Below are 57,671 nucleotides of genomic sequence, written 5' to 3'. Positions count from 1 at the left end.
TTGAATTTTGACGTTAATTTTAGAAAGCAGGCGGTACCAGTGTTCGATCATACAACTGTTTTACTTCACGAAGCTGTAGAAGGCCTTTCCATACAACCTGAAGGAATCTATGTGGACTGCACACTTGGCGGTGCGGGACATAGTACGGAGATTGCAAAGCGTTTATCAGGTAAAGGAAGACTTATTTGTTTTGACCAAGATATGACTGCTATCGAAGCGGCGAAAGATACGTTATCCGAGTATTTGGATAGAGTGACGTTCATTCACGCTAATTTCAGTCAGCTAAAAGAGGAACTCCAAAGAATTGATATAGAATCTGTTGATGGAATTTTGTATGATCTTGGTGTTTCTTCACCGCAATTGGATACACCTGAACGAGGATTTAGTTACAATCATGATGCACCATTGGACATGAGGATGGATACCACAGCTGCTTTGACTGCTTTTGAAGTAGTGAATGAATGGAGTTATCAAGACTTACTTCGTATTTTCTTCCGCTACGGAGAAGAGAAATTCTCGAAAAGTATTGCCCGTAAAATCGAGGAAGCACGAGCTGAAAAGCCGATTCAAACGACTGCGGAACTTGCAGAGCTTATTAAAACTGGAATTCCTGCAGCTGCAAGAAGAACAGGTGGCCACCCTGCAAAACGAGTGTTTCAAGCTATTCGAATTGCAGTCAATGATGAATTAGGTGCGGCAGAAACATCGCTGACAGATGCTATTGAACTCCTCAACCCTAAAGGGCGCATCAGTGTCATCACGTTTCACTCGTTGGAAGATCGATTGTGCAAGACGATTTTCAAAGAAGCTTCCTCTCTACCGGAACTTCCACCCAACTTGCCTGTGATACCAGAAGGTCTTGACGTTAAATTGAAGCTGATTACCCGTAAACCTATTTTGCCAAGTGAAGAGGAAATAGAAGCGAACAAACGAGCAAGATCTGCAAAGCTTAGAATAGCTGAAAGAAAATGAAAAGGGGATGAGGATGAATGGCTCTAGAGCAACGTAAAATCCAACCGAACTACATACCGGAACAGGAAACTCAAGCGAGTCCTGCATCGATACCTGCTCCGAAAACCCGGAAGTTTTTATCGCCGGGTGAAAAATTTCTAGCTGTTGTGTTCATTGCGGCTGTTGTGATGTTTTCAACGATGGTGCTTCATACACAGGCGCAAATCAATGATACAAATAAAGATATGCACTACCTTTCAAATGAAATTGAGGAAACATCAAAACAGAATATTGAATTGTCCAATCAAGTAAGCGAGAAATCGACGTACGAACGTATTTGGGAGAAAGCAAAAGAACTTGGCTTGAATCTGAATGAAAGTAACGTAAAGGTCGTGCCTGGACGATGAATAAAAAGAAATTTCGATTTCAAGGTGGAGCCTTTCTAATGCTGTTGTTATTTGGAGGGCTCTTTTTCCTTTTGTTCGGAAGAATGCTTGTAATCCAAATTACCGGACAAATCGATGGGCGTCCCCTTGCGGCAATGGCAGATCAGAAATACTTAAAAGAAAGTGTGTTAAAAGCAAACCGAGGACAGATTGTTGACCGAGCGGGGGAAGTTATAGCGACGGATACGCTGAGTTATCGGTTGGTTGCCGTTCTTAGTAAGGATGCAAGTAAAGGTTCTAAAAAACCGCAACATGTAACTGATTTTGAACATACTGCAGAAGTGCTAAGTAAGTATATTGATATGGACAAGGATGCTATCCTGAAACGATTTGAAGATGCTCCAGAAAAAGCATATCAAGTGGAATTCGGCAAGGCTGGCCGCTCCATATCAAATGAGGCTGCTAATGCTATCAAAAAAGAGAATTTACCAGGTATCCGTTTCTTCGAGGACAAAAAACGACTTTATCCGAATGGCAATTTTGCTTCTTATTTGGTAGGCTTTGCGATGCCAGAAGAAACGGAAGACAAAACTGTCGAAACTATTGGGAAGATGGGACTCGAAAAAACATACAACAAACAACTGACCGGAATTGACGGAAAAGCGGACTTCAAAACAGATCGCTGGGGAATTCAGTTGCGAGATACGAAAAAAAATATTGAAGCCCCACAAGATGGCCAGACTATACAGCTCACACTAGACAAAACGATCGAGAATTTCACAGAAGATGCGCTCAATCGGGCTGAGGAGAAATACCATCCTGAAAAAATGCTTGCTGTCGTTGTGAATCCGAAAACCGGCGAAATTCTATCAATGAGTCAACGTCCATCTTTCCATCCCGGAACACGCGAAGGATTGACCGAGAATTGGCTTAATGAAGCTGTTGAGGAAACATTTGAACCAGGATCGACGATGAAAATGTTTACACTTGCAGCAGCCATCGAAGAAAACAAATGGGATCCCAATGCTTACTATAAATCAGGACAATATGAAATTTATGATAAAACCATTCGCGATGTAAATAAAGTCGGGTGGGGGATGATTACATTTCTTGAAGGATTCCAACGTTCGTCCAACGTATCGATGGCATACTTGCTTGAGAAATTGGGAGATCAGACACTTATTGAATACTTTGAGGAATTCGGATTTGGGAAGAAAGTCGGAATCGATTTGCCGAATGAGGCACCTGGTATTCTGTTAGCTAACTATCCAAGTGAGAGACTCACAACTTCATACGGACAAGGTTCAACTGTTACTCCGATTCAGATGGTACAGGCAGCAACAGCCATCGCGAATAATGGAAAGATGATGACCCCTTATGTGATTGACCAAATTATTGATCCCAATACAGACAAGGTCGTCGAGAAACATGAACCTACGGAGAAAAAGAGCCCAATTAGTGAACAAACCGCTAAACAAGTGCGTGAAATTCTAGCTTCTGTTATTACTTCTGAACATGGAACTGGTAAAAAGTTCGCTTTAGAGGGATATGATGCAGGTGGGAAAACAGGTACTGCACAAATTCCAAAATCATCAGGTGGAGGATATATTGCAGGGGATGGTAATTACCTGTATTCATTCCTTGGAATGGCTCCAGTAGATGATCCACAGTTATTAACGTATGTACTCGTTCAAAAGCCTAAATTGAAAGCGGGTCAATATGGATCAGACCCGACTTCAGAAATTTTCACATCTATCATGGAAAGTAGCTTGAAGTATTTAAATATTGCTCCTGATGCTGAACAACCTGATAAGTCGTTGGAACTGAAAGATTATACAGGTAAATCATCAGAAGAAGTAACGGCGAGTTTGACAGAATTAGGATTAAAACCAGTCGTTGTCGGAAAACCAGGTAAAGTCGTTCAGCAGTCTCCTGCCGTCAACACTAAGTTAACTAAAGGCTCACTTGTGCTTCTCAAAACTTCTGGGGAAACTATGCTTCCTGACTTTACAGGATGGTCCAAGAAACAAGTATTAGTGTTCAAGAACTTCTCGGGTCTAGATATACGCTTTAATGGGGAAGGATTCGTTGTGAAACAAAGCCTATCGAAAGGTGCATCCGTGTCCGGAGATGACCCAATCGTAATTACACTAGAAGAACCCGAAGAACTTAACCAATCGAAGCCCGAATCAGAAGAAGAACCTGAAATTATTGGTGGTTGATGAATAGCTGAGCATACACTCTCATAAATTAGCAATAAAACGAGAGGTGTGAAGCTCTTTGAAAGAAATAATCGGAATGCGGTCTAAAAAGAGACTGCGAGCCGTGTTTGTTATTTTTTTACTCCTACTGGGAGCAACTGTCGGGAAATTATTTCATGCACAAATCATTAAACATGAATGGCTAAAAGAGCGCGCGCAAGCAAACTGGGATCGAGAAATTCCTTTTGGCGGGGTGAGAGGAGAGATTGTGGATCGAAATGGCAAATTGATTGTCGGGAACCAACTTGCCCCTACGCTTTACTTCATGCCTGCTCAAAACCCCGATCCTGAAGATGCGGCAGCGAAACTTGCTCCCATCCTCCAAGTCGATCAGGCGAAGTTAGCCGAGAAAATGAGTAAAAAAGATTATATGGTTAAATTGGCACCAGAAGGAAAAAACATTGCGAAAGCTCAAGCTGATGAGATTTCTGCGTTGAAAATCCCTGGTCTCTACACTGGTGTAGATTTCATGCGCAGCTATCCAAATGGCGAACTACTTTCACGTCTTCTAGGATTTACAGGTTATGATGGTCAAGGTCTTGCTGGTATTGAATATGCATACAACGAATTTCTGAACGGAACAGGGGACAGAATTCGAATGTATACTGATGCAAGAGGAGTGCCACTCCCCCATGTAGATGATGACTTCAAGGACGGAAAAGAGGGCTCATCAGTAGTTTTGACAATTGATGCAGAGATACAAAAAATTGTTGAAAGAGAACTGTCACAGGCAATGGAAAAGTATGATGCCACTCAAGCACTTGCGATTGTGATGAATCCTAAAACAGGGGAGCTTCTGTCTTTAGCGTCTGCACCAACATTCGATCCAGCAAACTATCAGGAAGCTGATCCTAATATTTACAACCGAAACTTACCGGTTTGGATGACGTTTGAACCGGGTTCCACATTTAAGATTATGACATTAGCGGCAGGACTGGAAGAAAAAGTTATTGACTTAGACCATGAAACCTTCAATGATCCAGGGTATACTATGGTAGGTGGAGCTCGCTTGCGTTGCTGGAAGCGGGAAGGTCATGGCCATCAATCATTTCTGGAAGTCGTTGAAAACTCATGTAACCCGGGCTTCATTGAAATTGGACGACGTCTAGGAGAAGAGAAACTTTCTTCTTATATTCGTGATTTTGGATTTGGAGATTCGACAGAATCGGGTATTGCAGGTGAAGCAAAAGGAATTTTATTTGCTAAAGATGCGTTTGGACCTGTTGAGCAAGCAACCACTTCTTTTGGTCAAGGTATAGCGGTAACTCCAATTCAACAAGTGCAGGCTGTAGCAGCAGCGGTTAACGGTGGATTGCTGTACAAACCATATATCGTCAAGGAAATTATTGGGCCTGATGGAAAAGCATCTCAATCGTACGTACCTGAAATGAAGCGCCGTGTTATTAGTGAAGAGACTTCTGCTGAAGTTAGAAGAGCATTGGAATCTGTTGTTGCCAATGGTTCAGGACGTAATGCGTTTGTCGATGAAATTAGAGTCGGTGGGAAAACGGGGACTGCGCAAAAAGTTCAAGATGGAAAGTATAAAGAAGGAGACTACATTGTCTCATTCATTGGGGTTGCACCTTCAAATGATCCTGAATTAGTCGTCTATGTAGCAATTGATAATCCTAAAAACTCAGTTCAGTTCGGAGGAGTCATTGCAGCTCCGATTGTCGGAAGAATCATTGAAGAAATTGCGCCGTTGGCAGGTGTCAAACCACAAAAAGATCAGTTGGAAAAAGAATATCGTTGGGGCGATCCCATTACGCAGCAAATTCCAGATCTTCGAGGATTGACTAAAGACGAAGTTGCAAAACAGCAATATACGCTTAAAATTGAATGGCATGGAAATGGTAAGAAAGTTAATAAGCAGTTACCTGTACCAGGAACAGAAGTGAATGAAGGAGATGTAATTCACGTTTATACAGAGTAATTGTGCAAACATGACTGAACCAACAACTTGTTTGGGAACACAGAAGGAGAACTAGACATGACGCTCGTCACAACAATCACGGCTATTGCCGTAACATTTGGGCTTACAGCTCTACTGGGTTATGCGATCATTCCACTGCTAAGACGGATGAAATTCGGTCAAAGCATTCGTGAAGAAGGTCCTCAAGCCCATTTGAAAAAAGCAGGGACACCTACAATGGGCGGTCTGATTTTTCTTGTCGCGATTCTTATCGCAACGCCTATTTTGTCTTACATAAATGGCGTACTCACTACGCAGACAATTGTTCTATTGCTTGTATTGGTAGGATTTGGAGTCATCGGGTTTATAGATGACTTCATCATCGTGGTAATGAAACGAAATCTTGGTCTGACATCACTACAAAAACTGATTGGTCAAATCATTATTGCGATATTTGCATTTTTCCTATTGAAATTAGGACCTTTTGATACAGTGATCTCGATTCCCTTTACAGGATTTGAAATCGATATGGGAATCTTTTATGTCGTATTCTTGATTTTCTGGCTCGTTGGATTTTCAAATGCTGTGAATCTTACAGATGGATTGGATGGCCTTGTTTCAGGTACGTCATCGATTGCATTTTCTGCTTTCGGAATTCTAGCAGTTTCCTATAATCAGCAAGATATCGCAATGTTTTCATTTGTCGTATCTGGAGCCATGCTTGGTTTCCTATTGTTTAACATGAAACCAGCGCGAGTGTTTATGGGAGATACGGGCTCACTAGCACTTGGTGGAGCACTGGCAATGATTTCAATGCTCATTAAGCAAGAGTTCTTGTTGCTCATTATCGGGATTGTATATGTAATTGAAACATTATCCGTGATTATTCAAGTGATTAGTTTTAAAACGACAGGCAAACGGGTATTCAAGATGAGTCCGATTCATCATCATTTTGAACTTTCTGGATGGTCTGAATGGAAAGTGGTTCTTGTCTTTTGGGGAATTGCATTTCTTGCTGCAATCGTACCTGTACTTATGGAGGTGATGTAAATGCACAACGCAGCACAGTTTTTAGGGAAAAAAGCACTCGTGCTAGGATTGGCAAAAAGTGGTCATGCAGCTGCCTCGTTGCTTGCAACTTGCGGGGCATCTGTTACGTTAAATGACTCGGCACCGGATAATGGAAACCCACTTGCTGAAGAGTTACGGGTGCAAGGAGTCCATGTGATTTGTGGTGGACATCCAGAAGATATCTTAGATGCTGGATTTGACTTCATCGTTAAAAATCCTGGTATTCCTTATACCAATCCTGTTATTTTACAGGCTGAGCAACTCGGAATTCCGATTTGGACAGAGATTGAACTTGCTTATCTAATTAGCGAAGCACCGTTTATTGGAATTACAGGTTCAAACGGAAAAACTACGACGACGACACTGCTTTATCACATGTTGAATATCGGGGATAGACACCCTCTAATAGCAGGTAATATTGGAACGGTAGCCAGCACAGTTGCTTCAACAGCAACTGCCGATGAAGTCATTGTTTTAGAAGCATCTTCGTTCCAATTGATGGGCGTTGATGAGTTCCGTCCGCATATCGCAATTTGGACAAATTTGTACGAGGCGCATTTGGACTATCACGGTAGTGCAACAGCGTATGCTGAAGCGAAAGCTCAAATCACAAAAAACCAAACAGCAACTGATTTCCTAATATATAACGCAGACCAACCAGTAATTAAGCGATTCATAGAAAACTCAAAAGCCACTCTGGTTCCTTTTACAACAAGAGGAAGATGCTCTGAAGGAATTTCAGCAGACGGTGAGTCGATATACTGGCTCGGTGAACCGATTATCTCAAGGAAAAAAATTACGTTACCTGGAGCGCACAACTTAGAAAATATTTTGTCTGCTACTGCTGCCGCGTTGTTGTATGGCTGTGAACGAAGTGCGATAGAAAGTGTACTCAGTTCGTTTACAGGTGTTAGGCACCGCATGCAATTTGTAACGGAATATGATGGACGGAAATTTTATAATGATTCAAAGGCGACAAATACGCTGGCAACCAAAAGTGCGTTATCTTCATTTGAAACACCGACAATTCTAATAGCTGGCGGTTTGGATCGAGGACATTCGTTTGAGGAATTACGCCCTCATATGACCAATGTCAAAGCGCTTATTGGAATTGGTGAAACGGGTGATCGACTCTTACAGTTCGCTGAGTCATGCGGCGTAGGAATTGTTCATGAGTCAGGAACTCTTCGTGAAGCGATACTGGTAGCCTACGCCGCTTCTGATATAGGAGACACAGTTCTACTATCACCAGCTTGTGCGAGCTGGGATCAGTATCCTAACTTTGAAGCAAGAGGCGATGAATTTATCGAAGCTGTTCAAAAACTAAAAGCATGAACTATCAGTATTCGTTAATTCTTTAAATCTAACAGCGAAAGGATGCATCCACTGCTTTCAAAGTATAGAATGCTCTTTATGTTTTCAGCGGTAGCTCTCACGATAATCGGTGTGCTCTTCGTCCACTCAGCCGCAGCGTATTGGGGAGAAATCCGCTATGCTGATGCCGCTCCATTTGCCCTTAAACAACTTATTTACATAGGTGTATCCATTACTATTGCCTATTTGATGATGCGAAGCCCGGTCTTATCGACGGAGAGGTTTTGGACGTTATTCTATGTTGTTGCAGTCGTGTTATTAACGTTAGTGCTCATTCCAGGAATTGGAGCAGTTAGGAATGGTTCTCAAAGTTGGATTGCATTTGGTCCAATCAGTTTGCAACCTGCAGAGTTTGTGAAAGTGGCTTTGATTGGGAAGCTTGCTATGAGTATGAAGACTAAATCGGGCCAGAAAGTTTGGGATTGGCGTCATTTCGCATTGATCTTATTACCCTTTGCGTTAATTATGATGCAACCTGACTTGGGTTCAGCCGTCATAATGATCGTTTCAGCTTTTGTCGTATTGTTTGTTGCAGGGTATCCTCTCACTTTCTTTTCTTTGTTAGGTGTAACTGGTGTTGGAGCGTTCGCTGCGTTAATAGCAGCAGCACCTTACCGTTTAGCCCGCATTAAATCCTACATCGATCCATGGAGTGACCCGCTAGGTAAAGGCTTCCAAGGTATCCAATCGCTTTTTGCAATTGCGCCTGGAGGATTGCTGGGACATGGATTTGGAAATAGTAGACAAAAATATTTGTACTTACCTGAGCCTCAAAATGATTTTATCTTTTCGATTATTGCAGAAGAGACTGGCTTTATAGGTGCAACCGTTGTTTTATTATTGTTTGTCTGTTTACTTATAGGTGCATTCGGGGTCGCTATTAGAACTTCTGGATGGAAAGAATGTCTTGTTGTATCTGGCATGGCATCCATCATTATCTTCCAGACATTCTTGAATGTTGGTGTTGTTTCTGGCCTGCTTCCAGTAACAGGTGTTACTTTACCATTCATCAGTTACGGTGGATCTTCGATGCTGACGACATGGCTTGCCGTAGGTACGATTTTACATTTTTCTAGACAAAAGAAAGATTGAGTGAAAAGGAGGGGGAGGAAATGGAGAAGGTTATCGATATTGAAGAACGGATTCCGTCTATGCGCAAAAAGCGTCGTAAAAAGACGAATAGGAAGTTTGTAATCATTTTACTCTTATTTGTCACCATCCTCCTCGTCCTCCTTTACTTTCAATCGCAGGCGAGTAAAATCGATGCTGTCGTTCTAGAAGGCTCCGTGCTTCATGATAAGAATTTCTATTTAGAACAAGCTGGGATCTCTTCAGGTGACTCTATATGGGGATTTGGTATTGAGGATGCAACCAAACGTCTTCGTGCCGTAGAAGGTGTACAAGATGCTACTGTTTCTCGGAAATGGTTTCGTGATGTACACATTACGGTAAAGGAATGGAGCCCGATAGCGTGGATGGATAGAAAAGGACAATACGAGCTTCTTCTTGAAAACGGAGATGTTTTCACGCCTGTTGAAAAACCTTTAGTGGACATTCCGATTGTGGATGGATTTGAAGACGAAGATGTTCGAAAACTTCTAGCCTCACAGCTTATGGAATTGGACGAGTCAGTTTACCAACTCGTTTCTGAAATTGTGGAGCAGGAAGATTCAAAGGGTGACAGCGTGATTTTGTATATGGATGATGGATATGAAGTTCACGCTTCACTCGGAACGCTATCGGAGAAGCTATCTTATTATCCTGAAATTGTGAATCAGCTGAATGGTTCAGAAAAAGGCGTGATTGACGTGGAAGTAGGAACGTATTTCACTCCGTATAGTAAATTGTATGGAAGTGAAGAAGGTAAAGTGGATGAAGAAAATGCGGACGAAGAAAAAGGTGATGACAGTGAGTCTGAAGACGAGTGATCGAAAAAAAAGGAATAACCGTATTTCTTATGCCCTCGTATTTTTAGTGCTTGGTTTCATTTTATCCTTTTCCTATCGTACGCTCGGTCCAGGGTCTGAAACGCAGCAACTTCGCTCTCAAATCGATTCGAAAGAAGAGGGGTTTCGAGAGGAATTAATCGAACAAAAAGAACGTAACAAGCAGCTAACTGATGAAATTTCATCAAAACAAAAGACGATTGCAGAAGTTGAACAAACTTTAAGTGACACGGAAGAAAATCATGATTTGCTTGTCAAAGAAGCAAAAAGTCTCCGGTTACTACTTGGGGTTGTTCCAGCAAGCGGACAAGGGGTTCGGGTGGAACTGGCTGATGGAGATTACGATCCGGCTGAACAAAATCCGAATGAATACATTGTCCATGAGAGCCAAGTTCTATTAGTAGTCAACGAACTTAAAATTGCAGGAGCTCAAGCGCTTTCGATTAATGGTCAACGTTTGAATGCGAACTCCAGTATAAAATGTACGGGGCCCGTCATTACAATTGATGGACAAACCTATCCTGCTCCTTTCGTGGTTGAAGCGATAGGGGATTCCAATGCGCTTAACTCGTCGCTGATGCTAAAAGGAGGCGTAATGGATAGTTTGTTATCAGATAACATTGAGATGAAAATCGAAAAACGAAAAGAGATTCTCATGCCTGCACTACGGGATGATATACAAGGATAATTCGATCCGACGAGGGAGGATGAGTGTGTATGAAGCGTAAATGGATGTTCACTTTCATCCTGCTCATTGTCGGTTTTATGGTTGCGGTACAGTACAATACTGTTCAGCAGCCGGAAGAGCGAGATACGCGGGACTTGTGGGCAATCAGAAACGAGTTAGCAAAGGAACGGAAACTCCATTCAGAATTATTGACTGAAGTTCGTGAACTGGATAAAACAATTGGGAAGTACAATGCATCCGAAGGAGCAAGTGCAGGTAAAGCATTAGCCGATACGGTTCATGATTTATACGGACAAGCAGGAATGATAGACCAAACGGGTGCGGGCATTGTAATAGATGTCGTCCCTTCTGAAGAAAGTATTGCATTCGGTACCCCACTTCACGAAGTGAGTCCTGAATTATTGACGCGCTTTGTCAATGAAGTGAATCGTTTTAAAGGGATTGACATGGAGATAGATGGAAAACGTGTGACGGGGTTAAGTGCCATCCGGGACATAAATGGTGAGACAACAGTGAATGGATTGGCTGTGTCGTTACCTCCATTTCAAATAAAAATCCTTTCTGCAGATATGGAGAGTAGTGAAAAGTTATATAACTTTTTACAATCCTCATCCATTCTCGATGACTTCTACTTAGATGATTTTGTGTTAGAGGTTGGAAAACCTCAATCTGAAGTAACGATAAATGGTCGAATCGATAAATTTGAGAATCACTTTCTCAAAGAACTGCCAAAGGGGGGCTGACAATGTGGTTACCAATATTGGGGTTAATACTTGGGGTATCGCTAGGATTTCTCTCAGATATCCAGATTCCACAAGAATACGGTAATTATTTGTCAATTGCCGTATTGGCAGCACTCGATACATTGCTTGGAGGCATCCGAGCTCACTTGCAAAGGGTGTATGATGATCAAGTATTCATCACAGGATTTTTCTTCAATATATTACTGGCTGCAGGACTCGCATTCCTTGGCGTACACTTAGGTGTGGATCTTTATTTAGCTGCTATATTTGCATTTGGAGTCCGGTTATTCCAGAATTTAGCCGTTATTCGACGGGTATTACTCACTAAATGGTCAGAGTATCGAAAAGTTTCTACGACAAATACTTCAAAATGAGAGGATTTCGAGAGGGGATGGCGAAAATATTTAGACAATGCAGTAAGAATACAATAGAATGGAAGAAGAGTCACAATGGGAGGTGCCAAAGATGAGTCAGTCAAATATGTATGTATCACTCGACATCGGGTCCTCCACTATCAAAGTCCTAATCGGCGAGGTGGATGGCGGGTCCCTACATGTGATCGGGGTAGGCAATGTTCAATCTGCCGGTATTCGTAAAGGATCCATTGTGGACATTGACGCAACAGTACAATCTATCCGTAAAGCAGTAGAACAAGCAGAACGGATGACAGGATTACAAGTTAAAGAGGTTGTTCTTGGAATCCCATCAAATGGTGTTACTCTTCAAGACGTAAAAGGTGTCGTCGCTGTAAACTCTGTGAACCGTGAAATTACTGACGACGATTTAGACCGAGTCATGGAGTCTGCACAAGTAATGTCTGTTGCACCTGAACGAGAAATTGTAAATATCATTCCGAAGCAATTCATCGTGGATGATTATGATGAGATAAAAGATCCTAGAGGGATGATCGGTGTACGTCTAGAAATGGACGGTACAATGATTACCACATCGAAAACACTAGTGCACAATATCCTTCGTTGTGTAGAACGCGCTGGGCTGTCCATTCGTGAAATCTATTTACAGCCGCTCGCTTCCGGGACGTTCGCGTTAACAGAAGATGAAATGAATCATGGAACGGCGTTCATCGATATCGGTGGCGGTTCAACGACAGTTTCCGTGTTCTGGGAAAATCGATTCGCCGCGACGACAGTATTACCTGTCGGTGGGGATCATATTACGAAAGATCTCTCGATTATTCTCAAAACGCCGACTGAACAAGCAAGAAAAATCAAGCACCAATATGGTCATGCATTTTACGATGATGCATCTGATGACGAGCTATTTGAAGTTCCGGTAATTGGTGCAGATACAAAAGATCAGTATAGCCAAAAATACATATCGGAGATTATCGGTGTAAGGCTCGAGGAACTCTTTGAGCTTGTCCTTGAAGAGTTGTATCGCTTGGGTATCAGGGATCTTCCGGGTGGTGTTGTGTTGACTGGTGGCACGACCAAAATGGATGGCATTTTGCAACTGGCACGTCATGTACTCAACACCCGCGTCCGAATCCATACACCAGAATATATCGGTGTACGTGAGCCGATGTACTCAACAGCTGTTGGCCTAATTCGTTATGCGAGTATGGAGGATACATTCTTTGGAGAAGGTCACTCTGAACCAATGGGACAAGCGTATGATGAAACGGCTGCTGCACCTGCTGCAAGAAGGAGTCACGAACCGAAACAAGAAAAAGATTCATTACTTGGTAAAACAAAACGCTTTTTCGACAGCTTTTTTGAATAAATTCGAGTTCCAAATGAGACGTTGAATGATTAGGAGGAGAAGAGATGCTAGAGTTTGATACGAATATTGAAGCGCTTGCAGTCATCAAAGTAATCGGTGTTGGTGGCGGCGGTAATAACGCAGTAAATAGAATGATTGATCATGGAGTACAAGGTGTAGAGTTCATAGCGGTGAACACGGATGCACAAGCACTTAACTTATCCCAAGCCGAAGTGAAACTTCAAATTGGTGGGAAATTGACACGAGGTTTAGGAGCTGGAGCTAACCCTGAGGTCGGTAAGAAGGCTGCAGAAGAAAGCCGTGAACAATTGGAAGAGGCGCTTCGAGGCGCTGATATGGTATTTGTCACTGCAGGTATGGGGGGCGGTACTGGTACTGGAGCAGCTCCTGTCATTGCTCAAATCGCCAAAGATCTTGGAGCGTTGACAGTTGGTGTTGTGACTCGTCCATTCACATTTGAAGGACGTAAACGTTCGACACAAGCAATCGGCGGAATTACAGCAATGAAAGAATCTGTCGATACACTTATCGTCATTCCAAATGATAAATTGCTTGAAATTGTAGACAAAAACACACCAATGCTTGAAGCATTCCGCGAAGCGGATAATGTCCTTCGTCAAGGTGTTCAAGGTATTTCAGATTTGATCGCTGTACCTGGATTGATTAACTTGGACTTTGCCGATGTGAAGACGATCATGTCCAATAAGGGATCAGCTTTAATGGGAATCGGGATGTCCACTGGTGAAAACCGTGCATCTGAAGCAGCTAAAAAAGCCATTTCGAGTCCTTTGCTTGAAACATCGATCGATGGAGCAAAAGGTGTGTTAATGAACATTACCGGTGGTTCTAACTTAAGTCTATTCGAAGTACAAGAAGCTGCCGATATTGTCGCTTCTGCATCCGATGAAGATGTGAATATGATCTTCGGTTCTGTCATTAACGATGACTTGAAAGATGAAATCATCGTGACAGTCATTGCGACTGGTTTCACAGATGAGCAAATCACTCAAGTTCGAGGAACACGAGCAGCTGGATATGGCGGAATTCGTCAACGTGAGACGCAAGCACCACAAAGTAATCCGACTCCAAACAATCAAATTCGTCATGAAGAGCAGCAGCATCAGCAACCGGTTCATCAAGAACCTGTGCGCAGTCAGCAACAGACCCAACAAGACGATGGCTTAGATATTCCTACGTTCTTACGTAATCGTCGTCGCAAATAATTAAAATGTACAAACCTCCGGCAATTGAGTCGGAGGTTTTTTGTGTTTTTCTTTCGAACAATCTGTCGAACTTTTCTTTCACTTAGGTACCGTAAAGTGACAAAACTCGTATTGGAAAAATGGTAGTCTTGCAAACAAGGAGGACAGCCTATGTATGGGGAAGTCATGATCGGCATAAATATGGTCTTCAATTATACAGTTCTGTCATTTGCGAATGCGACGGGAAATACAAAAATCAGCAGAAAACGATTAGCGTTAGCAGCCTTTGCAGGAGCAATCCCAGCCGTTGCTTTCCCTGGTTCCATCATTGCTTCGTTTTCTGCGTTTGCAATCATGACAGGCTGTGCATTCGGTTTTTCTGCGCGACTCTGGAAATCATCAGTGGGTTTAGTGCTAATCGGTGCATTTTTAGCAGGAGGGTTGCTATCGGCACTTCCATTTAGCCAATGGGGGCAAGATTTTCAATATCGATTGATTATCTATGTAGCTCTTGCCTATTGCTGTCTTCAAATTGTAAAAGTTAAATGGCTCGATGTTCGTAAAATTAGCCGATTTTCAGAGTTTGCTTGTAGTTCGCACTTACATCTTTTCGGCTCCTCTATACCTCTTCATGTATTCATCGATACAGGCAATAGTTGTACAGAGCCATTATCCAATGATGCTGTCCATTTTGTCTCATTACGGGCTCTAAAACCAATTATTCCAGATGAATTCTTTGAGAGTTTACAGCAAATTGGAAATGCACAAGGCGTTATTCCGGATATCACCCAATTTCCTGAACAATACAGGAAGGATTTACGTCTTATTCGAATTCAAACTGTCGAAGGAGCGAATTGGGCGGTAGGAATTAGATTTGACGATTGGGAACTGGAAGGAAATCGTCTACTTGAAAAAGGTTATATTGTTTTAACGGCTGACGATGCACGTTATCCACACAATGCATCTGCTATCTTGCATGTATCTGCCTTGGAAACTAGAGAAGAAGAAAGGGGAATGCTTCATGCTACATGAATTGAAAAAATGGCTATCCGTTCTTGCAGGAATATTTAAAAAGAAAAATGGGACCTACTATATTGGGGGGCATGAATCGTTACCGAAACCTCTGACTAGAGAAGAAGAAGCGGAAACTATTGCTGCATATATGGCAGGTGACCAACAAGCTAGAGATCGGCTTATAGAGAAAAATTTGCGTCTAGTCGTTTACATTGCTCGCCGCTTCGATAATACGAATACGCATATTGAAGATTTAATCAGCATTGGGGCAATAGGACTTATTAAAGCAATTGAAACATTCAAAAGTGATAAAAATATTAAGTTGGCAACGTACGCATCGCGTTGTATTGAAAACGAAATCTTAATGCATTTACGAAAAACCAATCGGACACGTTCTGAGATTTCTTTTGACGAACCACTGAACTCTGATGCAGATGGGAACGAGCTATTGCTGTCCGACATTTTAGGGACTGATGAAGATATTATTACAGATGATGTTGAAAAGAAAATCGAACGTCAGCATATGATAGATGCCGTAACGACTCTTAGTGATCGAGAGCGTCATATTATGGAATGTAGATTCGGGTTAACAGGAAAGATTGAGATGACCCAAAAGGAAGTTGCAGATTTACTCGGTATTTCACAATCTTATATTTCCCGTTTAGAGAAAAAGATCATTTCGGAACTTCGAGAGCAATTGAATCATCCAATCGCATAATGGTTGAAATTGGCGTTACCGAAAACCGCATAGAACTCCACTCAGAGGATAAGCTATCTCGTACAGTCATCTACAGAATACGGAGGAATTCAGATGGTACGTACAAGAGTGGAAATTTGCGGTATCGATACATCTACTTTGCCGCTTCTGACGAGTGATGTCATGAAAGAGACTTTCATCCGGTTGCAAAGTGGGGATGAATCAGCTAGAGACGAACTCGTAACAGCGAATTTGCGCCTCGTCCTAAGCCTTGTGCAACGATTTGCCTATCGTGGGGAACAAGCAGATGATTTGTTTCAAGTAGGATGTGTGGGACTGCTTAAGTCGATTGACAACTTTGATTTAAAACACAATGTCCGATTTTCGACATATGCAGTTCCGATGATTGTCGGAGAAATCAAGCGACATTTGAGAGATCATCATTCCGTTCGAGTGTCACGCTCGCTCCGAGATATTGCATATAAAGCAATCCGTGCAAAAGAGGAATTCATCAATGAACACCAAAAGGAACCAAGAATATCAGACTTAGCTAAAATGACAGACATTCCAGAAGAGGATATCTTATTTGCACTCGATGCGATACAAGATCCTATGTCCCTCCATGAACCGATGAATGGTGAAGGAGGAGACCCAGTGTATATGATGGATCAGCTACATGACAAAACTGTATCGGAAGAGCGCTGGTCAACTTATGTGTCGATGAAGGAAACTATGACGGGACTGGATGATCGTCAGCAACTGATTTTGTCGAAGCGGTTCTACCTTGGACAAACACAGACTGAAATTGCCCGAGAGCTAGGAATTTCACAGGCTCAAATATCTCGATTGGAGAAGCAAGCAATCGCTCAAATTCGTGAAGGAATGGAACAAAGTAATTAATATAGGACGCAATGCGATTACCGCATTGCGTTTTTTTTGTGCGCCTATCTGCATAGAATATGGAAAAGGGGGATTTCTATGCGCTTTTCAGAATTTCAAAAAAAAGAAGTGATTGATATGCAACGCGGGAAATTTCTTGGATTCATTCAAGATGCGGCGATCGATATAACGAAAGGGAAAATTGATACGCTTCATATCGGTGATACGGAACGGTCTTTGTTTATGGAAATGCGTGTGAAAGACCAAAAGCAGTTTGGTTACGATGAAGTTGTGACAATTGGAAAGGATATTGTACTAATTAAAAAGAAAGAGCCTAAAAAGTGACTAATCGTTGATAACTAAGTGGCCGCTTGATACAATAGAACAAAGTATCGAGAAAAGTAGTGATCAAGATGAAACCATTACAGCAACGGATAAATACCATCGAAGAAACAATCTGTCAGGCGTGTGAGCGTGTTGGTAGAACTCGTGATGAAGTTACGGTTATTGCAGTCACAAAACAAGTGTCTGAAGAACGTACACAGAACGTATTGGACGAAGGGATCATCCATTTAGGTGAGAACCGACCTGAAGGACTTCTTAATAAGCAACATGCGATTCCTCAAGGGGCTGTTTGGCATTTCATCGGAAGTGTGCAAAGTCGTAAAGTGAAAGAAATTATTGAGCGCATTGATTATCTGCATTCATTGGATCGATTGAGCTTAGCAAAAGAAATTCAGAAACGTGCTGTTGAACCAGTTGACTGTTTCGTACAAGTTAACGTTTCTTTTGAAGATTCTAAATCAGGATTGTCGCCAGCTGAGACATTAGGATTTATTGAGGCATTGAAAGATTTTGACAAAATAAGAGTGATTGGTCTTATGACTATGGCTCCATTGACTGAAGATCAAGATACAATCCGAGAAGTTTTTAGAGGTTTGCGGGAACTGCGAGATGAACTTGCGGCTAAAAAGATGCAACACGCACCGTTAACCAAATTATCCATGGGGATGTCGAATGATTACAGTATTGCAATCGAAGAGGGCGCAACCCATGTGCGAATCGGGACTGCACTCGTCGGTTCAGAGAGCGAGGGAGACGAATGAGTATTAAAAACAAATTCGAAAAATGGTTTTACCTTGACGAAGAAGAGGCAGCGGCGCAAGAAACAGCGGCAAAGCAACAAGTTGCTCCGACACAACCAGAGAGGAAGCCAAGTAAACAATCCTCGATGAAAAATGCTCCCTTGCCAAAACAAAATCGCAAAGAACCTCAGACTGCCGGGAACATTGTGAGCCTGCAAAGCGTCCAAAAGTCGTCAAAGGTTATTTTAGTGGAACCTCGTGTCTATGCTGAAGCTCAAGATATATCAGAACATCTGACTAACAAACGTGCAGTTATTGTTAATTTACAACGTATTGATCGCGAACAAGGAATACGGATCGTAGATTTCCTGAGTGGTGCGGTTTATGCATTAAATGGAGACATTCAACGAATCGGCACAGATATTTTCCTTTGCGTTCCGGAAAACGTAGAAGTGAATGGTTCAATCTCCGACTATTTGAACGAAAGAAACTAAATGAGGTGTACCGACAGTAATGGCACAATTATTAATCCAGCTTTATAATGTAATTACGTATGCACTTTCCATTTATTCTATTTTGCTCGTCATCTATATCTTGATGTCGTGGGTACCGGCTTCCAGAGAAACTAAGTTCGGTAGAATTCTTGAAAAGATTACAGAACCATATTTAGGATTTTTCCGAAACTTCATTCCACCTCTTGGAATGATTGATATTTCCCCTATTGTTGCTTTGATTGCTTTGCGGCTAATCGGCGAAGGATTAGCACCGGTATTTAATTTCCTTTTACGTATGCTTTAATGTTCTGAACTGAACAATCATTTCGTTGAACCAATCCTCACGCTGTGGGGATTTTTCTATAAGGAGACCAGTACAATGGATGGCATCTTACAACACTTTAGAAAAGAAGAGCAGCCTTTTATAGAAATGGTGATGGACTGGGCGAGAGAGGTCGAGGATTTATACTCACCTAAATTGACCGATTTTCTTGATCCGCGTCAGCGTTTTATTGTGGAATCCGTCGTTAAGGGGAGCGGCTTGCTTGTTGCTGAAGATGGAGGTTTTGTTGGAGCTGAGCGAAAAAGGGTGCTCATCTATCCTGATTATTATGAACCTACGCGCCAAGATTTCCAAATATCTGTATTCGACGTTCGTTACGCTTCCAAGTTCTTGACGTTAGAACATCCTGAGATTCTTGGTGCGTTAATGGGACATGGTTTGGATCGGGCAAAATTTGGCGACATTCGTTTAAAAGACGGAGATGTGCAACTCGCGACTGTAATGGAGCTGAGTACGTACCTCACTGCTAATTTTACTTCAGCTGGCAAAGCAAAGATTCATCTTACAGAGTTGTCAGATCATGAAGGTTGGATTGCGCTTGAAGAAGCTTGGACCGAAGAAACGCAAGTCATTAGTTCTCTTCGACTAGATACGGTCATTGCTTCATTATTAAATGTTGCAAGGCAGAAATCTTCGACGTACATTCATGGAGGTAAAGTAAAAGTGAATTGGCGTGTGGTGGATCAGCCATCGTTTGAGTTAAATGAATCTGATGTGCTTTCAATTAGAGGGTATGGTCGATATAAAGTAATCGCAATTGAAGGTAGGACTAAGAAGGATAAAATCCGATTGGTTACTGGGAAGTTGGAATGATTTTTATGGACAGACTTTAGAAAAAGTCTATTTTCTGTTATAGTCAACGATATAACGAATAACGAACATCAAAAGGGGAGAGACTCGCATGGCGCTTACACCAATTGATATACATAATAAAACATTCGGAAGCAGATGGCGTGGCTACGATGAAGATGAAGTGAACGAATTCCTCGAGCAACTCATGAAAGATTATGAAAACTTGCTTGATGAAAACAGAGAATTGACGCGTAAACTGAAAGAAACAGAAGAACAAGTGGCGCATTTCAATGCAATCGAAGAAACATTACAGAAATCAATTATGATAGCTCAAGAAGCAGCAGAGGATGTTCGTAGAAATTCTACACAAGAATCCAAGCTCATCATTAAAGAAGCTGAAAAGAATGCGGATCGCATTGTTAACGAAGCGCTATCTCGCTCACGTGAAATTTCAATGGAGATCGAAGATTTGAAAAAACAATCTAAAGTATTCCGCAACCGTTTCCGTATGCTAATTGAAGCACAGCTGGATTTAGTGAAGATGGACGATTGGGATACACTTCTCGATTATGAACAGAACACGAAACAACTGGAAGCAGCTGCTGATCAGGAGTAACATCCACTTGACTTAAAGGCCAGTTCGCCCCTATAATATGGTTCATATTGAATGACAGGCATTGAAAGAGACAGTACTTTCCAAGTAGGCTGTATGTAGCGAGTTGGGGATAGTGGGAGCCCGATTGCAGGTTGGAAAGGAAGATCACTCTGGAGCCGGATTGCAGCAGCAATCCCGGAGCACACCCCGTTACGGTGTTCGAGAGGTAGCCGTGATTTCTATACGGCTACAACTAGGGTGGTATCGCGAGCACAGTCCTCGTCCCTTTTATGGGGACGGGGTTTTTTTGATGTTTTATTTTTATTCAAAGAAATCTTAGTATCAACACTGTAACGAAACGGAACACCATCATTATTGAGCTGTTATTTCAAAGGAGGAATTGGAATGGATTATAAAGACACGTTACTTATGCCGAAAACTGACTTTCCTATGAGAGGCGGTTTACCGACGAAAGAACCGCAAATGCAAGAACAGTGGGAAAAGGACAATATGTATGCAAAAGTTCAGGAACGAACAAAGGGAAAACCGACGTTCATTCTACATGACGGACCTCCATATGCTAACGGTGACCTTCACATGGGTCACGCGCTTAACAAAGTGCTCAAAGACATCATCGTACGTCATAAATCTATGACAGGCTTCCACGCGCCATACGTTCCAGGCTGGGACACACATGGTCTACCAATTGAACAAGCACTTGTGAACAAAGGTGTAAAGCGTAAAGAGCACAGCATTGCGGAGTTCCGTGAAATGTGTAAAGACTATGCTCTCACTCAAATCGACAACCAGCGTACCCAGTTTAAACGTCTAGGTGTTCGAGGCGATTGGGATAACCCGTATATCACACTAAAACCTGAATTTGAATCACGACAAATTAAAGTATTCGGTGACATGGCGAAAAAGGGATATATCTATAAAGGATTAAAGCCAGTTTACTGGTCACCATCCTCTGAAACAGCATTGGCTGAAGCAGAAATTGAGTATCAAGACAAAAAGTCACCATCTATCTATGTTAGCTTCCCAGTTCGTGATGGCAAAGGTGTATTAGAGTCAGACGTCAATATCTTGATCTGGACAACAACGCCTTGGACAATTCCAGCAAACTTAGGAATTTCCGTACACCCAGACTTTGTTTACACAATTGCAGAAGCAAACGGTAAAAAGTTCCTTGTTGCAAAAGACTTAGTTGAGGGTCTAGCTACTGAACTCGGATGGGAAAACTACACGACTACAGGTGAATTCAAAGGTCGCGAACTTGAGCGTATCACTGCAAGTCACCCAATTTATGATCGTGAATCACTCGTAATGCTTGGCGAACACGTTACTGCTGATGCAGGTACTGGTTGTGTTCATACAGCACCAGGACACGGTGAAGACGACTTCTACGTAGCGAAACAATATGGTCTCGGCGTCTTATCCCCTATCAACGACCGTGGTGTGATGACTGAAGAAGCACCATTGTTTGAAGGATTATTTTATGAAGATGCTAACAAAGCCGTGACTGAGAAGTTGAAAGAAGTAGGAGCACTTGAAAAGCTTTCGTTCTTCACTCACTCATATCCGCATGACTGGCGTACGAAAAAGCCGGTTATTTACCGTGCAACTGCGCAATGGTTTGCATCGATTGAAACATTCCGTGACGATCTTCTTGAAGCAATCCGTAAAACGAACTTCACGCCATCTTGGGGTGAAACTCGTCTCTACAATATGGTCCGTGACCGTGGTGACTGGTGTATTTCACGTCAACGCGTATGGGGTGTTCCGATTCCTGTGTTTTATGCAGAAGATGGCGAACCAATCATCACAGATGAAACAATCGATCATATTTCAACATTGTTCCGTGAACATGGTTCAAACATCTGGTTTGAGTGGGACACGAAAGATTTACTTCCAAAAGACTTCTCACATAAAGGAAGCCCGAATGGTACATTTACGAAAGAAACGGATATTATGGACGTGTGGTTCGACTCCGGTTCGACACATCAAGGAGTTCTTGAGGAGCGTGAGGATCTCTCTTACCCAGCAGATCTCTATCTCGAAGGATCTGACCAATATCGTGGATGGTTCAACTCATCATTGACGACAAGTGTGGCGATTAACGGAATTGCACCATATAAAGGCTTGCTGAGCCACGGATTCACATTAGACGGTGAAGGACGCAAGATGAGTAAATCGATCGGTAATGTTATCCTTCCTTCTAAAGTAACTAACCAATTCGGAGCCGATATTTTACGTCTCTGGGTATCTTCAGTCGATTACACAGCAGATGTCCGTGTTTCCGATTCAAACTTTAAACAAGTTTCTGAAGTGTATCGTAAAATCCGTAACACAGTCCGTTTCCTTCACGGGAATACTTCTGATTTCACACCAGGAACAGATACGGTTGCTTTTGAAGAGTTACGCCCGGTAGATCAGTATGTGTATGTAAAGCTTCAAGATTTGATTCGTGACGTGAGAACGGCTTACGAGCAATATGAATTTGCGAATGTCTACCATGCCATCAATTCATTCTGTACAGGTACATTGAGCTCCTTCTATCTTGATATCGCGAAAGATGTTGTCTACATCGAAGCTGTCGATCATCCACACCGTCGTGCGATGCAAACAGTTATGTATGATGCACTTCTAGCACTATTGAAGCTAGTTGCACCAATCTTGCCACACACAGCGGACGAAATGTGGGCATACTTGGAGCACGAAACGGCAGAGAGTATTCAGCTTACGGATATGCCGGAAGCAAAAGAGCTTGAATCGACAGAGCTCCGTACTCAGTTCGATCAGTTGATGCTTGTACGTGACGATGTGTTGAAAGCGCTGGAAGAAGCACGCAATAACAAGACAATCGGTAAATCATTGGAAGCTCATGTCACTGTAGCTGTCCGTGATGAGCTTGCTCCACTATTTGCAACAGAACAAATCGACTTTGCTCAATTCTTCATTGTATCGAAATTCAGCGCTGTTGCTGCATCTGAGATGCCGGATAACGCAGTTTCGCTTGCGACGGGTCAAGTAGCTGTTGACAAAGCATCTGGAGAAAAGTGTGAACGTTGCTGGACAATTTCGGAGACGGTCGGTTCAAACGCTGATTATCCTGAGTTGTGTCAGCGTTGCGCAGACGTTGTTGCGCATCATTATGCTTAATTGTTAAAAAGGCGCTGCAATCCGTCTATCGGGTCTTGCAGCGTTTTTTTCTTTCATACCTGTTAGAGTTGCGCGTGTAGGGTTAGGGTATGATAAACTATACAAGATACTGCAGGATGGAGGGAACCGGGTTGTTCATTTATTATGGTATTGCTGCGCTTGTCATTTTGGTCGATCAGCTGACAAAATGGTTGGTTGCTACAAATATGGAAATCGGCGAACGAATTCCTTTAATAGAACCTTATCTAGGCTTGCTGTCTCATCGAAATCGTGGTGCGGCATGGGGCATGTTAGAAGGTCAAATGTGGTTATTTGCAATTGTTACGATTGTCGTCGTTATCGGCATCGTTTACTATTTTCAAAAAGAAGGAAAGAACGAACCGTTGTTTGCATGGAGTTTAATGTTATTGCTTGGTGGCGCTGTAGGTAACTTTATTGACCGCATGGTGCGAGGCGAAGTGGTGGACTTTGTCAACGTCCTCATCCCGGTCATCAACTACGATTTCCCTATATTTAACGTAGCAGATGCAGCCTTGACATGCGGTGTCGTACTCGTGATCATTCATTTAATCTTAGATGAAAAAAAGAATAAGAAAGATAAGGTGACATAATGGAACAGTTTCAATATGTAATAGAAGAACAGACAGCAGGAGAACGGATTGACAAAGCGCTTGCATCTGTAAATGCAGACTGGTCCCGGACTCTTATTCAGCAATGGGTAAAAGACGGAATTGTCTTAGTGAACGGTGTTGCGGTGAAATCGAATTATAAGGTGAAGTCTGGAGATTCACTTACAGTCGATGAACCGGAGCCGGAAGAACTCAATATGCCTGCTGAAGATCTAAATCTTGAGATTGTCTATGAGGATAGTGATGTGCTAGTTGTAAACAAGAGAAGTGGCATGGTAGTCCATCCGGCTCCTGGACATACGACAGGAACACTTGTGAACGGGCTTATGCACCATTGCACAGACTTGTCAGGCATCAATGGCATCATGAGACCGGGTATTGTACACCGTATCGATAAAGATACGTCAGGATTACTCATGGTTGCTAAAAATGATAAAGCGCATACGTCACTCGTTAATCAGCTTGTGGAGAAATCCGTGACACGCGTTTATACAGCACTCGTTCATGGCCATATTCCTCACGATAACGGTACAATCGATGCGCCTATCGGAAGAAACCAGAAAGATCGCCAAAGCATGTCAGTCGAGAACAATGGCAAACATGCTGTTACTCACTTTAAAGTGCTGGAGCGATTCGGGGAATTTACACTCGTGGAGTGCCGCTTGGAAACAGGTAGAACCCATCAGATTCGTGTCCATATGAAATATATCGGTCACCCACTTGCAGGAGATCCGAAATACGGTCCGAAAAGAACCATCGATTTTGATGGTCAAGTTCTTCATGCAGGAACACTAGGATTTGTACATCCAGTGACGGAAGAGTATATGGAATTTAAAGCGCCACTGCCAGACGACTTCGAACAGTTGCTGAGTGAAATGAAATCCAAAAAAGGTTGACGGATAGAATTTCAAGCTGTATGCTTGTTGTAGAAACTTCATAGCGAACCTTTAACGCCAATCCAGAGAGGTTGGGAAGGATGCACGTTGTTCAGAGTCACGCTTGCGAGCGCAGACTGCTGGATTGTATTCACGCACGCAAACCTTCCTGCCCGAAAGACGGCCGGAAGGTTTTTTGTATGGAACGCTTTTTGGAAGAAAATATTTGTAGTTAAAGGGAATACCATGTATTAAGCATTATTCAAAAGCTGAAGGAGGCGTTTGACATGGCAGAAAAAGCTAATATTTTGGATGAAAGTGCCATCAACAGAGCACTCACCCGCATCGCACATGAAATCATTGAACGTAACAAAGGCATCGATCATTGTATTCTAGTCGGCATCAAAACAAGGGGAGCTTTCCTTGCAAACCGACTTGCAGAAAAAATCGAACAGATCGAAGGCAAGCCTATCCGCATCGGTGAACTTGATATTTCTTTATACCGCGATGATCTAGGCCTGAAATACGAAAACAAAGAACCGCTTGTTAAACAAGTAGACATCAACTACAGCTTAACAGATGAAAAGGTAGTCCTGATCGATGATGTCCTCTATACAGGACGAACAGTGCGAGCGGCAATGGATGCGGTCATGGACTTAGGAAGACCTTCGTCTATCCAACTCGGAGTTTTGGTAGATCGTGGACATCGTGAACTTCCGATTCGACCGGACTTCGTCGGAAAAAACATTCCTACTTCAAGTGAGGAAAAAGTAGTTGTAAACTTAGTCGAAACAGATTCAGAAGACAGCGTCACCATTCACTCTAGATAATTGAAAATAGCTTGGAGGCGCACAGACTATGGCAGAAAAAGTATTGGATATTCACGAAAAACCCGCAGCCGGTAAATGGCTTGCATTAAGTCTCCAGCACATGTTCGCCATGTTCGGGGCAACAATTCTAGTCCCACAACTCGTTGGACTTAGCCCAGCAATCGCATTACTCACGAGTGGTATTGCAACACTCATCTTTGTAGTCGTCACACAAGGTAAAGTTCCAGCTTATCTAGGATCTTCATTCGCTTTCATTGTCCCGATTACAGTTGCTACTGAAACTGGGGGCATCGGTAGTGCGATGATCGGAAGTATGTTCGTAGCACTCGTTTACGCGATTGTGTCCCTTCTAATATGGAAGACAGGTCATAACTGGATCATGAATATTCTACCTCCAGTCGTTGTGGGACCCGTTATCATGGTCATCGGTCTCGCAGTAGCACCAACTGCGGTTGGTATGGCAAGTCGTATCGATGTTAACGGAGTGTCAACTTACAGTCTTCTTCATTTCTCAGCAGCTCTCGTCACATTGGCGTCAGCAATCATTTGCCTCATGTTCTTCAGAGGTGTCATCAGCTTGATGCCGGTCTTGATTGGGATTATCATAGGCTACTTTTACTCAGCTGCAATCGGCATTTTGAACTTCCAGCCAGTACTTGATGCGAAGTGGTTTGCAGTTCCAGAATTCTTAATACCAGGAGTCGATTATGACTTTGTTGTAACACCAACTTTGTTGTTTGTCATGGTTCCGATTGCGATTGTGACGATTTCAGAGCATATCGGTCACCAGCTCGTACTTGGGAAAGTAGTGGAACGTGACTTCATCCGCGATCCAGGACTGAATCGTTCGTTGCTCGGCGATGGACTAGGAACATTGATAAGTGGAGTGCTCGGTGGTCCGCCGAAAACGACTTACGGTGAAAACATCGGAGTCATGGCGATAACAAGAGTATACAGTGTCTATGTCATCGTGGGAGCTGCAGTGTTTGCGATTCTGTTCTCCTTCATGGGGAAAGTCATGGCACTCATTTCAACCATCCCAACAGCTGTTCTTGGTGGAATTTCAATCCTGCTCTTCGGGATTATCGCATCATCCGGATTACGCATGCTCGTCGATCATCAAGTGGATTTCGACAAACAGCGGAATCTAGTTATCACATCGGTCATTCTCGTCATTGGAATCGGTGGTGCATCCATCAACTTTAGCGAAACCTTCCATATCGAAGGAATGGCATTAGCGGCAATTGTTGGTGTAGTGCTGAACTTAGTACTTCCAGGTCGTGAGAAGAACACGTTGGATGATGTTGAAGACGAACCATTGCTTGTAGATAAAGACAACTAAATACGTTAGACCTTTTAACATTGTACAGAGAGACAAGGAAAGGTTTATGTGGCAGGGACTGTAAAAGGGATCTGCATACATAAATGGCCTTCCTATATGCTGGGAAGGCCTTTTTTAAAACCTTCCCCTAACTAAGAGGAGGACGACAAAATGGATAACTTACTTACGATGAAACAATTTAGCGAAGAGAATATTATGGAAATCTTGAATTATGCGGAGTACTTGAAGCGTCATGGAATTCGGGAATTGCCCGGGAAATATTTAGTGAGCAACTTGTTTTTTGAGCCAAGTACACGCACAAAACTAAGCTTCGAAATCGCTGAAAGAAAATTAGGATTAGAAATTATCCAATTTGATCCAGGTCATTCAAGCACGACTAAAGGCGAAACGCTTTTTGATACAGTACGAACATTGGAAGCACTTGGTGTCAACGCAGTTGTCATCCGTCATCCTGAAAAAGAGTATTACAAACAACTAGAGGGCATTAAAATCCCAGTATTCAACGGCGGAGATGGAACAGGGCAACACCCGAGTCAATCACTGTTGGACCTATTTACCATCAAAGAGGAGTTCGGTTACTTCTTAGGGCTGAATGTAGTGATTGCTGGAGATTTGTCGCACAGCCGTGTCGCTGCATCGAACGCAGAAGCTTTACAAAAACTCGGTGCAAATGTGCAATTTGTCTGTCCTGATGAGTGGTCTGGGGATTATGAGACTCTTCCAGGTTGGGACAGTGTGATCGAACAAGCGGACGTGGTAATGCTGCTACGCGTTCAACATGAGCGCCATGACGAGAAGATGAGCTTCACGAAAGAAGAGTATCACGCGCAATATGGATTGACTGCTGAGCGTGCAGCTATGATAAAGGAAAATGCAATTATCATGCACCCAGCACCGATCAACTGGGGAGTTGAAATTGCCGAGTCACTGACAACTCATCCAAAGCTAAGAGTCTATGAAGCTGTTGAAAATGGTGTTTACATCCGTGCTGCTGCAATGGAAATGATCTTAAGAGGGGGAAATGTTCATGCACAAGCTGCTCCGAAATATTTGGCTATATGATGAAACTTCACAGAATTTAAAGGATGTACGAATTCAAGATGGTAAAATTGTGGAAATAGGACAAAAACTAGAAGTGAATGGTGCTGAAATAATCGAAGGCAACGGTTCTTGCCTTGCACCTGGGTTTGTCGATGTACACGTTCACTTACGCGAGCCAGGTGGCGAGCATAAGGAAACGATTGAGAGTGGAACGAAGGCTGCAGCAAAAGGCGGTTACACAACAATCTGTGCGATGCCAAATACACGACCAGTTCCAGATACAATTAAAAACATTGAACATGTCAATGAATTGATTGAAAAAAATGCTGTCATTCGAGTTTTACCATATGCATCCATAACTATCCGTGAAGCCGGAAAAGAACGTACGAATTTGGCGGAGCTAAAAGAACATGGTGCGTTTGCGTTCACAGATGACGGTGTAGGAATCCAACAAGCAGGAATGATGCTTGAAACGATGCAAGACGCAGCGAAATTGAATATGGCGGTCGTTGCTCACTGTGAAGATAATACGCTCATTTATGGTGGCGCAATGCACGAAGGGATCCGGAATAAGGAACTCGGACTTCCGGGAATTCCGTCTGTTGCAGAGTCAGTTCATATTGCACGCGATATTCTTCTTGCTGAAGCAGCGGGTGCACACTACCACGTTTGCCACGTTAGTACGAAAGAGTCCGTTCGCGTCATCCGAGATGCAAAACGAGCAGGTGTCCATGTAACAGCTGAAGTGACTCCTCACCATTTATTGCTAACAGAACACGACATTCCTGAAGATGATGCTGTCTGGAAGATGAATCCGCCACTACGAGGAAACGAAGACTTGGCGGCACTGCGAGAAGGATTGCTTGACGGGACGCTTGATTTCATCGCGACAGATCATGCACCTCATAGTGCAGAAGAGAAAGCTGCAGGATTCAAGAAAGCACCGTTCGGAATTACTGGGTTTGAAACAGCATTCCCGTTACTTTACACACATTTTGTGAAAAACGGAGATTGGACATTGAAACAACTGATCGACTGGTTTACGAAAAAGCCATGTGATGTTTTTGACCTTCCGTATGGCTCGATTGAAGAAGGGGCTATAGCCGACCTTGTATTGCTCGATTTAACAACTGAGCAAGTCATTGACCCAACTACGTTTTTATCAAAAGGAAAAAACACGCCGTTTACAGGAGTGAAATGTACAGGGTGGCCAGTACTGACACTGTTCGGAGGAGAAACAGTCTTTTCAGAACAACAGTGAGGACCGCAATGATCCAGAGAAATAGAAGGGGGTTCTTGCATGATTGTGCAGAACAGAATGACTATATGCGCAACACGTCAAATCGCCGATAATATTATTGAAATGGTACTTGAAGGTAACTTAGTGAAAGAAATCGCTTCACCTGGTCAATTTGTTCACATCCGTGTAACGGATACATTTGAACCATTACTTAGACGACCGATTTCAATTGCTTCATTCGATAAAGAAAAAGAACAGATGACACTTATTTTCCGCGCTGAAGGCAGGGGAACCCAGTTACTTGCTGCAAAACAAATTGGTGTAGAAGTCGATGTTCTTGGTCCGCTTGGAAATGGCTTTTCTGCAGACAATTCAGCACCGGGAGAAACAGCCCTACTGATTGGGGGCGGAATTGGAGTTCCTCCTTTGTATCAATTGTCTAAAGAACTGACAGCCAAAGGCGTTCACTGCGTACATATTCTAGGATTTCAATCAGCTACTGCTGTATTTTATGAGGAAGAATTTGCAGCACTTGGCGAGACAAGAATCGTAACTGCAGATGGTAGTGCGGGGGAACAAGGTTTCGTCACTGATTCTCTAGCACGAAATCCTGTAGATTTCACAACGTATTATACATGTGGCCCAACTCCAATGCTTCACGCAGTACAGCAAGCATTTCATGATAAACAGGGATTCTTATCGTTTGAACAGCGCATGGGGTGTGGCATTGGTGCTTGTTTCGCATGTGTATGTGAAACGCAAACGGGACAAGACATGCCTTACGTCAAAGTTTGCTCGGATGGACCTGTATTTCCGGCGGGGGTGGTTGCGATATGAATCGATTAGCTGTTGAATTACCTGGTTTGTCACTAAAAAATCCGATCATGCCTGCTTCTGGATGTTTCGGGTTCGGTAAAGAGTATGGAAATTTGTATGATTTGTCACAGCTTGGGGCAATTATGATTAAAGCAACGACGCTGGAAACACGTTTCGGCAACCCGACACCACGTGTAGCGGAAACGGCTGCAGGTATGTTGAATGCAATCGGACTTCAAAATCCAGGATTGGAACGGGTGATGGCAGAAGAGTTAACGCGACTTGCACAACATGACGTTCCGATTATAGCTAATGTGGCAGGCTCTGAAACGGAAGATTATGTACAAGTTGCTGAAGCTATATCTAAGGCACCCAACGTGAATGCGTTAGAACTAAATATTTCATGTCCGAATGTAAAATGCGGCGGAATTGCATTCGGAACAGATCCAAAACTTGCAGCTGAGTTGACTTCGGCTGTAAAAGAAGTATCAAGTGTCCCAGTTTATGTGAAACTATCACCAAATGTATCGGACATCACTGTAATTGCTAAAGCTGTGGAAGCAGCTGGAGCAGATGGTATTACCATGATCAATACACTCGTTGGCATGCGCCTTGACCGGAAAACAGGGAAGCCAGTCATCGCAAACGGAACTGGTGGACTTTCTGGACCAGCAGTCAAACCAGTAGCTATTCGAATGGTGTATGAAGTGAGTAAAGCGGTTAATATTCCTATCATCGGAATGGGCGGAGTTACGGACGCAGGCGATGTGATCGACTTTTTATCAGCAGGAGCAAGTGCAGTAGCAGTCGGCACAGCAAACTTTGTCAATCCATTCGTTTGTCCGGAAATCATTCATGCCTTGCCAACCTTGTTAGATGAACTAGGGTTAAAAACAATTACAGATTTAATCGGAAGGAGTCATGCGGTATGAACACATCCCCAATCATTGCATTGGATTTCGAACACCAAGAAGCCGCATTATCCTTTTTAAAACCTTTTGAAAGCGGTACGTTTGTCAAAGTAGGGATGCAACTTTTTTACAAAGAAGGTCCAGCAATTGTTTATCGTCTAAAAGAACAAGGATTTGACGTGTTTCTAGATTTGAAATTACATGATATTCCGAATACCGTGAAGTCCGCGATGACTTCACTCGCGTCAGTTGGTGCTGATTTAGTGAATGTGCATGCAGCAGGGGGCTCATTCATGATGGATGCAGCACTTGAAGGCTTGGATATAGGTACTGCAACGGGTAAGAAGAGACCTGCGATCATTGCGGTCACACAGTTGACTTCAACAACGGAAGATCAGATGCAGCGCGAGCAGCTCATTCAAACTTCATTGAACGATTCAGTCCTCCATTATGCAAAACTTGCTCAAGCTTCCAAGTTAGACGGTGTCGTATGCTCCGTTTTAGAAGCGGGATCTATTGCTGAAGTGTGTGGAAACGAGTTTTTGAAAGTGACACCAGGTATTCGACTTGCAAATGATGCAGCTCACGATCAGAAACGAATCGCGACACCAGCGGAAGCTAAGAAAATGGGATCGACACATATTGTGGTTGGTCGCTCGATTACAGGAGCTGCAGATCCGTTATCTGCTTACAAGGAAATTGCACGACAGTGGAAAGGACTGAGTGAATGATGACAAAACAAGAAATTGCGAAAATTTTATTGCACGTAGGGGCTGTAACCCTTAGTCCAGATGAACCCTTCACATGGGCGTCTGGCATTCAATCACCCATCTATTGTGACAACCGTCTCATTATGTCAGATCCAGGCGGTAGAAGACGAATTGCAGAGGGAATGGCAGCTTCTATTAAAGCAAATTATCCAGAAACAACTGTCATCGCGGGTACTGCAACAGCGGGAATCCCACATGCAGCATGGATTGCTGATATTTTAGGGTTGCCGATGGTGTATGTTCGTTCGAAAGCGAAAGGACATGGACGAAGTAAGCAAATCGAAGGGAAAATTAAGCCGGAAGACCGTGCTGTCATTGTGGAAGATTTAATTTCTACTGGTGGTAGTAGTTTGACAGCAGCTGACGCATTGCTAGAAGCTGGCGTTCAAGTAGAAGGCGTTGTCTCCATCTTTACATACGGATTGGAAAGTGCAGACACTGCTTTCGAAAAAGCTGGTTTGTCCTACACAAGCCTCTCAGATTTCAATGCTCTCGCTGAAGTCGCAACCCGTTCCGGAGCAATTCGCGAAGAATCCGTTGCCTCTCTCCTTGACTGGCACCAAAAATTAAAATCAGGCACATTGCAATAAATGACGGAAGCTGGCGTTTTACGCTGTGCTTCTTTTTTTATGGAGATTTTTTAATCGACAGCATTCGATGAGTGTCGTTTGTTGGGAGAAAGTGAATTCCTATGTAGTTTTGCGGCGATTCGAGGAGATATATGTAAGGGAAGGTTGGTTTATGAGCAGTTTTGTCGATTTATGATCACTTTTTGGAGTTTATGAGCGCAAAATGATGTATATGATCACATTTTGTGTTTTATGAGCGTTTTCGACGATTTATGATCATTTTCTCGAGTTTATGAGCGAATTCTAGGGTTTATGATCACCCTACCAAACAACATAAGAAAAACCAGCAAGGCGATAAGCCTAGCTGGTCTCGGTTATGCTTTCAATTGTCGTACGACATCTTCATCCGGCGTGACAAAGATCGTCTTTTGTTCAAAATAGATGACAAATCCTGGTTTTGAACCATTGGGCTTTTTCACGTGACGAACTTCTGTGAAATCGACAGGAACAGATGCTGAACCACGCGCTTTACTGAAGTAGGCGGCGAGCGTCGCGGCTTCTTGAATCGTTTTTTCACTCGGATCTTCATCGTGAATCACAACGTGAGATCCAGGTATATCTTTTGTATGAAGCCAAATGTGATTCCGTGCAGCAAGCTTAGAAGTCAGCCAATCATTTTGACGGTTATTTTTTCCGACTGAGATTTTAATACCATCGGTCGACTGGTACGATTCCGGCATAGGCTTCTTCGGCTTCACTTTCTTCTTGCCTTTTCGAGCTTTCATGAGACCGAGTTCCGCAAGTTCATCCCGGATTTCATCGATATCGTCAGTAGATGCCTGCATGACCTGCTGTTTCACCATTTCAAAATACTCGATGTCCTCGTGTGCTTTTTCTAATTGACTTGCGAGTTGAATCAAGGCATTCTTCGCTTTTGTATACTTGGAAAAATAGCGCTGCGCATTGTCAATCACGGATTTGCGTGGATCGAGCTGAATGGTGACCGTCGTTCCTTGCTCGTAATAGTTTTCAACAACTGCCTCTTTTTGACCCTTTTCAATCGCATAACTATTCGCTGTCAGAAGCTCTCCATAAAGCTGGAAAGTATCAAGACGTCCCGCATCGTTGCGTTCTTTTTCTAGCTTTTGGACTTTTAATTTCAATTTCGCAATTTCGTTATCCAGCCAGCGCTCTAAATCGGCCGCTTGTGCTTTAACTCGTTCCCGAACCGCACGAGCAAAGTAGACTTTATCCAACAATTCACCAAGGGTTGGATAAACAATCTCGGCTCCTTGAGTGAAAGTTAGCTCAGCTGCAGAAAATAATAACTTCCCGTCTTTTTCTAAAGTGTTCGGATGGATTGGACCCTCTGAAAATATCTGAACAAATGATAGATATGTCTGGAATGCAGATTGCCCTGTTGAACTCTTTAATCGATACAGGAGTTCTTCAGCGTGAATGGGTGAAAATCCTGATAGTTCCTGAACGACTGCTTTCGGAGTATCAAACGTCGGGAGCAATTCTTCAAAGACTTCTTGTGTGAGTGTAAATGGATTCCGTTTATCTTGTGGTGGAGCCGGAATATACGGTTGCCCAGGCATAATTGTGCGGTAGCTGTTTACGCTCGGAGGCAAATGCTTCATGCTGTCGATAATCATATCCCGTTCAGGATCAATCAGTAAAAAGTTACTGTGACGACCCATGATTTCAAATATGATCGCACGTTCCATGTCGTCACCAATTTCGTTTTTTGAGCGGATGGTAAACTTCAAGATTCGGTCAGTTCCCATTTGCTCAACGGCTGTAATGGTTCCCCCTTCAAGGTGTTTCCGCAGTGTCATGCAAAACATAGGAGGCTCTTTTGGATTTTGAATCGTTTCTTCTGTAAATTGTACGCGTGCATAGGAAGGATGCACCGAAAAAAGTAATTTTCGGTTTTGACCGCCTGCACGGATAATGAATACGGTTTCTTGAGCGTTTGGTTGGTGAATCTTTGTGATTCTTCCGTTTTCAATAGTTTGTAGTTCGCGTTTCATCGCGGTTGTGAACAACCCGTCAAATGCCATGTGAATTCCTCTTTCTTTTCGTTTCCTCCATTTTAGCACTACGCGTCAAACATATGGTATAATACGAATACAAACTTCGGATCGAACTGGATTAGGGATGATTTGAATGGAGAGACTACATTAGAAGAGGGATCGCATGTTTAAACAACGAGGACTTTTGATTGTTCTTTCTGGCCCATCGGGAGTCGGAAAAGGAACTGTCCGGAAAGAGCTATTTACACAGCCGGACACCAATTATGAATATTCGATATCGATGACGACGCGTCAGCCAAGAGAAGGCGAAGTGGATGGAGTCGATTATTTTTTCCGTCCACGTGAAGTATTCGAAACACTGATTGAGGAAGGTAGACTTCTTGAGCATGCGGAGTATGTGGGAAACTATTACGGTACACCGCTTGATTATGTCAACGAAACACTCGATTCCGGAAGAGATGTCTTCTTGGAAATTGAAGTAGTCGGTGCTGCACAAGTGCGGGAGAAAATGCCGGACGGTCTATTCATTTTCTTAGCGCCACCAAGTCTTTCACATTTAGAGCAACGGCTCGTAGGTCGTGGAACAGAAGTTCTGGAAGTCATCGCATCACGTGTCGCAAAAGCGCGTGACGAGTTAGAGATGATGGACTTGTATGATTATGTAGTAGAAAATGATGAGGTGACGAAAGCTTGTGATCGCATCAATGCAATTGTCACAGCTGAGCACTGCCGAAGAGAACGCGTAGAAGAACGTTATTTAGCCATGTTGGAAGGGGAATAAGACAATGTTATATCCATCTGTAGATTCACTAAAAGAGAAGATCGACTCAAAGTACACACTCGTTTCACTCGCTGCAAAGAGAGCTCGCGAAATGCAAGAAAAGAAAGATGAGCAACTCGTTTCCTATACATCACATAAAAATGTCGGTAAAGCTCTTGAAGAAGTAGCAGCAGGCATGCTTCATAAACGCAAGACGGACGCTTCCGTTGTCTATGAGGACGAAATTTAAACGTACTTGAGTTGAATACACATATGGAAGCTCCCTTAGAAAATGTACTTTCTTTGGGAGTTTGTCATTTTCGGGGAGGATGAAGGTGTTGTTAGCCAATAAAAAAGTTTTGCTTTGTGTGACCGGCGGCATTGCAGTCTACAAAGCGGTTGCACTGGTTAGTAAATTGAGTCAATCCGGAGCGCAGGTGAAAGTGGTGATGACCCGCTCTGCGATGGAATTCGTTCAGCCGTTATCGTTTCAGATAATGTCCCGGAACGATGTTTATTACGATACGTTCGATGAGAAAGATTCATCAGTTATAGCACACATCGATCTTGCAGACTGGGCAGATTTAATAATCGTGGCACCGACTACTGCAAATTTCATAGGCAAACTAGCAAATGGCATCGCAGATGATATGGCATCAACCCTCTTACTTGCAGCGACAGCTCCTGTATGGATTGCCCCTGCGATGAATGTCCATATGTATGAGCATCCAGCGGTTCTTCGGAATATCGATCGCCTTTATCGAGACGGCGTTCGATTCATCGAACCATCCGAGGGCTTTTTAGCATGTGGATATGTTGGCAAAGGCCGTCTGGAAGAGCCTGAGCGGATTGTAGAATTAATCGATTCGTTTTTCAATGAAACTCCGAAGCTTCCGCTAGCTGGAAAAAAAGTCGTCGTAACAGCAGGTCCGACCTTAGAGCGGATTGATCCGGTCCGATACATTTCAAATTTTTCAAGTGGCAAGATGGGGTATGCGATGGCACAAGCTGCGGTTGAACTAGGAGCTGAAACGGTTCTTATTTCAGGACCTGTGTCGCTTGACCCGCCAACAGGTGTAGAGCTTATTCGTGTCGAGAGTGCAGCTGAAATGCTTGATGCAGTGTTGGGTCAGTATACGGATGCAGATTACGTCGTGAAATCTGCTGCAGTTGCGGATTATCGTCCAAAAACAGTACATGACCAAAAGATGAAGAAAAAAGAAGGTGCTGCATCGTTGGAGCTGGAGCGGACAACCGATATTTTGAAATCGTTAGGTGAAATGAAATCGACGCAAAGGCTCATCGGATTTGCGGCAGAAACGACAGATGCCGTTACATATGGAAAAGGTAAGTTGGAGTCGAAAAATCTCGATTGGATTATTGTCAATGATGTCACAGATCCTGCAGGAGGTTTTGGCAGTGATGCCAACGTCGTAACTTTAATTTCAAGGTCTGGTGTTGAGATTTCGTTCCCAGCTATGGAGAAAAAGGAGCTTGCAAAACAACTACTCACAACAATTGTTCATGAAGGACAAGATTCCCTATGATCGCTGAAGTGATCGTGGACGTCGCAGCGTATCCGATAGATCGTCCATTTGACTATAAAATCCCTGAACTGTTTTCTGGATTTGTTGAACCTGGGATGCGTGTGAAAGTCCCATTTGGTCCACGGAAAGTTGTAGGGTATGTGATTGCGTTGAAAGAAGAAAGCGACTTGGACATCAGTAAGATAAAACCTTTAGAAGAGCTTATCGATTTTGAACCGATTCTCTCTACGGAGTTACTTGAGCTTTCGGAGTGGCTTGCTACAGACACGCTCGCTTATCGTATAGAAGCTCTTCAAGTCATGCTGCCAGCAGCAATGCGAGCAAAGTACGAGAAGTTTATCCAAGTGGAGGACCTTCAATCGATTACAGATGAAGCATTCTTGAAGATGCTTCAAAAACGAGATCGTGTCCCTTTGAAAAATGCGGATACACCCGAGCTTTTGAAGCAATTGAAAGTGTACACAAAATTAGGTGCTGTGCGTGTCGATACCCTAGTTAAGCAACAAACTACGGTTAAACGAGTCCGCATGATTCATATAGAACGTGCAGAAATTCTTCACCAACTGATAGATACGCTTAGTAAGCAAGCGGTTAAACAGCGCGAACTGATGGAGTGGATGATAGCGTACGCTGGACAAGCTATTGAAGCAGGAAAATTAATGGCGGATGCAAGTGTATCTGCACCAGTGCTGAAAACAGTAATCGAAAAAGGGGCTGCACAAGAAAAAAAGTTGGAAGTGTATCGCGAACCTGAATCCTTGGAGATACGAGACACTGCCATCCCCAAACAGCTCACGAGTTATCAGCAACACGCTGTAGATGAAGTACTTGATGCATTTCGAACAGGTTCAGACACGACGTTCCTATTGCATGGAATAACAGGGAGTGGCAAAACAGAAGTCTACTTACGCTCCATCGAAGAAGTGCTATCAACAGGTAAAGAAGCAATCGTTCTTGTTCCTGAAATTTCATTGACACCTCAAATGACTTCACGATTCAAAGAGCGATTTGGCGATCAAGTTGCAGTTATGCATAGTGCGCTATCTGCAGGTGAGAAATATGATGAGTGGCGTAAAATTCACCGGAAAGAAGTAAAAGTGGTCGTTGGAGCACGTTCTGCTATTTTTGCTCCGTTTGAAAAACTAGGGATCATTATTCTGGATGAAGAGCATGAATCGACTTATAAGCAGGAAGATTCTCCACGCTATCATGCAAGGGATGTCGCGATTTGGCGGGCACAATTCAATCACTGTCCCGTTATTCTCGGGAGTGCAACTCCTGCACTTGAATCTTATGCGCGTGCCTCAAAAGATGTTTATCATCTTCTCGAATTGCCAACGCGTGCAAAAGACCAGGAGCTACCGAACGTCTCTATAGTTGATATGCGTGCTGAACTGAAAGAGGGTAACCGTTCGATGTTTTCAGTCCCGTTGGCGGAAGCTATTCGGGATCGATTGGACAAGCGTGAACAGACCGTACTATTTTTAAACAAACGTGGATTCTCTTCGTTTGTTTTATGTAGAGATTGTGGGACGACGATTCAATGTCCGAATTGTGATATTTCATTGACGTATCATCGAGCTACTGAAAATTTAAAATGCCATTACTGTGGTCATGAAGAACGAGTGCCTCACATCTGTCCTGAATGCGAAAGTGAGCACATTCGATTTTTTGGAACGGGCACACAAAAAGCGGAAGAAGAAATTACAAAACTGTTCCCTGAAGCGCGCGTGCTTCGTATGGATGTTGATACGACTCGTCAAAAAGGCTCGCATGCCCGATTGCTCCAGAAATTCAGTGAAGGCCAGGCAGATATTTTACTTGGCACACAAATGATTGCCAAAGGGCTCGATTTTCCGAATATCACATTGGTCGGTGTTTTAGCGGCAGATACGACACTCCATTTGGCAGATTTCAGAGCTGCGGAAAAAACATTCCAATTGCTGACACAAGTGAGTGGAAGAGCAGGGCGTCATGAATTGGAAGGGGAAGTATTCGTCCAAACGTACACGCCTGAACACTACGCCATTGAACTTGCTAAAGCTCAAGTGTATGAACCGTTTTATCAGATGGAGATGAGTAGTAGGAAGCAATTTGGGTATCCTCCGTTTTACTACATCGTCAATGTTCAATTTAGCCACGAAGACTTAATGAAAGTTGTGGGATATGCTGAAAAAGCTGTGCGATTTTTGGCGGACGGATTAAGTCCAGAAAGCGTCATTATCGGTCCGACAGCTTCTGCCATTAGTCGGGTGAATAATAGATATCGCTATCAATGTTTGATAAAATACAAAAAAGAACCAAAACTGACAGAGACGCTAAAAGCACTCATCCGCTTTTATCGAACAGATTGGATAAAAGACGGATTACTGCTTTCTGTTGATAAATCACCTGTCGTTATTTACTGAATAGGGATCAGAAAAGAGGAATTTGTTTGACTGTACTAGAAATTGTTAAATATCCAGCTGAAATATTAGAAACGAAAACAAAAGAAGTGACGAAATTTGACCGCACCGTACATCGGTTGTTGGACGATATGATGGAAACGATGATTGCTTCAGATGGCGTAGGAATTGCAGCACCGCAAGTCGGTCACTCGATCCGTGTTGCGATTGTGGATATCGGTGAAGGAGACCCACCTATTGAACTTATCAATCCAGTCATTACAGCAATTGGTGGAGAAGATGTGGACTTGGAGGGCTGCCTCAGCTTCCCGGATTTGTACGGTGAAGTAAAGCGTCCTTTCTTTGTACGAGTAGAAGCACAAGAGCGTGATGGTTCACTTTATGAACTAGAAGCTGAAAGTTTTGAGGCACGTGCAATTATGCATGAAATCGATCACTTGGATGGCATTTTGTTCAATACGAAAATCAGCAGGATTGTCGATGCTTCTGAATTTGAAGAATTGGACGAAGAACTTGTTCAACTTGAGAAGGACGGTGAAGGGATTGAATAAGCTTTTATTTATGGGAACTCCTGATTTTTCAGCCCCTATTTTACGTATGCTTCATGAAGAAGGGTATTCAATTGTCGGAGTTGTGACTCAACCTGATAGACCTGTTGGCCGAAAGCGCGTCTTGACACCACCTCCTGTGAAAGCGGAAGCATTGCGTCTAGGGCTTCCTGTCATTCAACCTGAAAAATTGAAAGGCTCCGCTGAGTTGGAAGAGATAAAAGCGCTTGCTCCGGACTTGATCGTCACAGCAGCATTTGGTCAGATTTTGCCAAAAGAATTGCTTGATGTTCCTAGATTAGGATGCATCAATGTCCACGCTTCCTTGCTTCCAGCGTATCGTGGTGGAGCACCAATCCATCAGGCAGTCATGGATGGATGCACCGAAACTGGTGTAACGATTATGTACATGGTCCAGAAACTCGATGCAGGTGACATCATTTCACAAGCGACGGAACCAATTTTACCGAGTGATGATACAGGTATCATGTTTGAAAAATTATCTCGTACGGGAGAAATTCTATTAAAAGAAACGTTGCCATCTATTTTGGAAGGAACGAATACACGGACTCCTCAAGATGAAAAACTGGTTACATTTGCGAGAAATATCTCACGCGAACAAGAGCGTATTGACTGGACACGTCCTGGTGTGGACATTCACAACCAAGTTAGAGGGCTTTCTCCATGGCCAACAGCTTATACAACATTCGGGGATGAAAACGTGAAGATCTGGAAGACCGAAGCAATAGCAACAGAAGAAGAAGGCAAGCCAGGTGAAATCATCGAGTTGACGAAGGAACATATCCTTGTAAAGTCCGGTGATCAAACAGCAGTTGCGATTACAGAATTGCAGCCTTCAGGCAAAAAACGCATGACTGCATCTGTTTTCTTAAATGGAACGGGTAGCCAGTGGGAAAAAGGAGATTTCTTCCTATGACAGCAAAAAAGAAAATAATGATGCAAGGGAACGTCCGCGATGCGGCACTTTCAATTTTACTTGAGGTGAGTCGTAACCAAGCGTACAGCAATCTATTATTAACACGAACAATGAAAACGTATGCAATTAGAGAACAAGACAAACCGTTGTTAACAAATTTAACTTACGGGACGTTGCAATATCGATTGACGTTAGACTACTACCTAGCACCATTCATCAAAGGGAAACTGGATGATTGGGTTCGGGAACTACTACGTATGTCGCTGTATCAGATCATCTACTTAACAAAGATCCCTCCTCACGCTGCTGTAAATGAAGCTGTGGAAATCGCAAAAGTACGGGGACATAAAGGAACAACTGGGTTCGTAAATGGAGTACTTCGCTCTGTATTGCGCCAAGGAGTCCGTTCACTTGATGAAGTAACGGACGAAATTACACGTCTGTCATTAGAGACAAGTCATCCTGAATGGCTAATCCGTCGTTGGATTGACCAGTACGGGTTGGAAGTCACTTCAGAAATGGCACGTGCTAATAATGAGCCACCAACGAATACGGCACGTGTCAATATCGCTCAGACAACTGTTGAAAAAGCGTTGCATCAGTTGAAGAGTGAAGGTGCTAAAGTGGAGTTAGGGAAAGTGGTACCTGAAGCGATTTATTGTCATTCAGGAAATGTCGCGAAAACCTATACGTACACCAAAGGATGGCTAACTGTTCAAGATGAAAGCTCGATGCTTCCTGTCTATGCACTTGATGTGCATCCAGGTATGAAAGTACTTGACATGTGTGCAGCACCTGGCGGGAAAACGACGCAAATCGCTGAGCATTTAGAGGATACAGGAGAAGTGCATGCACACGATCTTCATGAACACAAACTGCAACTCATCGAAGAGAATGCAGAACGGTTAGGTCTGAAATCGATTTGGACATCTAGTGGGGATAGCCGCGAACTAGGATATACGTATGCACCGAACACTTTCGACCGAATTTTAGTAGATGCACCATGTAGTGGGCTGGGAGTTATCCGCAGAAAACCGGAAATTAAATATAACAAGACAGAAGCCGACCTTGAATCACTCACAAAAATCCAAGCAGAGTTACTTGAAACAGCTTGGACACTCGTCAAGCCAGGTGGGAAAATTGTCTATAGTACATGTACCATCGATAAAACCGAAAATGATGGAGTTGTTCTTCAATTTTTAGAACGTCATCCTGAAGCTTTGAAGTTGGTCCCGGAATTCTTTGAAGAAGCAGGACTCGCGACACCGAACGGAATGCTACAAGTATTGCCTCAACACTTTGGTAGTGATGGATTCTTTGCAGCTACCTTGCAAAAACCAGCTAGTAACGACTAAAAAGACGTACAGGGATGGGGGAAGCGCAATGCATTTCAGTGTACGAACCGATATAGGTAGGAAACGCACGTTCAACGAAGACCAAGGTGCTGTATTTGTACTTGATAATGGCTATGCACTCGCTGTCATTGCTGACGGTATGGGTGGTCATCGTAGTGGTGATGTCGCAAGTGCAATGGCTGTCTCGTTAATAGGAGAGCATTTCAGCAAATTAGGTTCTAGCATACCTCAATCTAAGGAGACGTGGATTGCATGGCTTGATACGATTATTCGTAAAGTGAACCAGCTAATTTTTGAAAAAGCACAATCGTCTCCTGAACATGAAGGCATGGGAACGACGTTAGAAGCTGCAGTCATTGCAGAAGGAAGCTGTTACATCGCACACGTTGGGGATAGCCGGGTCTACTCAGTTAGTTCTGAAACAATCACTCAGCTGACTAAGGATCATTCTTACGTAAATGCACTACTAGCTAGTGGCGAAATTACGGAAGAAGAAGCGGAAGTACATCCTCAGCGGAATTGGATTATGCGGGCTGTCGGTTCTGAGCGCGACATCGAGCCTGAATTTTATCATGTACCTTTTACAAAAGGAGACTATTTGTTATTGTGCACAGATGGTCTAAGTAACAAAGTGGAAGCTGAAATGATGAGGGAACTCATTGTTGCGGACAACACTCTTGAAGAAAAAGTCATTCAACTGATTAATTTGGCTAACGAAAGGGGTGGAGAGGACAACATTACTGCGGTACTGCTTGCCTCCTCTGACCTTGGAGCTGATGCTGTATGATAGGTAATCGAATTGGTGATCGCTATGATATCATCGGCACAATCGGTGAAGGCGGGATGTCAAAAGTATACGTAGCACACGATGTTATTTTGGATCGGGATGTCGCAATTAAAGTCTTGAACTATGATTTTGCAAACGAAGAAGAGTTGAAACGCAGATTTCAACGTGAAGCGCTTTCTGCAACCAGTTTAACCCATGCGAACATCGTCAATATTTTTGATGTGGGAGAAGAAGACGAACTTCATTATTTAGTGATGGAATACGTGAAAGGTCTGACATTAAAGCGCTTTATTTTGGAAAACGGCCCACTCGAACCTGAAAAAGCCATTCCAATCATGTTGCAGCTCGTTGCCGCTATTTCCAATGCCCATCACAACGGGATAATCCACCGTGATGTGAAGCCGCAAAATATTCTAATGGATGAAGATGGGAACGTGAAAATCACAGATTTCGGAATTGCGATGGCGCTTACAGCAACATCCCATACGAAAACGAATTCCGTGCTTGGGACCGTCCATTACCTATCACCAGAACAAGCACGAGGTGGTATGGCAACTAAGAAATCTGACCTGTACTCGTTAGGAATCGTCTTTTACGAATTACTAACAGGGAAGCTCCCATTCTCAGCCGAATCAGCAGTGGCGATTGCACTCAAGCATCTTCAAGAAGAAACACCTTCTGTGAGGGCTGATTTCCCGATGATCCCACAAAGTGTTGAAAATATTATTTTAAAAGCAACCGCAAAAGACGCTAGACATCGATATGTCTCAGCGGATGCAATGTATGAGGACTTACTAACAGCGCTTAACCCGTCCCGTTCTAATGAACCAAAATTCACGATCCCGTTTGATGAGGACGAAACACGTGCACTTCCTGTCATCAAAGCTGCACCGAGTTTACTGGATTCTGAACAGACGGTGAAAATGGAGCCTGTTCGAATAGAGCCAGAGCCGGTGAAACCTGAACCTGTCCCTCAAAAGAAAAAACGTAAAAAGTGGCCAATTTTTGCTAGCATTGCGATTCTGATCGCTGCTGCAATCGCAGTCCTTTATATTACTGGCGTGTTCGATCAGAAAGTGACCGTACCTGACGTGTTAGGTAAAGATGAAGCGGATGCAATCGCGCTCCTTGAAGAAAATGGTTTTGTTGTTGACGACAAAGTTCCGCAACCATCTGAGGAATATGAAAAAGGCGAAGTTTTCCGAACGATACCTGAAGCAAACAAAGAACGTGATAAAGGAAGTTCGGTCAAGTTGTACATTAGTACAGGAAAAGAAACGATGACCTTTAGTGATTACACGGATAGAGACTATAATTCCATTAAAGAACGACTGGAAACTTATGAATTCAAGTCTGTTAACTCAGAAGAAATTTATGATGATCGGCCTGAAGGAACCATCTTGAGTCAAGACCCCGATCCGGATACAGAAGTAGTTCCGGGGGAAACAGATGTTGTCTTCACAGTAAGTAAAGGTCCCGAAACGAGGACGTTGGAAAGTTTGATCGGCTTCACGGACGATCAGCTGAATGCTTATGCAACTTCTTCAGGTTTCAATATCATTGTCGTCAAAAAGAGTAACTCGGATACCATTCCTGAAGGACAGGTCATGAAACAGGAACCATCTGCTAGCCAATCGCTTCCTATCGGATCGAAAGTCAACGTAACGGTTTCAAAAGGGCCAGCTCAAAAGCCTGTTAAAACTTTCGTGAAGCGTGTCAAGATTCCTTACGAAGTGATGGATGAGGATGGAACGTCTGATGAAGGGGAAGAAGAGAGAGCCCCTCAAACTGTTCGCATCTACATTCAAGACCGTGCGAACTCCATGACCGATCCAATAAAGGAATTTGAAATAACAGAGGATAAAGAGGAACAAATTAAAGTAGAGTTGGAAGAAGGTCAACGAGGCGGCTATAAAATTCTTCGAGGAACAACAATCATCGAAGAAAAGACGTTTGACTACAAAGATATTCAATAAGGATGGGGATAGGATGCCGGAAGGTCAAATTCGAAAAGCGATTAGTGGGTTTTATTATGTGAAGTACGATGGAGGAACGGTGCGCTGTAGAGGAAGAGGTGTATTTCGAAAGCGGAAGATCACTCCGCTTGTCGGAGACTGGGTAACGTACGTGCAAGAAGGGGAAGAAGATGCGACGATTACTGAAGTTCATCCACGAAAAAATGAATTAGTACGCCCGCCAGTATCCAATATTGACTTGGCGCTACTCGCTGTCTCTATCGTAGAGCCGACGTTCAGTTCTAACTTGCTGGATCGCTTTCTTGTCCTTGTCGAGTCGCATCATATTGAGCCGGTTATCTGTTTAACCAAAAAAGATAAAGCTAATGAAGCTGAGTTGCAGGCGGCTGAAGAGGCGGCTGCGTATTACCGATCGATCGGTTACTCGGTCCTGATGACTTCTATTGACGAACCCGGACTCTTGGAAAAGGTTCGTCCTTATTTAGAGGGACAGACTACTGTTCTTGCGGGTCAATCTGGAGTTGGGAAATCGACATTGTTGAATACGCTATTACCTAATCTATCCCTTGAAACAGGTGAGATCTCGGAATCACTTGGACGAGGTAAACATACAACACGTCATGTTGAATTGCATGAAGTGGGTGGTGGTTTAGTGGCAGATACACCTGGGTTTAGTTCTTTGGAATTTGAAACCCTTGAAAAACAGGAATTGGGAAGCTGTTTTCCGGAGTTCCTTGAAGCCTCGGAACAATGTAAATTTAGAGGATGCCTGCACTTGAAAGAACCTTCTTGTGAAGTGAAAAGACAGGTGGAATCCGGCGAAATCCTTCAAAGCCGATATAATCATTACTTGCAGTTCTTGCAAGAAATATCTGATAGAAAGCCGAGGTATTGAAAAGTATGTTAAAAATAGCACCTTCTATTTTATCAGCGGATTTTGCAAAACTTGGAGAAGAAATCAAAGAAGTGGAGCAAGGAGGTGCGGATTGGATTCACGTCGATGTGATGGATGGCCATTTTGTCCCGAATATTACAATTGGACCATTGATTGTTGAAGCAATCCGCCCAGTTACAACCTTGCCATTAGATGTCCACTTGATGATCGAAGAACCAGATCGCTACATTGAGCAATTTGCAAAAGCAGGAGCGGATTACATTACGGTTCACGTTGAGGCATGTCGTCATCTGCACAGAACGATTCAGCTAATCCGCTCTCATGGAGTGAAACCAGGCGTTGTGTTAAATCCACATACTCCTGTTGAAACCATTCTCCATGTGCTTGAGGATATTGACCTTGTTCTATTCATGACAGTGAATCCTGGATTTGGTGGACAGAAGTTCATATCTTCTGTCGTTCCTAAAGTTAAACAACTCTCTGATATTATTAAAGAGCGTAATCTGTCCATCGAGATAGAAATTGACGGAGGAATTACACCCGAAACGATTGGAACGTGTGTGGAGGCAGGCGCAACTGTATTTGTTGCAGGATCAGCGGTTTATAATCAGGATGACCGTGCTGCAGCGATCCAAAACATCCGTACTGCAGGTGAAAAGGTGCAATCCAAGTGAAGACAATCATAATATGTGCAGGGGGGCCAGAGGAAGAAATTATCCCTCTGGCTCTCTTTTTAGATGAAGAAACAGAGTTCATAGGGGCTGATCGTGGCACTCTCCAACTGCTAGATGCAGGAATCGTTCCATTGGCGGCGGTTGGAGATTTCGATTCCGTTAGTGAAGAGGAAATGGAAAAAATAGAGGGGGCAGGTTGTTTCATTGAAAGACGTCCTCCTGAGAAAGATGAGACCGATACTGAACTTGCATTAAACCTTGCTTATTCTTGGAATCCGGAAAGGATTATCTTGACTGGAGTAACAGGTGGACGTCTAGACCATATGTTTTCTGCAGTTCAACTCCTAGTTCGTAACGCAGGGGAGATGAAGTCCACACAATTGACCCTAGCGAACAGACAAAATGAGCTGACACTTCTTCAAAAAGGTACCCATATCTTCAAGAAGAATGACCGGTTTCCGTATCTATCGTTTTATAGCATGACAGAAGCTGTAAGGGGTTTGACGTTGACTGGAGTGAAGTATGAAGTATTCTCTGAAGACCTACATCTTGGTGATACTCGCTTTACAAGCAACGAGATTATTGCACCATCTTGTACTATCTCCATGAAAGCGGGCATATGTTTAATGGTAAGGAGCTCAGATTCCTGAAAGGAGTGGGGAGTTGCGGATTTATACTTTTACATTGCCTAAGTTTGTAAGTGGAATTGTACGAAAGTGCATGGTCGTGTTTTCTAAGGAGGATACAGCGAAAGCGAAATCGACCTCTACAGCATCTAAGAAGCGAAAAAAGCGACATGAAAAAACGCCGGGCTGAAATTCAGCCTGGCGTTTTTATTGGTTGCGGTCTATTATACGCGTTGAACTTTACCTGATTTAAGTGCGCGGGCAGATACCCAAACACGCTTCGGTTTGCCGTTTACAAGAATACGGACTTTTTGAAGGTTCGCACCCCATACACGTTTGCTAGAGTTCATTGCGTGGGAACGATTATTCCCTGCACGTGCTTTGCGACCAGTAATTACACATTCCTTAGCCATTTTATAACCTCCTCGCGAATGATGATTAAGCGTTTCACTTATAATTCGCATACTAGATTAATTTATCATATCCGTCTATCCCATGCAAGCTTTTTTCTCTGTTCTCTCAAGCAATTTTCCTTTACACGTTAAAGAAAACGCTTGCTTTCTTTTCTTATATGCTTGTATATAGTACAATGTGAACAGTGAAACTGGATTCAGGAGGGATAACGGCATGTCAATTCAAATGGAAAACGGTTATGGAAAAATTGATATAACGAATGAGACAATCGCCCGGATCGTCGGTGAAGCTACAATAGAGTGCTACGGAGTTGTAGGAATGGCCTCTAGACATCAAATTCGGGACGGACTGACAGAAATTCTGAGAAAAGAGAACTTCGGTAGAGGTGTCATCGTTAGAAACGCAGGTGCTGACACACAAATTGATTTGTATATTATTGTCGGTTACGGGACAAAAATCACTGAAGTTGCCTACCAAGTACAATCCAAAGTACAGTATACACTTAAAAAATCACTCGGGATGAAAATCGGTTCCGTCAATATTTATGTACAGGGCGTTCGTGTGACGAACCCGTGAAGGAGGAACACAGTTCTATGAAGTTGATGGATGGACTACAGTTTGCAGAGATGGTGAAAATGGGCGCATACCACCTTAAACAAAATGCTGATTATGTGGATTCCCTGAATGTATTCCCAGTTCCAGATGGGGACACTGGAACAAATATGAATTTATCGATGACTTCGGGGGCAAAAGAGACGGAAGCGAACGTTTCTGAACACCTAGGGAAGACCTCACAAGCATTGTCTAAAGGGTTATTAATGGGCGCTCGTGGAAATTCTGGTGTGATTTTGTCACAGTTATTCCGTGGTTTTGGAAAATCAGTTGAAGAAAAAGAATCGTTAACCGCAAGTGAATTTGCTGAAGCGCTCCGATATGGTGTGGAAACGGCTTATAAAGCGGTAATGAAGCCTGTGGAGGGTACGATTTTAACTGTTGCAAAAGATGCAGCAGCTGTTGCTGTGGAAACAGCAACGACGGAAACGGATCTCATTCAGTTAATGGAAGCGGTTTTGACAGAAGCAAAAGCTTCACTCAAAAGGACACCAGATCTATTGCCAGTCTTGAAAGAGGTTGGCGTTGTAGATAGTGGCGGACAAGGTCTTGTGTACGTTTACGAAGGATTTTTGGCTTGTCTTAAAGGTGAAGAATTGCCAGAACGCACAGTTGTCCAGTCAATGGACGAACTTGTAAATGCAGAACACCATCGTAATGTACAAGGTTTCATGGATACTGCTGATATTGAGTTTGGTTATTGTACGGAGTTCATGGTGAGATTTGAAGACGAAAAAACGAAGGACCATCCTTTTGATGAAAATGACTTCAGACTACAATTGAACGAAATGGGAGATTCTTTACTAGTCATCTCTGATGAGGAGATTGCGAAAGTACATATCCATACAGAAAACCCAGGGAATGCATTATCTTGCGGTCAACAGTATGGTTCCCTCATCAATATTAAAATTGAGAACATGCGCCAACAACACATGGACATTGTAGGGGATCAATCAGCACGTAAAAATTCCACTGCAAAGAAAACACCTTATGCAATCGTGACGGTTGCAATGGGTGAAGGAATTGCAGAGTTGCTCAGAAGTATCGGAGCCTCCTACGTAATTGAAGGCGGGCAAACGATGAACCCTTCTACTGAAGATATCGTCAAGGCGATTCAAGAAGTTGGGGCGGAACGTGTTCTGATCTTACCGAACAATAAGAATATCGTGTTAGCTGCTGAACAAGCGGCTGAAGTGATTGGAATTGAAGCGGCAGTCGTTCCAACGAAGTCTGTACCTGAAGGGCTCGCAGCCATTTTAGCGTTTAACCCTGAAGCAGACGTGACGACGAATGCAAAATCCATGAACGCAGCAGCTTCTGTTGTGAAAACCGGTCAGGTAACTACAGCAGTGCGAGATACTTCGATTGATGGCGTTTCAATTCATACAGATGATTACATGGCCATATCGAATGGGAAGATTACAGTAGCTACACCTTCACTAGAAACCACAATGAAGTCATTAATTGACGATATGATCACAGAAGATGATGAAATCGTAACAGTGATTTACGGTGAAGACGTTTCTGAACAAGATGCAAAACAAATGGTTGCTTATATTGAAGGTCAGTTCGAACACGTCGAAATTGAATTGTATAACGGGAAACAGCCGTTATACCCTTATATTTTGTCGGTGGAATAACAGAACATGAAAAGCGTCACGACTCCTAGTCGTTGGCGCTTTTTGTCCGTTTATAAGTAGTTATGAATTTTGTTTTCTAGCAGCTGTTCGTGTAGAATGAATACTAGGAATATGGGTAAAAGGGGGAGTTATTGTTGAAATTCAGATCCGTTTTTGAAATTATTGGGCCAGTCATGATTGGACCATCATCATCACATACAGCAGGAGCTGCACGTATTGGACTTGTAGCGAGAGATTTGTTTGGACGTCAACCGGAATGGGCGACGATTCACTTATATGGTTCGTTCGCAGAGACTTATAAAGGCCATGGGACGGATGTTGCGATTATCGGCGGACTTCTTGGATACGATACGTTCGACGAGAGAATCCGCACAGCGTTTGAAGATGCGGAAAGGCTGGGCATGTCTTTTGAATTCATCGCCGAAGTAGAGGAGATGGACCATCCGAATACTGCAAAACTAGTCATCGGAGATAAAGAAGGCGTCATGGAACTCATTGGAATCTCAATTGGTGGGGGCACGATGGAAGTGATCGAGCTGAATGGTTTTCCACTTCGCTTATCCGGACATTTCCCGGCATTACTCGTTGTCCATGATGATCGTGCGGGTGTTATTGCTAATGTATCGAACGCAATTGCTGCGCAAGATATGAATATTGCTCATATGGAAGTTGGACGTAAAGAGAAAGGGAAAATGGCGCTTATGGTTATTGAAGTCGATCAAGTCGTCAACGATGAGCTGATTGAAGAATTGCGTGCACTTCCAAATGTTACACAAGTATCGACATTGGCGAACTAAGGGGGCAGTTAAAATGGATGTTTTGTTTTCAAACGTAAAAGAACTTGTCGAGGTTGCTGAAAAAGAGCAACAACCGATTTCAGAGATAATGATTCGTCAAGAAATGTTATTAACGCGTAGATCACGTGAAGATATAGTTGCACAGATGGAAAACAACTTAGCAGTTATGGAGAGTTCTGTGGAAGAGGGATTGAAAGGTGTCCACTCTTCATCCGGTTTAACGGGTGGCGATGCAGTTCTTATTCAAAATTACATGAAAACGGGTAAATCTTTATCCGGAGAACTTTTGTTGGATGCAGTTAGTAAAGCGGTCGCAACGAATGAAGTAAACGCTGCAATGGGATTAATTTGCGCAACTCCTACAGCAGGAGCTGCAGGGATTGTCCCAGGTACGTTGTTTGCGGTGAAAAACAAATTGAATCCGACACATGAACAGATGGTCAATTATTTATTCACAACTGGTGCATTCGGATTTATCGTAGCGAATAATGCATCCATTTCCGGTGCTGCAGGTGGATGTCAAGCGGAGACAGGATCTGCTGCATCGATGGCGGCAGCAGCGATTGTTGAAATGGCTGGAGGAACGCCACAACAAAGTGCGGAAGCCTTTTCGATAGTGATGAAAAATATGCTCGGTCTCGTCTGCGATCCGGTCGCAGGGCTCGTCGAGGTGCCGTGCGTGAAGCGTAATGCTATGGGAGCAGCCAAAGCGCTCGTTGGTGCCGACATGGCGCTTGCTGGAGTCGTGAGCGTTATTCCGACCGATGAAGTTATTGAAGCAATGCATAAAATCGGTCAGTCGATGCCTTCTGCTCTGCGTGAAACTGCAAAAGGTGGACTCGCTGCTACACCGACAGGAAAAGCATTGGAAGCGAAAATCTTTGGTAAGGACAAGGAATCACGTGACACGGTCACTAAATGAGCCCGTTACCTTACTAAAAGGAATTGGCAAGTCAGCTGGCGAGCAGCTGGAAAAGCTAGGTGTCGAAACAATTGAAGAATTAGTTATGATGTTTCCGTACAGGCATGAGGATTTCAGGCTGAAAGATTTGTCTGAGACACCTCACGAGGAGCGCGTAACGATAGAAGGACGGGTGGAGAGTGTTCCATCCGTCCTGTTTACCGGGAAGAAACGCTCGCGGATGCAAGTTCAGTTGTTAGTCGGAAACCATCTTGTTAAAGCGGTATTTTTTAACCAGCATTATTTAAAGGATCGAATGAATCCAGGACAGATCGTGACCATAACAGGGAAATGGGATCGAGGTCGCCAGCTCATTAATGTGAGCAATTTTAAAGACGGGCCAAAAATCGGACAAGCTGACTTTGAACCTGTTTATAGTTTGAAGGGTGTTGTTAAACAGCCGACGTTTAGAAGATGGATGAGGACAGCGCTAGACGATGTCGTGCATGAAATTCCCGAAACGTTGCCTGTGCAGTTGCTAGGCTCTTATAAACTTCCAGGAATAGCGGAAACGCTTGAAATGGTTCACTTTCCGAACAGTCCAGAAGACGTGAAACAGGCACGACGTCGTGTTGTGTATGAAGAGTTGTTGCACTTTCAGTTGAAGATGGCTGCACTCAAGAAAGTGCGTAAAGCGGCAGGAAAAGGCACGACTATAGGGTATGACTTGGAAAAATTGAAGCAATTCATCTCTAGTCTGCCGTTCGAGCTGACGGGCGCTCAAAAACGGGTGGTCAATGAGTTATGTGCAGAGCTGAAAAGCCCATTACGTATGAATCGTCTGCTTCAAGGAGATGTCGGTTCCGGCAAGACGGTTGTAGCAGCCATTGCGCTATATGCCGCCATCACTGCAGGTTTCCAAGGAGCTCTCATGGCTCCAACAGAAATTTTGGCGGAACAACACGCAGAGACACTAGCTAGTTGGCTCGAGCCGGTGGGCGTAACGGTGGCGTTCTTGTCTGGATCTACAAAAGGGAAAGCACGACGTGAGATCATAGCTCGACTTGAAAGTGGAGAAATCGATTTGCTCATTGGTACGCATGCTCTAATTCAGCCAGATGTGAACTTCCATAGGCTTGGCCTGGTAATCACGGATGAGCAACACCGTTTCGGGGTTGAACAGCGTCGAGTACTTCGTGACAAAGGGGAGAGTCCTGATGTTCTCTTTATGACGGCGACACCAATTCCGAGGACGCTGGCAATTACCGTGTTCGGTGAAATGGATGTTTCTTTGTTGGATGAAATGCCGGCAGGACGAAAAGAGATTGAAACCCACTGGTTAAAAGAAGATTCACTCGCACCAGTTCTCCGTCGAATGGAAAAAGAATTGCAATCGGGTAGGCAAGCGTATGTCATATGTCCGCTCATAGAAGAATCTGATACGTTGGACGTTCAGAATGCTGTTGATGTTTTCGGCCAGCTATCGACGTATTTTGCGGGTCGTTTTACCGTGGGGCTCATGCATGGAAGACTGCACTCGGATGAAAAAGATGAAGTCATGCGTGATTTCAGTGAAGGGAAAACTGATTGCTTAGTGTCGACGACTGTTGTCGAAGTAGGAGTGAACGTACCGAATGCGACGTTTATGCTAATCTATGACGCGACACGCTTTGGCCTTGCTCAGCTTCACCAATTAAGGGGACGTGTCGGTCGTGGTGCCGATCAATCGTATTGTGTGTTATTAGCAGATCCGAAGACAGAAGAAGGTAAAGAGCGCATGATGACGATGGCTGAAACGAATGATGGGTTTTTATTGGCTGAAAAAGATCTTGAGCTCCGTGGATCGGGCGACTTCTTCGGCAAGAAGCAAAGTGGATTACCCGAATTTAAAATGGCGGATTTAATACATGATTATCGTGCGTTGGAAACGGCTCGACAAGATGCAGAACAGTTGTTGGAAATGGATGCGTTTTGGACAGATCCTGATTATAAGAGCCTCCGGACAACTGTGGAAGAATCAGGCGTGTTGCAAAATGAGCGTATTGATTAACAACTGAAAACGGCAACTATATTTTTGAAAGAAGTTATGCAATGTGAATTTTGGAATGCAAAGAGAATGTCCACTCTTGCATTCTTTTTTTTATCTTTATATACTGTTACTATTACCAAGTGCTAAACGTGAGGAGTGACTATGTTGCGAGTACCTAAAAAAGATCGTCAGCATCAGCTGGCACAGCTGTTAGATGCTACTCCTTTTTTAACGGATGAAGAAATCGCACAGCACTTCAACGTGAGCGTGCAGACCATTCGGCTGGACCGTCTTGAATGTGGAATTCCTGAATTGAGGGAACGCATGAGGACTGCGGCGACTGAAACGATTGCGGATAAAGTAAAAGCGCTGCAACAAGAAGAAGTGATCGGAGAAATCATTGATATCGAATTGGATAGCAAAGCGATATCGATTCTCGATATTACACCACTCCATGTGTTCCAAAAAAGCGGCATCGCCCGTGGACACCATTTGTTCGGACAAGCGAATTCACTAGCTGTTGCTGTTCTTGACGATGAGCTCGCACTTACGGCGAAGTCTGTGCTACACTTTGTCAAGCCAGTTAAAGCAGGAGAGCGTGTCATAGCTCGAGCGATTGTCCGTGAAAAAAGGGACAATCGGACTCTTGTCGATGTGACTTCAACAGTTGGAGATGAAAAGGTCTTCAGTGGTGAATTTCAAATGTATCGCTCCACAGGAACGAGTCAGGAGGAAGTTGAATGAAAATCGCAGTAGACGCGATGGGGGGCGACCATGCCCCAAAAGAAATTATCGCAGGCGCATTGCAAAGTCTTCAAGAATATAACGATATACATATACAGCTGTTTGGCGACGAGGAAAAAATGAAGCCTTATTTAACAGCACACGACCGTTTAACCGTCCATCATTGCAGCGAGGTCATTACCTCGGAAGATGAGCCTGTAAGAGCGGTCCGACGAAAAAAAGATGCATCTATGGTCCGTATGGCGAAAGCAGTGAATGATGGTGAAGCAGACGCTTGTGTATCGGCAGGAAACACAGGTGCATTGATGGCAGCGGGGTTGTTCATCGTCGGTCGAATTGACGGTATTGAAAGACCTGCCCTTGCCCCGACGCTACCGACGATTGGTGGAGAGGGATTCGTTTTACTTGATGTTGGAGCGAATGCTGACGCGAAACCGAGCCAGCTCGTTCAATATGCGATTATGGGAAGTATTTATGCAGAAAAAGTTCGTGGTATTCAAAATCCGCGAGTTGGCTTGTTGAATATCGGGACAGAAGCAGGTAAAGGAAATGACTTAACAAAAGCTACTTATGATGAGTTAATGAAAGCCCCATTGAACTTTATCGGCAATATTGAGGCACGTGATTTGTTAACCGGTACAACAGACGTTGCTGTCACAGATGGGTTTACAGGTAATATGGTATTGAAAACGATAGAAGGAACAGCTTCAGGTTTGTTTTCTATGATTAAAGATGTGTTTGCATCTTCCATTAAAACGAAAATCTCTGCAGCACTTGTAAAAGACGATTTGCGTGGCTTGAAAAAGCAGATGGATTATACAGAATACGGGGGAGCAGGTCTATTCGGTTTGAACGCCCCAGTAATTAAAGCACATGGATCGTCCAATGCAAATGCAGTAAAAAATGCAATCCGTCAGGCACGTATCATGGCGGAACATCACGTGAGTGAAACAATTCGTGAAACCATTAAAGAGGAGGAGACACGATGACAAAGGTAGCGTTTCTATTCCCGGGACAAGGTTCCCAAAAAGTGGGCATGGGTGTTGAATTAGCAGCACAAAAAGGAAGTCAGCGATTTTTTGAAACAGCAGATCGCGAATTAGGATTCGGGTTAAGTGGTTTGATAACAGACGGACGACAGGAAGAATTGACAGTCACATATAATGCTCAACCCGCATTGTTAACTGTTGGGGCAATGATTTCTGACCGTTTGAAAGAGGCAGGAATTCAGGCTTCTTATACGGCAGGTCATAGTCTGGGAGAGTATACAGCGCTTTACGCATCGGGGGTTCTTTCCTTTGAAGATGCAGTGAAAACGGTGCACAAACGTGGGTTATTCATGAACGAAGCAATGCCTGCAGGTGAAGGTGCAATGGCAGCAATCCTTGGACTTGATTTAGAAACACTGACTGAGGTGACGAAAGCGGTCTCTGCTGAAGGGAATCTTGTTCAGCCAGCAAATCTCAACTGTCCAGGACAAGTTGTTATTTCTGGAACAAAAGCTGGAGTGGATGAGGCGTGTATCCGCTTGAAAGAAGCAGGAGCTAAACGTGCCCTCATGCTTGACGTGAGTGGTCCGTTCCACTCTGAACTTATGCGTCCAGCAGCAGGAAAACTCGGTGAAGTGCTAGAAAGTATAGATATGAACGAAGCGGAAGTTCCAGTCATTGCCAATGTGACGGCTCAACCCGTAACAGAAAGCATTGAAGTAAAACGTTTGTTGATCGAACAGTTATCGTCACCTGTCCGATGGGAAGAATCCGTTCGTCAAATGCTTGAATTAGGGGTAACGCAATTCATAGAGTGCGGACCTGGTAAAGTACTGAGCGGTCTCGTTCGTAAAATCGACAGAAATGCAACGGTTTGGCCAGTATACGATGAAGAGACACTGAATGCAGTGATAGAAGCGTCGAAGGAGTGGTCGTAATGGGGAAGTTTGCAGGAAAAACAGCGGTTGTGACGGGTGCGTCTAGAGGGATTGGACGTGAAGTTGCATTATTACTTGCTCGTGAAGGTGCGAATGTGACGGTTAACTACAGCGGAAGTCAGGAGCGAGCTGAGCAAGTCGTTCAGGAAATCGAAACGAATGGCGGCAAAGCGATTGCTGTTCAAGCGGATGTAACGTCAGCTGATAGTGTGAAAGCTCTTATGGAACAAACCCTTGAGACATTCGGATCGATTGATCTCCTCGTCAATAACGCAGGGATTACGAAAGATAATTTGCTCATGCGTATGAAAGAGGACGAATGGGATGCGGTTATCGATACGAATTTAAAAGGTGTTTTCTTATGCACAAAAGCGGTTTCCCGACAAATGATGAAGCAACGTGCGGGTCGTATCGTGAACATGGCGTCAGTTGTTGGAATCGCAGGTAACCCGGGCCAAGCAAACTATGTAGCGGCGAAGGCCGGCGTAATCGGACTGACGAAAACGACAGCCAAAGAACTTGCATCTCGTGGAATCACGGTCAATGCAGTCGCACCTGGATTCATCACAACAGACATGACAGATGCATTAGGTGAGGATATGAAGGATCAGCTACTTAGTGGAATTCCTTTAGGAACCCTAGGACGACCTGAAGATGTCGCAAAAGCAGTAGCCTTCTTCTTGTCTGATGATGCTTCTTATGTAACTGGACAAGTATTGAATGTAGACGGCGGCATGGTTATGTAAGTGGGGTGCGTTTTTAATCTCTTGAATTGGATTATTTTTAACTTGATGCTAGTTGATTGAAGTGAAAGATGGCGACTCCAGAGGGAAATGCGAAGATTGAAGACCCCGCAAGGAGCCACGCGTCTGAGGAGGCTGAGATCAAGCCCCTCGGAAAGCGTCCACCTGAAACGGAAATCAACGGTGGCCAGGGCTCTGGGTCGCTTCGGAATATGAAAACAGGACAAAAGCGTCCTGTTGTTCAATTCCTCCAGCGCCCGTCGCCTCTAACCAGGCTGCCTACGCTTTTTACTTGATCCAGCTTCGGTGGCCAGAGGCTCGGGGTCGCTTCGGAATATGAAAACAGGACAAAAAGCGTCCTGTTGTTCAATTCCTCCAGCGCCCGTCGCCTCTACCCGGCCACCTACGCTTTTCTCTTAATCCAGCTACAGTAGCCAGGGCTCGGGGTCGTTTCGGAAGGAAAAACAGGACAAAGAGCGTCCTGCTGTTTCCTTCCTCCAACGCCCGTCGCCCTAATCGGCTACTTCCGCTTTTTACTTTGAAAGGAGGTGAAATACATTGGCTACAGTCTTAGAGCGTGTTACAAAGGTAGTTGTCGACCGTTTGGGAGTCGATGAAAGCGAAGTGAAACCAGAAGCTTCTTTCACTGATGATCTTGGTGCAGACTCATTGGATGTTGTTGAATTGGTTATGGAACTAGAAGACGAATTCGACATGGAAATTTCTGATGATGATGCTGAAAAAATCAGTACTGTTGGAAGTGCTGTCTCATATATCGAAGAAAAAACTAAATGAGTATAGCACAGAGACTCTTTCGACCCTTCACATAAGGTCGGGAGTGTCTCTTTTCTATTTTGCACTACGCTAGCGGACAGGGTAGAATAAAGAGGAACTTGTTAAAGAAGGGCGGATTTTTTGAATGACGACGAATAAAAGAGTAAAAGATAAGCCAGC

59 protein-coding genes and 1 other annotated feature (1 of these 60 cut by a window edge) are annotated in these 57,671 nt (G+C 43.5%); of the genes, 57 read left to right on the top strand and 2 right to left on the bottom strand.

Features of this window, described 5'->3' with window-relative positions; translation table 11 throughout:
- Window positions 1-39 precede the first annotated feature (39 nt).
- From rsmH to pyrE, 33 genes are all read left to right on the top strand, one after another.
- A complete protein-coding gene (gene rsmH, locus ACR65F_RS00855; RefSeq protein WP_039041853.1) occupies window positions 40-972 on the top strand; it encodes a 16S rRNA (cytosine(1402)-N(4))-methyltransferase RsmH in 933 nt (310 codons plus the stop codon).
- 17 nt (window positions 973-989) lie between these two features.
- Entirely contained in the window at window positions 990-1,358 is a 369-nt protein-coding gene (gene ftsL / locus ACR65F_RS00850) for a cell division protein FtsL (protein ID WP_039041854.1), read from the top strand.
- Window positions 1,359-1,396: 38 nt separating this feature from the next.
- Window positions 1,397-3,559 (top strand): penicillin-binding protein, encoded by a 2,163-nt coding sequence (locus tag ACR65F_RS00845; RefSeq protein ID WP_440502808.1) that lies wholly within the window; start codon window positions 1,397-1,399, stop codon window positions 3,557-3,559.
- A 76-nt stretch (window positions 3,560-3,635) separates the two neighbouring features.
- Window positions 3,636-5,531, top strand: coding sequence for a stage V sporulation protein D (locus tag ACR65F_RS00840; RefSeq protein WP_440503202.1), 1,896 nt, complete (start codon window positions 3,636-3,638; stop codon window positions 5,529-5,531).
- 57 nt (window positions 5,532-5,588) lie between these two features.
- On the top strand, window positions 5,589-6,560 hold the full coding sequence (gene mraY, locus ACR65F_RS00835) for a phospho-N-acetylmuramoyl-pentapeptide-transferase (RefSeq protein WP_025785145.1): 972 nt from the start codon (window positions 5,589-5,591) through the stop codon (window positions 6,558-6,560).
- Window positions 6,561-7,916: a UDP-N-acetylmuramoyl-L-alanine--D-glutamate ligase gene (gene murD / locus ACR65F_RS00830; protein WP_125102010.1), complete on the top strand. Its 1,356-nt coding sequence runs from the start codon at window positions 6,561-6,563 to the stop codon at window positions 7,914-7,916. It begins immediately after the preceding gene.
- Between the two features lie 78 nt (window positions 7,917-7,994).
- Window positions 7,995-9,047, top strand: a complete 1,053-nt coding sequence (gene ftsW, locus ACR65F_RS00825) for a putative lipid II flippase FtsW (RefSeq protein ID WP_440502806.1) — start codon at window positions 7,995-7,997, stop codon at window positions 9,045-9,047.
- A gap of 20 nt (window positions 9,048-9,067) precedes the next feature.
- A complete protein-coding gene (locus tag ACR65F_RS00820) occupies window positions 9,068-9,883 on the top strand; it encodes a cell division protein FtsQ/DivIB (RefSeq protein ID WP_440502805.1) in 816 nt (271 codons plus the stop codon).
- Window positions 9,828-10,589: a DUF881 domain-containing protein gene (locus tag ACR65F_RS00815; protein WP_039041859.1), complete on the top strand. Its 762-nt coding sequence runs from the start codon at window positions 9,828-9,830 to the stop codon at window positions 10,587-10,589. The genes ACR65F_RS00820 and ACR65F_RS00815 overlap by 56 nt, the downstream gene beginning before the upstream one ends.
- Before the next feature lie 29 nt (window positions 10,590-10,618).
- Window positions 10,619-11,332, top strand: coding sequence for a DUF881 domain-containing protein (locus tag ACR65F_RS00810; protein WP_440502804.1), 714 nt, complete (start codon window positions 10,619-10,621; stop codon window positions 11,330-11,332).
- A 2-nt stretch (window positions 11,333-11,334) separates the two neighbouring features.
- Window positions 11,335-11,706, top strand: coding sequence for a small basic family protein (locus ACR65F_RS00805; RefSeq protein ID WP_025785139.1), 372 nt, complete (start codon window positions 11,335-11,337; stop codon window positions 11,704-11,706).
- A gap of 91 nt (window positions 11,707-11,797) precedes the next feature.
- The gene (gene ftsA / locus ACR65F_RS00800; RefSeq protein WP_039041861.1) at window positions 11,798-13,075 is read left to right on the top strand and encodes a cell division protein FtsA; all 1,278 of its coding nucleotides are present in this window, start codon (window positions 11,798-11,800) and stop codon (window positions 13,073-13,075) included.
- A 44-nt stretch (window positions 13,076-13,119) separates the two neighbouring features.
- Window positions 13,120-14,298 carry a cell division protein FtsZ gene (gene ftsZ, locus ACR65F_RS00795; protein ID WP_440502803.1) on the top strand — a complete coding sequence of 393 codons (1,179 nt, stop codon included), beginning with the start codon at window positions 13,120-13,122 and terminating at the stop codon, window positions 14,296-14,298.
- 150 nt (window positions 14,299-14,448) lie between these two features.
- Complete coding sequence (locus ACR65F_RS00790; protein ID WP_440502801.1) at window positions 14,449-15,309, top strand: sigma-E processing peptidase SpoIIGA; 861 nt, start codon at window positions 14,449-14,451, stop codon at window positions 15,307-15,309.
- On the top strand, window positions 15,299-16,009 hold the full coding sequence (gene sigE / locus ACR65F_RS00785; protein WP_025785135.1) for an RNA polymerase sporulation sigma factor SigE: 711 nt from the start codon (window positions 15,299-15,301) through the stop codon (window positions 16,007-16,009). The genes ACR65F_RS00790 and sigE overlap by 11 nt, the downstream gene beginning before the upstream one ends.
- A 93-nt stretch (window positions 16,010-16,102) precedes the next feature.
- On the top strand, window positions 16,103-16,888 hold the full coding sequence (gene sigG, locus ACR65F_RS00780) for an RNA polymerase sporulation sigma factor SigG (protein ID WP_039041863.1): 786 nt from the start codon (window positions 16,103-16,105) through the stop codon (window positions 16,886-16,888).
- Window positions 16,889-16,966: 78 nt separating this feature from the next.
- Window positions 16,967-17,212: a PRC-barrel domain-containing protein gene (locus ACR65F_RS00775; protein ID WP_039041864.1), complete on the top strand. Its 246-nt coding sequence runs from the start codon at window positions 16,967-16,969 to the stop codon at window positions 17,210-17,212.
- 68 nt (window positions 17,213-17,280) lie between these two features.
- On the top strand, window positions 17,281-17,973 hold the full coding sequence (locus ACR65F_RS00770) for a YggS family pyridoxal phosphate-dependent enzyme (protein ID WP_440502799.1): 693 nt from the start codon (window positions 17,281-17,283) through the stop codon (window positions 17,971-17,973).
- Window positions 17,970-18,446, top strand: a complete 477-nt coding sequence (locus ACR65F_RS00765) for a cell division protein SepF (RefSeq protein WP_039041866.1) — start codon at window positions 17,970-17,972, stop codon at window positions 18,444-18,446. The genes ACR65F_RS00770 and ACR65F_RS00765 overlap by 4 nt, the downstream gene beginning before the upstream one ends.
- Window positions 18,447-18,465: 19 nt before the next feature.
- Window positions 18,466-18,750 carry a YggT family protein gene (locus ACR65F_RS00760; protein ID WP_039041867.1) on the top strand — a complete coding sequence of 95 codons (285 nt, stop codon included), beginning with the start codon at window positions 18,466-18,468 and terminating at the stop codon, window positions 18,748-18,750.
- Window positions 18,751-18,825: 75 nt separating this feature from the next.
- Window positions 18,826-19,602 (top strand): YlmH family RNA-binding protein, encoded by a 777-nt coding sequence (locus ACR65F_RS00755; protein WP_440502796.1) that lies wholly within the window; start codon window positions 18,826-18,828, stop codon window positions 19,600-19,602.
- Window positions 19,603-19,690: 88 nt separating this feature from the next.
- Window positions 19,691-20,197 (top strand): DivIVA domain-containing protein, encoded by a 507-nt coding sequence (locus tag ACR65F_RS00750; protein ID WP_025785128.1) that lies wholly within the window; start codon window positions 19,691-19,693, stop codon window positions 20,195-20,197.
- Between the two features lie 52 nt (window positions 20,198-20,249).
- Window positions 20,250-20,466: a binding site (T-box leader), on the top strand.
- Window positions 20,467-20,581: 115 nt separating this feature from the next.
- Window positions 20,582-23,338 carry an isoleucine--tRNA ligase gene (gene ileS / locus ACR65F_RS00745; RefSeq protein WP_440502794.1) on the top strand — a complete coding sequence of 919 codons (2,757 nt, stop codon included), beginning with the start codon at window positions 20,582-20,584 and terminating at the stop codon, window positions 23,336-23,338.
- A 131-nt stretch (window positions 23,339-23,469) separates the two neighbouring features.
- A complete protein-coding gene (gene lspA, locus ACR65F_RS00740; RefSeq protein WP_440502792.1) occupies window positions 23,470-23,949 on the top strand; it encodes a signal peptidase II in 480 nt (159 codons plus the stop codon).
- Complete coding sequence (locus ACR65F_RS00735) at window positions 23,949-24,863, top strand: RluA family pseudouridine synthase (RefSeq protein WP_039041871.1); 915 nt, start codon at window positions 23,949-23,951, stop codon at window positions 24,861-24,863. The genes lspA and ACR65F_RS00735 overlap by 1 nt, the downstream gene beginning before the upstream one ends.
- 266 nt (window positions 24,864-25,129) lie before the next feature.
- Window positions 25,130-25,672 carry a bifunctional pyr operon transcriptional regulator/uracil phosphoribosyltransferase PyrR gene (pyrR, locus tag ACR65F_RS00730; protein WP_025785123.1) on the top strand — a complete coding sequence of 181 codons (543 nt, stop codon included), beginning with the start codon at window positions 25,130-25,132 and terminating at the stop codon, window positions 25,670-25,672.
- A 28-nt stretch (window positions 25,673-25,700) separates the two neighbouring features.
- Window positions 25,701-27,014, top strand: a complete 1,314-nt coding sequence (locus tag ACR65F_RS00725; protein WP_440502790.1) for a solute carrier family 23 protein — start codon at window positions 25,701-25,703, stop codon at window positions 27,012-27,014.
- A gap of 150 nt (window positions 27,015-27,164) precedes the next feature.
- A complete protein-coding gene (locus ACR65F_RS00720; RefSeq protein ID WP_440502789.1) occupies window positions 27,165-28,076 on the top strand; it encodes an aspartate carbamoyltransferase catalytic subunit in 912 nt (303 codons plus the stop codon).
- Complete coding sequence (gene pyrC / locus ACR65F_RS00715; protein WP_440502788.1) at window positions 28,042-29,316, top strand: dihydroorotase; 1,275 nt, start codon at window positions 28,042-28,044, stop codon at window positions 29,314-29,316. Before ACR65F_RS00720 ends, pyrC begins: the two co-directional genes overlap by 35 nt.
- Before the next feature lie 39 nt (window positions 29,317-29,355).
- Window positions 29,356-30,132: a dihydroorotate dehydrogenase electron transfer subunit gene (locus ACR65F_RS00710; RefSeq protein ID WP_039041875.1), complete on the top strand. Its 777-nt coding sequence runs from the start codon at window positions 29,356-29,358 to the stop codon at window positions 30,130-30,132.
- Complete coding sequence (locus ACR65F_RS00705; protein ID WP_440502786.1) at window positions 30,129-31,043, top strand: dihydroorotate dehydrogenase; 915 nt, start codon at window positions 30,129-30,131, stop codon at window positions 31,041-31,043. Before ACR65F_RS00710 ends, ACR65F_RS00705 begins: the two co-directional genes overlap by 4 nt.
- Window positions 31,040-31,753, top strand: a complete 714-nt coding sequence (gene pyrF / locus ACR65F_RS00700) for an orotidine-5'-phosphate decarboxylase (protein ID WP_440502784.1) — start codon at window positions 31,040-31,042, stop codon at window positions 31,751-31,753. The genes ACR65F_RS00705 and pyrF overlap by 4 nt, the downstream gene beginning before the upstream one ends.
- Entirely contained in the window at window positions 31,750-32,382 is a 633-nt protein-coding gene (gene pyrE / locus ACR65F_RS00695) for an orotate phosphoribosyltransferase (protein WP_440502783.1), read from the top strand. Before pyrF ends, pyrE begins: the two co-directional genes overlap by 4 nt.
- 353 nt (window positions 32,383-32,735) lie before the next feature.
- Here the strand turns inward: pyrE and ACR65F_RS00690 are convergent, their stop codons facing one another.
- Window positions 32,736-34,427 (bottom strand): Rqc2 family fibronectin-binding protein, encoded by a 1,692-nt coding sequence (locus ACR65F_RS00690; RefSeq protein ID WP_039041879.1) that lies wholly within the window; start codon window positions 34,425-34,427, stop codon window positions 32,736-32,738.
- A 136-nt stretch (window positions 34,428-34,563) separates the two neighbouring features.
- Here ACR65F_RS00690 and gmk point away from each other — a divergent pair, with 136 nt between their 5' ends.
- The 13 genes from gmk to spoVM all read left to right on the top strand — a co-directional run bounded on the left by gmk (window position 34,564) and on the right by spoVM (window position 47,100).
- Complete coding sequence (gene gmk / locus ACR65F_RS00685; protein WP_039041880.1) at window positions 34,564-35,181, top strand: guanylate kinase; 618 nt, start codon at window positions 34,564-34,566, stop codon at window positions 35,179-35,181.
- A gap of 4 nt (window positions 35,182-35,185) precedes the next feature.
- The gene (gene rpoZ, locus ACR65F_RS00680) at window positions 35,186-35,410 is read left to right on the top strand and encodes a DNA-directed RNA polymerase subunit omega (RefSeq protein ID WP_025785112.1); all 225 of its coding nucleotides are present in this window, start codon (window positions 35,186-35,188) and stop codon (window positions 35,408-35,410) included.
- A gap of 88 nt (window positions 35,411-35,498) precedes the next feature.
- A complete protein-coding gene (gene coaBC, locus ACR65F_RS00675; RefSeq protein ID WP_440502781.1) occupies window positions 35,499-36,707 on the top strand; it encodes a bifunctional phosphopantothenoylcysteine decarboxylase/phosphopantothenate--cysteine ligase CoaBC in 1,209 nt (402 codons plus the stop codon).
- Window positions 36,704-39,115 carry a primosomal protein N' gene (gene priA, locus ACR65F_RS00670; protein WP_440502779.1) on the top strand — a complete coding sequence of 804 codons (2,412 nt, stop codon included), beginning with the start codon at window positions 36,704-36,706 and terminating at the stop codon, window positions 39,113-39,115. The genes coaBC and priA overlap by 4 nt, the downstream gene beginning before the upstream one ends.
- A gap of 26 nt (window positions 39,116-39,141) precedes the next feature.
- Complete coding sequence (gene def / locus ACR65F_RS00665) at window positions 39,142-39,663, top strand: peptide deformylase (RefSeq protein ID WP_440502778.1); 522 nt, start codon at window positions 39,142-39,144, stop codon at window positions 39,661-39,663.
- Complete coding sequence (gene fmt / locus ACR65F_RS00660; protein WP_440502777.1) at window positions 39,656-40,597, top strand: methionyl-tRNA formyltransferase; 942 nt, start codon at window positions 39,656-39,658, stop codon at window positions 40,595-40,597. Before def ends, fmt begins: the two co-directional genes overlap by 8 nt.
- Window positions 40,594-41,952, top strand: a complete 1,359-nt coding sequence (gene rsmB / locus ACR65F_RS00655; protein ID WP_440502776.1) for a 16S rRNA (cytosine(967)-C(5))-methyltransferase RsmB — start codon at window positions 40,594-40,596, stop codon at window positions 41,950-41,952. The genes fmt and rsmB overlap by 4 nt, the downstream gene beginning before the upstream one ends.
- Before the next feature lie 28 nt (window positions 41,953-41,980).
- On the top strand, window positions 41,981-42,739 hold the full coding sequence (locus ACR65F_RS00650; protein ID WP_440502775.1) for a Stp1/IreP family PP2C-type Ser/Thr phosphatase: 759 nt from the start codon (window positions 41,981-41,983) through the stop codon (window positions 42,737-42,739).
- Window positions 42,736-44,715, top strand: coding sequence for a Stk1 family PASTA domain-containing Ser/Thr kinase (pknB, locus tag ACR65F_RS00645; protein WP_440502774.1), 1,980 nt, complete (start codon window positions 42,736-42,738; stop codon window positions 44,713-44,715). Before ACR65F_RS00650 ends, pknB begins: the two co-directional genes overlap by 4 nt.
- Window positions 44,716-44,728: 13 nt before the next feature.
- Window positions 44,729-45,610: a ribosome small subunit-dependent GTPase A gene (rsgA, locus tag ACR65F_RS00640; protein WP_440502772.1), complete on the top strand. Its 882-nt coding sequence runs from the start codon at window positions 44,729-44,731 to the stop codon at window positions 45,608-45,610.
- Window positions 45,611-45,615: 5 nt separating this feature from the next.
- Window positions 45,616-46,284, top strand: coding sequence for a ribulose-phosphate 3-epimerase (gene rpe, locus ACR65F_RS00635; RefSeq protein ID WP_440502771.1), 669 nt, complete (start codon window positions 45,616-45,618; stop codon window positions 46,282-46,284).
- Window positions 46,281-46,934, top strand: a complete 654-nt coding sequence (locus ACR65F_RS00630; protein ID WP_440502770.1) for a thiamine diphosphokinase — start codon at window positions 46,281-46,283, stop codon at window positions 46,932-46,934. Before rpe ends, ACR65F_RS00630 begins: the two co-directional genes overlap by 4 nt.
- Window positions 46,935-46,947: 13 nt before the next feature.
- The gene (spoVM, locus tag ACR65F_RS00625) at window positions 46,948-47,100 is read left to right on the top strand and encodes a stage V sporulation protein SpoVM (protein WP_156028917.1); all 153 of its coding nucleotides are present in this window, start codon (window positions 46,948-46,950) and stop codon (window positions 47,098-47,100) included.
- A 34-nt stretch (window positions 47,101-47,134) separates the two neighbouring features.
- Here the strand turns inward: spoVM and rpmB are convergent, their stop codons facing one another.
- Entirely contained in the window at window positions 47,135-47,323 is a 189-nt protein-coding gene (gene rpmB, locus ACR65F_RS00620; RefSeq protein WP_039041889.1) for a 50S ribosomal protein L28, read from the bottom strand.
- Window positions 47,324-47,537: 214 nt separating this feature from the next.
- Between rpmB and ACR65F_RS00615 the strand changes: the two genes are divergently transcribed.
- The 11 genes from ACR65F_RS00615 to rnc all read left to right on the top strand — a co-directional run.
- A complete protein-coding gene (locus tag ACR65F_RS00615) occupies window positions 47,538-47,900 on the top strand; it encodes an Asp23/Gls24 family envelope stress response protein (protein WP_440502768.1) in 363 nt (120 codons plus the stop codon).
- Window positions 47,901-47,917: 17 nt separating this feature from the next.
- Window positions 47,918-49,576 carry a DAK2 domain-containing protein gene (locus ACR65F_RS00610; RefSeq protein ID WP_440502767.1) on the top strand — a complete coding sequence of 553 codons (1,659 nt, stop codon included), beginning with the start codon at window positions 47,918-47,920 and terminating at the stop codon, window positions 49,574-49,576.
- A gap of 134 nt (window positions 49,577-49,710) precedes the next feature.
- Complete coding sequence (sdaAB, locus tag ACR65F_RS00605; protein ID WP_039041891.1) at window positions 49,711-50,373, top strand: L-serine ammonia-lyase, iron-sulfur-dependent subunit beta; 663 nt, start codon at window positions 49,711-49,713, stop codon at window positions 50,371-50,373.
- Window positions 50,374-50,386: 13 nt separating this feature from the next.
- Complete coding sequence (sdaAA, locus tag ACR65F_RS00600; protein WP_039041892.1) at window positions 50,387-51,295, top strand: L-serine ammonia-lyase, iron-sulfur-dependent, subunit alpha; 909 nt, start codon at window positions 50,387-50,389, stop codon at window positions 51,293-51,295.
- Complete coding sequence (gene recG / locus ACR65F_RS00595; protein WP_440502766.1) at window positions 51,192-53,324, top strand: ATP-dependent DNA helicase RecG; 2,133 nt, start codon at window positions 51,192-51,194, stop codon at window positions 53,322-53,324. The genes sdaAA and recG overlap by 104 nt, the downstream gene beginning before the upstream one ends.
- 144 nt (window positions 53,325-53,468) lie before the next feature.
- A complete protein-coding gene (fapR, locus tag ACR65F_RS00590) occupies window positions 53,469-54,047 on the top strand; it encodes a transcription factor FapR (RefSeq protein WP_440503201.1) in 579 nt (192 codons plus the stop codon).
- Window positions 54,044-55,036: a phosphate acyltransferase PlsX gene (gene plsX, locus ACR65F_RS00585; protein ID WP_039041895.1), complete on the top strand. Its 993-nt coding sequence runs from the start codon at window positions 54,044-54,046 to the stop codon at window positions 55,034-55,036. Before fapR ends, plsX begins: the two co-directional genes overlap by 4 nt.
- Complete coding sequence (fabD, locus tag ACR65F_RS00580) at window positions 55,033-55,974, top strand: ACP S-malonyltransferase (protein WP_440502765.1); 942 nt, start codon at window positions 55,033-55,035, stop codon at window positions 55,972-55,974. Before plsX ends, fabD begins: the two co-directional genes overlap by 4 nt.
- The gene (fabG, locus tag ACR65F_RS00575) at window positions 55,974-56,720 is read left to right on the top strand and encodes a 3-oxoacyl-[acyl-carrier-protein] reductase (protein WP_440502763.1); all 747 of its coding nucleotides are present in this window, start codon (window positions 55,974-55,976) and stop codon (window positions 56,718-56,720) included. Before fabD ends, fabG begins: the two co-directional genes overlap by 1 nt.
- 555 nt (window positions 56,721-57,275) lie before the next feature.
- A complete protein-coding gene (locus ACR65F_RS00570) occupies window positions 57,276-57,512 on the top strand; it encodes an acyl carrier protein (RefSeq protein WP_025785086.1) in 237 nt (78 codons plus the stop codon).
- 124 nt (window positions 57,513-57,636) lie between these two features.
- Window positions 57,637-57,671, top strand: partial view of a ribonuclease III gene (gene rnc / locus ACR65F_RS00565; protein ID WP_039041899.1) — the start only. The gene runs 733 nt beyond the window's last position; only the first 35 of its 768 coding nucleotides appear in the window; the start codon lies at window positions 57,637-57,639; the stop codon falls past the right edge of the window.

Source organism: Sporosarcina sp. SAFN-010 (genome assembly GCF_059415065.1).
Note: the sequence above shows the minus strand (reverse complement) of the source record. Positions and strands in the feature narration are given on the sequence as shown.

Bases quoted from the DNA above. Each gene is read 5' to 3' on its own strand.
- ACR65F_RS00735 (WP_039041871.1), top strand. From the start codon at position 23,949: ATGGAACAGTTTCAATATGTAATAGAAGAACAGACAGCAGGAGAACGG.
- ACR65F_RS00840 (WP_440503202.1), top strand. From the start codon at position 3,636: ATGCGGTCTAAAAAGAGACTGCGAGCCGTGTTTGTTATTTTTTTACTC.
- ftsL (WP_039041854.1), top strand. From the start codon at position 990: ATGGCTCTAGAGCAACGTAAAATCCAACCGAACTACATACCGGAACAG.
- rpoZ (WP_025785112.1), top strand. From the start codon at position 35,186: ATGTTATATCCATCTGTAGATTCACTAAAAGAGAAGATCGACTCAAAG.
- ftsA (WP_039041861.1), top strand. From the start codon at position 11,798: ATGAGTCAGTCAAATATGTATGTATCACTCGACATCGGGTCCTCCACT.
- ACR65F_RS00805 (WP_025785139.1), top strand. From the start codon at position 11,335: ATGTGGTTACCAATATTGGGGTTAATACTTGGGGTATCGCTAGGATTT.
- ACR65F_RS00760 (WP_039041867.1), top strand. From the start codon at position 18,466: ATGGCACAATTATTAATCCAGCTTTATAATGTAATTACGTATGCACTT.
- gmk (WP_039041880.1), top strand. From the start codon at position 34,564: ATGTTTAAACAACGAGGACTTTTGATTGTTCTTTCTGGCCCATCGGGA.
- ACR65F_RS00820 (WP_440502805.1), top strand. From the start codon at position 9,068: ATGGAGAAGGTTATCGATATTGAAGAACGGATTCCGTCTATGCGCAAA.
- pyrC (WP_440502788.1), top strand. From the start codon at position 28,042: ATGCACAAGCTGCTCCGAAATATTTGGCTATATGATGAAACTTCACAG.
- sdaAA (WP_039041892.1), top strand. From the start codon at position 50,387: ATGGATGTTTTGTTTTCAAACGTAAAAGAACTTGTCGAGGTTGCTGAA.
- ACR65F_RS00790 (WP_440502801.1), top strand. From the start codon at position 14,449: ATGTATGGGGAAGTCATGATCGGCATAAATATGGTCTTCAATTATACA.
- ACR65F_RS00725 (WP_440502790.1), top strand. From the start codon at position 25,701: ATGGCAGAAAAAGTATTGGATATTCACGAAAAACCCGCAGCCGGTAAA.
- mraY (WP_025785145.1), top strand. From the start codon at position 5,589: ATGACGCTCGTCACAACAATCACGGCTATTGCCGTAACATTTGGGCTT.
- pyrR (WP_025785123.1), top strand. From the start codon at position 25,130: ATGGCAGAAAAAGCTAATATTTTGGATGAAAGTGCCATCAACAGAGCA.
- sigG (WP_039041863.1), top strand. From the start codon at position 16,103: ATGGTACGTACAAGAGTGGAAATTTGCGGTATCGATACATCTACTTTG.
- ACR65F_RS00765 (WP_039041866.1), top strand. From the start codon at position 17,970: ATGAGTATTAAAAACAAATTCGAAAAATGGTTTTACCTTGACGAAGAA.
- ftsZ (WP_440502803.1), top strand. From the start codon at position 13,120: ATGCTAGAGTTTGATACGAATATTGAAGCGCTTGCAGTCATCAAAGTA.
- ACR65F_RS00815 (WP_039041859.1), top strand. From the start codon at position 9,828: ATGAAGAAAATGCGGACGAAGAAAAAGGTGATGACAGTGAGTCTGAAG.
- pknB (WP_440502774.1), top strand. From the start codon at position 42,736: ATGATAGGTAATCGAATTGGTGATCGCTATGATATCATCGGCACAATC.
- fabD (WP_440502765.1), top strand. From the start codon at position 55,033: ATGACAAAGGTAGCGTTTCTATTCCCGGGACAAGGTTCCCAAAAAGTG.
- pyrF (WP_440502784.1), top strand. From the start codon at position 31,040: ATGAACACATCCCCAATCATTGCATTGGATTTCGAACACCAAGAAGCC.
- ACR65F_RS00755 (WP_440502796.1), top strand. From the start codon at position 18,826: ATGGATGGCATCTTACAACACTTTAGAAAAGAAGAGCAGCCTTTTATA.
- ACR65F_RS00615 (WP_440502768.1), top strand. From the start codon at position 47,538: ATGTCAATTCAAATGGAAAACGGTTATGGAAAAATTGATATAACGAAT.
- ACR65F_RS00770 (WP_440502799.1), top strand. From the start codon at position 17,281: ATGAAACCATTACAGCAACGGATAAATACCATCGAAGAAACAATCTGT.
- rpe (WP_440502771.1), top strand. From the start codon at position 45,616: ATGTTAAAAATAGCACCTTCTATTTTATCAGCGGATTTTGCAAAACTT.
- ACR65F_RS00610 (WP_440502767.1), top strand. From the start codon at position 47,918: ATGAAGTTGATGGATGGACTACAGTTTGCAGAGATGGTGAAAATGGGC.
- ACR65F_RS00810 (WP_440502804.1), top strand. From the start codon at position 10,619: ATGAAGCGTAAATGGATGTTCACTTTCATCCTGCTCATTGTCGGTTTT.
- ACR65F_RS00775 (WP_039041864.1), top strand. From the start codon at position 16,967: ATGCGCTTTTCAGAATTTCAAAAAAAAGAAGTGATTGATATGCAACGC.
- ileS (WP_440502794.1), top strand. From the start codon at position 20,582: ATGGATTATAAAGACACGTTACTTATGCCGAAAACTGACTTTCCTATG.
- ACR65F_RS00750 (WP_025785128.1), top strand. From the start codon at position 19,691: ATGGCGCTTACACCAATTGATATACATAATAAAACATTCGGAAGCAGA.
- ACR65F_RS00690 (WP_039041879.1), bottom strand. From the start codon at position 34,427: ATGGCATTTGACGGGTTGTTCACAACCGCGATGAAACGCGAACTACAA.
- ACR65F_RS00650 (WP_440502775.1), top strand. From the start codon at position 41,981: ATGCATTTCAGTGTACGAACCGATATAGGTAGGAAACGCACGTTCAAC.
- ACR65F_RS00705 (WP_440502786.1), top strand. From the start codon at position 30,129: ATGAATCGATTAGCTGTTGAATTACCTGGTTTGTCACTAAAAAATCCG.
- ftsW (WP_440502806.1), top strand. From the start codon at position 7,995: ATGTTTTCAGCGGTAGCTCTCACGATAATCGGTGTGCTCTTCGTCCAC.
- ACR65F_RS00720 (WP_440502789.1), top strand. From the start codon at position 27,165: ATGGATAACTTACTTACGATGAAACAATTTAGCGAAGAGAATATTATG.
- rsgA (WP_440502772.1), top strand. From the start codon at position 44,729: ATGCCGGAAGGTCAAATTCGAAAAGCGATTAGTGGGTTTTATTATGTG.
- plsX (WP_039041895.1), top strand. From the start codon at position 54,044: ATGAAAATCGCAGTAGACGCGATGGGGGGCGACCATGCCCCAAAAGAA.
- rsmB (WP_440502776.1), top strand. From the start codon at position 40,594: ATGACAGCAAAAAAGAAAATAATGATGCAAGGGAACGTCCGCGATGCG.
- sigE (WP_025785135.1), top strand. From the start codon at position 15,299: ATGCTACATGAATTGAAAAAATGGCTATCCGTTCTTGCAGGAATATTT.
- murD (WP_125102010.1), top strand. From the start codon at position 6,561: ATGCACAACGCAGCACAGTTTTTAGGGAAAAAAGCACTCGTGCTAGGA.
- priA (WP_440502779.1), top strand. From the start codon at position 36,704: ATGATCGCTGAAGTGATCGTGGACGTCGCAGCGTATCCGATAGATCGT.
- pyrE (WP_440502783.1), top strand. From the start codon at position 31,750: ATGATGACAAAACAAGAAATTGCGAAAATTTTATTGCACGTAGGGGCT.
- ACR65F_RS00710 (WP_039041875.1), top strand. From the start codon at position 29,356: ATGATTGTGCAGAACAGAATGACTATATGCGCAACACGTCAAATCGCC.
- rpmB (WP_039041889.1), bottom strand. From the start codon at position 47,323: ATGGCTAAGGAATGTGTAATTACTGGTCGCAAAGCACGTGCAGGGAAT.
- ACR65F_RS00845 (WP_440502808.1), top strand. From the start codon at position 1,397: ATGCTGTTGTTATTTGGAGGGCTCTTTTTCCTTTTGTTCGGAAGAATG.
- fabG (WP_440502763.1), top strand. From the start codon at position 55,974: ATGGGGAAGTTTGCAGGAAAAACAGCGGTTGTGACGGGTGCGTCTAGA.